General features: G+C 53.1%; 48 protein-coding genes and 1 pseudogene (1 of these 49 running past the window's edge). 33 read left to right on the top strand and 16 right to left on the bottom strand.

All coding sequences use genetic code 11. From position 1 onward, the window contains the following. A protein-coding gene (gene qseB / locus PGR23_RS20985; RefSeq protein ID WP_032712534.1) for a quorum sensing response regulator transcription factor QseB crosses the window boundary here: on the bottom strand, positions 1 to 209 show its 5' end (the start). Its footprint begins 451 nt before the window's first position; 209 of the gene's 660 nt are visible here — the first part of the coding sequence; it begins with the start codon at positions 207 to 209; the stop codon falls past the left edge of the window. 150 nt (positions 210 to 359) lie between these two features. Between qseB and PGR23_RS20980 the strand changes: the two genes are divergently transcribed. The 7 genes and pseudogenes from PGR23_RS20980 (at position 360) to PGR23_RS20950 (ending at position 9,400) form a co-directional block, all read left to right on the top strand. Beyond that, positions 360 to 755 (top strand): YgiW/YdeI family stress tolerance OB fold protein, encoded by a 396-nt coding sequence (locus PGR23_RS20980; RefSeq protein ID WP_015369658.1) that lies wholly within the window; start codon positions 360 to 362, stop codon positions 753 to 755. A 77-nt stretch (positions 756 to 832) separates the two neighbouring features. Beyond that, on the top strand, positions 833 to 1,702 hold the full coding sequence (locus PGR23_RS20975; RefSeq protein WP_396279395.1) for a GyrI-like domain-containing protein: 870 nt from the start codon (positions 833 to 835) through the stop codon (positions 1,700 to 1,702). A 121-nt stretch (positions 1,703 to 1,823) separates the two neighbouring features. Further along, positions 1,824 to 4,082, top strand: a complete 2,259-nt coding sequence (gene parC, locus PGR23_RS20970) for a DNA topoisomerase IV subunit A (RefSeq protein WP_063416535.1) — start codon at positions 1,824 to 1,826, stop codon at positions 4,080 to 4,082. Between the two features lie 186 nt (positions 4,083 to 4,268). Next, positions 4,269 to 5,006, top strand: coding sequence for a 1-acylglycerol-3-phosphate O-acyltransferase (gene plsC / locus PGR23_RS20965; protein ID WP_045377717.1), 738 nt, complete (start codon positions 4,269 to 4,271; stop codon positions 5,004 to 5,006). An 83-nt stretch (positions 5,007 to 5,089) separates the two neighbouring features. Continuing rightward, the gene (ftsP, locus tag PGR23_RS20960; protein WP_045392156.1) at positions 5,090 to 6,502 is read left to right on the top strand and encodes a cell division protein FtsP; all 1,413 of its coding nucleotides are present in this window, start codon (positions 5,090 to 5,092) and stop codon (positions 6,500 to 6,502) included. Positions 6,503 to 6,535: 33 nt separating this feature from the next. Then, positions 6,536 to 8,873, top strand: a pseudogene (locus PGR23_RS20955) (YgiQ family radical SAM protein). Continuing rightward, the gene (locus PGR23_RS20950; RefSeq protein ID WP_047043031.1) at positions 8,873 to 9,400 is read left to right on the top strand and encodes a GNAT family N-acetyltransferase; all 528 of its coding nucleotides are present in this window, start codon (positions 8,873 to 8,875) and stop codon (positions 9,398 to 9,400) included. The pseudogene PGR23_RS20955 and the gene PGR23_RS20950 overlap by 1 nt, the downstream one beginning before the upstream one ends. A gap of 34 nt (positions 9,401 to 9,434) precedes the next feature. Here the strand turns inward: PGR23_RS20950 and dkgA are convergent, their stop codons facing one another. Beyond that, the gene (dkgA, locus tag PGR23_RS20945) at positions 9,435 to 10,262 is read right to left on the bottom strand and encodes a 2,5-didehydrogluconate reductase DkgA (protein WP_015369664.1); all 828 of its coding nucleotides are present in this window, start codon (positions 10,260 to 10,262) and stop codon (positions 9,435 to 9,437) included. 144 nt (positions 10,263 to 10,406) lie between these two features. Further along, the gene (gene yqhD / locus PGR23_RS20940) at positions 10,407 to 11,570 is read right to left on the bottom strand and encodes an alcohol dehydrogenase (RefSeq protein WP_396279397.1); all 1,164 of its coding nucleotides are present in this window, start codon (positions 11,568 to 11,570) and stop codon (positions 10,407 to 10,409) included. Positions 11,571 to 11,768: 198 nt separating this feature from the next. Here yqhD and PGR23_RS20935 point away from each other — a divergent pair, with 198 nt between their 5' ends. Then, positions 11,769 to 12,668, top strand: a complete 900-nt coding sequence (locus tag PGR23_RS20935) for an AraC family transcriptional regulator (RefSeq protein WP_315711490.1) — start codon at positions 11,769 to 11,771, stop codon at positions 12,666 to 12,668. 74 nt (positions 12,669 to 12,742) lie between these two features. Here the strand turns inward: PGR23_RS20935 and yghB are convergent, their stop codons facing one another. Then, complete coding sequence (gene yghB, locus PGR23_RS20930; protein ID WP_047043022.1) at positions 12,743 to 13,402, bottom strand: DedA family general envelope maintenance protein YghB; 660 nt, start codon at positions 13,400 to 13,402, stop codon at positions 12,743 to 12,745. Between the two features lie 129 nt (positions 13,403 to 13,531). Continuing rightward, positions 13,532 to 14,719, bottom strand: a complete 1,188-nt coding sequence (metC, locus tag PGR23_RS20925; protein ID WP_045392139.1) for a cystathionine beta-lyase — start codon at positions 14,717 to 14,719, stop codon at positions 13,532 to 13,534. A gap of 251 nt (positions 14,720 to 14,970) precedes the next feature. Between metC and exbB the strand changes: the two genes are divergently transcribed. The 3 genes from exbB (at position 14,971) to PGR23_RS20910 (ending at position 16,760) form a co-directional block, all read left to right on the top strand. Further along, the gene (exbB, locus tag PGR23_RS20920; RefSeq protein WP_015369670.1) at positions 14,971 to 15,702 is read left to right on the top strand and encodes a tol-pal system-associated acyl-CoA thioesterase; all 732 of its coding nucleotides are present in this window, start codon (positions 14,971 to 14,973) and stop codon (positions 15,700 to 15,702) included. Between the two features lie 6 nt (positions 15,703 to 15,708). After that, positions 15,709 to 16,134 (top strand): TonB system transport protein ExbD, encoded by a 426-nt coding sequence (gene exbD, locus PGR23_RS20915; protein ID WP_015369671.1) that lies wholly within the window; start codon positions 15,709 to 15,711, stop codon positions 16,132 to 16,134. 131 nt (positions 16,135 to 16,265) lie between these two features. Continuing rightward, positions 16,266 to 16,760 carry a TIGR00645 family protein gene (locus PGR23_RS20910; protein ID WP_032712529.1) on the top strand — a complete coding sequence of 165 codons (495 nt, stop codon included), beginning with the start codon at positions 16,266 to 16,268 and terminating at the stop codon, positions 16,758 to 16,760. Between the two features lie 43 nt (positions 16,761 to 16,803). On the opposite strand, the gene yghU is transcribed toward PGR23_RS20910, so the two are convergent. Together yghU and PGR23_RS20900 are read right to left on the bottom strand one after the other, a co-directional pair. Continuing rightward, positions 16,804 to 17,670 (bottom strand): glutathione-dependent disulfide-bond oxidoreductase, encoded by an 867-nt coding sequence (gene yghU, locus PGR23_RS20905; protein ID WP_015703499.1) that lies wholly within the window; start codon positions 17,668 to 17,670, stop codon positions 16,804 to 16,806. 49 nt (positions 17,671 to 17,719) lie between these two features. Further along, the gene (locus tag PGR23_RS20900; protein WP_015703498.1) at positions 17,720 to 18,280 is read right to left on the bottom strand and encodes a DsbA family protein; all 561 of its coding nucleotides are present in this window, start codon (positions 18,278 to 18,280) and stop codon (positions 17,720 to 17,722) included. Positions 18,281 to 18,300: 20 nt separating this feature from the next. On the opposite strand from PGR23_RS20900, the gene PGR23_RS20895 reads away from it, so the two are divergent. The 3 genes from PGR23_RS20895 (at position 18,301) to PGR23_RS20885 (ending at position 21,643) form a co-directional block, all read left to right on the top strand. Beyond that, the gene (locus PGR23_RS20895) at positions 18,301 to 18,423 is read left to right on the top strand and encodes a hypothetical protein (RefSeq protein ID WP_306463112.1); all 123 of its coding nucleotides are present in this window, start codon (positions 18,301 to 18,303) and stop codon (positions 18,421 to 18,423) included. Between the two features lie 76 nt (positions 18,424 to 18,499). After that, complete coding sequence (gene gss, locus PGR23_RS20890) at positions 18,500 to 20,365, top strand: bifunctional glutathionylspermidine amidase/synthase (RefSeq protein ID WP_032712528.1); 1,866 nt, start codon at positions 18,500 to 18,502, stop codon at positions 20,363 to 20,365. A gap of 96 nt (positions 20,366 to 20,461) precedes the next feature. Then, positions 20,462 to 21,643, top strand: coding sequence for a PLP-dependent aminotransferase family protein (locus PGR23_RS20885; RefSeq protein ID WP_015703496.1), 1,182 nt, complete (start codon positions 20,462 to 20,464; stop codon positions 21,641 to 21,643). 166 nt (positions 21,644 to 21,809) lie between these two features. Here the strand turns inward: PGR23_RS20885 and PGR23_RS20880 are convergent, their stop codons facing one another. The 3 genes from PGR23_RS20880 to PGR23_RS20870 form a co-directional block, all read right to left on the bottom strand. Beyond that, positions 21,810 to 21,998, bottom strand: coding sequence for a hypothetical protein (locus PGR23_RS20880; protein WP_047078357.1), 189 nt, complete (start codon positions 21,996 to 21,998; stop codon positions 21,810 to 21,812). A gap of 195 nt (positions 21,999 to 22,193) precedes the next feature. Beyond that, positions 22,194 to 23,576, bottom strand: coding sequence for an aspartate aminotransferase family protein (locus tag PGR23_RS20875; protein ID WP_316422668.1), 1,383 nt, complete (start codon positions 23,574 to 23,576; stop codon positions 22,194 to 22,196). Positions 23,577 to 23,624: 48 nt separating this feature from the next. Further along, positions 23,625 to 25,118 carry an aldehyde dehydrogenase gene (locus tag PGR23_RS20870; protein WP_063416529.1) on the bottom strand — a complete coding sequence of 498 codons (1,494 nt, stop codon included), beginning with the start codon at positions 25,116 to 25,118 and terminating at the stop codon, positions 23,625 to 23,627. 631 nt (positions 25,119 to 25,749) lie between these two features. On the opposite strand from PGR23_RS20870, the gene PGR23_RS20865 reads away from it, so the two are divergent. The 5 genes from PGR23_RS20865 (at position 25,750) to argE (ending at position 30,531) form a co-directional block, all read left to right on the top strand. Further along, complete coding sequence (locus PGR23_RS20865) at positions 25,750 to 26,679, top strand: LysR substrate-binding domain-containing protein (protein ID WP_015703484.1); 930 nt, start codon at positions 25,750 to 25,752, stop codon at positions 26,677 to 26,679. A gap of 310 nt (positions 26,680 to 26,989) precedes the next feature. Next, a complete protein-coding gene (locus tag PGR23_RS20860) occupies positions 26,990 to 28,255 on the top strand; it encodes a flavin-containing monooxygenase (protein ID WP_063447601.1) in 1,266 nt (421 codons plus the stop codon). 28 nt (positions 28,256 to 28,283) lie between these two features. Beyond that, positions 28,284 to 28,706 carry a RidA family protein gene (locus PGR23_RS20855; RefSeq protein ID WP_047042999.1) on the top strand — a complete coding sequence of 141 codons (423 nt, stop codon included), beginning with the start codon at positions 28,284 to 28,286 and terminating at the stop codon, positions 28,704 to 28,706. Positions 28,707 to 28,715: 9 nt separating this feature from the next. Beyond that, on the top strand, positions 28,716 to 29,390 hold the full coding sequence (locus PGR23_RS20850; RefSeq protein WP_047065646.1) for a DUF1028 domain-containing protein: 675 nt from the start codon (positions 28,716 to 28,718) through the stop codon (positions 29,388 to 29,390). After that, the gene (argE, locus tag PGR23_RS20845) at positions 29,383 to 30,531 is read left to right on the top strand and encodes an acetylornithine deacetylase (protein WP_396279400.1); all 1,149 of its coding nucleotides are present in this window, start codon (positions 29,383 to 29,385) and stop codon (positions 30,529 to 30,531) included. The genes PGR23_RS20850 and argE overlap by 8 nt, the downstream gene beginning before the upstream one ends. Before the next feature lie 41 nt (positions 30,532 to 30,572). On the opposite strand, the gene PGR23_RS20840 is transcribed toward argE, so the two are convergent. Further along, the gene (locus PGR23_RS20840) at positions 30,573 to 31,976 is read right to left on the bottom strand and encodes a purine-cytosine permease family protein (RefSeq protein WP_063447600.1); all 1,404 of its coding nucleotides are present in this window, start codon (positions 31,974 to 31,976) and stop codon (positions 30,573 to 30,575) included. A 549-nt stretch (positions 31,977 to 32,525) separates the two neighbouring features. Continuing rightward, positions 32,526 to 33,128, bottom strand: coding sequence for a short chain dehydrogenase (locus tag PGR23_RS20835; protein ID WP_063447599.1), 603 nt, complete (start codon positions 33,126 to 33,128; stop codon positions 32,526 to 32,528). A 98-nt stretch (positions 33,129 to 33,226) separates the two neighbouring features. On the opposite strand from PGR23_RS20835, the gene PGR23_RS20830 reads away from it, so the two are divergent. The 4 genes from PGR23_RS20830 to PGR23_RS20815 all read left to right on the top strand — a co-directional run bounded on the left by PGR23_RS20830 (position 33,227) and on the right by PGR23_RS20815 (position 36,821). After that, positions 33,227 to 34,123, top strand: a complete 897-nt coding sequence (locus PGR23_RS20830; protein ID WP_430915654.1) for a LysR substrate-binding domain-containing protein — start codon at positions 33,227 to 33,229, stop codon at positions 34,121 to 34,123. 54 nt (positions 34,124 to 34,177) lie between these two features. After that, the gene (gene lysM / locus PGR23_RS20825; protein ID WP_015369692.1) at positions 34,178 to 34,627 is read left to right on the top strand and encodes a peptidoglycan-binding protein LysM; all 450 of its coding nucleotides are present in this window, start codon (positions 34,178 to 34,180) and stop codon (positions 34,625 to 34,627) included. Between the two features lie 14 nt (positions 34,628 to 34,641). Then, positions 34,642 to 35,067 (top strand): YidB family protein, encoded by a 426-nt coding sequence (locus PGR23_RS20820; protein ID WP_396280087.1) that lies wholly within the window; start codon positions 34,642 to 34,644, stop codon positions 35,065 to 35,067. 344 nt (positions 35,068 to 35,411) lie between these two features. Then, positions 35,412 to 36,821 (top strand): purine-cytosine permease family protein, encoded by a 1,410-nt coding sequence (locus PGR23_RS20815; RefSeq protein ID WP_047042982.1) that lies wholly within the window; start codon positions 35,412 to 35,414, stop codon positions 36,819 to 36,821. Position 36,822: 1 nt separating this feature from the next. Here PGR23_RS20815 and PGR23_RS20810 read toward each other — a convergent pair whose 3' ends face one another. Continuing rightward, positions 36,823 to 37,677 carry an AraC family transcriptional regulator gene (locus tag PGR23_RS20810; RefSeq protein WP_015369696.1) on the bottom strand — a complete coding sequence of 285 codons (855 nt, stop codon included), beginning with the start codon at positions 37,675 to 37,677 and terminating at the stop codon, positions 36,823 to 36,825. Positions 37,678 to 37,906: 229 nt separating this feature from the next. On the opposite strand from PGR23_RS20810, the gene PGR23_RS20805 reads away from it, so the two are divergent. From PGR23_RS20805 to PGR23_RS20790, 4 genes are read left to right on the top strand one after another with little or no spacing between them, the layout of a single operon-like run. Continuing rightward, positions 37,907 to 39,745, top strand: a complete 1,839-nt coding sequence (locus tag PGR23_RS20805) for a DUF2264 domain-containing protein (protein ID WP_396279401.1) — start codon at positions 37,907 to 37,909, stop codon at positions 39,743 to 39,745. Next, on the top strand, positions 39,742 to 41,022 hold the full coding sequence (locus PGR23_RS20800) for an oligosaccharide MFS transporter (protein WP_015369698.1): 1,281 nt from the start codon (positions 39,742 to 39,744) through the stop codon (positions 41,020 to 41,022). The genes PGR23_RS20805 and PGR23_RS20800 overlap by 4 nt, the downstream gene beginning before the upstream one ends. A 13-nt stretch (positions 41,023 to 41,035) precedes the next feature. Continuing rightward, a complete protein-coding gene (locus PGR23_RS20795; protein ID WP_396279402.1) occupies positions 41,036 to 42,226 on the top strand; it encodes a glycoside hydrolase family 88 protein in 1,191 nt (396 codons plus the stop codon). A gap of 22 nt (positions 42,227 to 42,248) precedes the next feature. Continuing rightward, on the top strand, positions 42,249 to 42,809 hold the full coding sequence (locus PGR23_RS20790) for a DJ-1/PfpI family protein (RefSeq protein ID WP_063416509.1): 561 nt from the start codon (positions 42,249 to 42,251) through the stop codon (positions 42,807 to 42,809). Positions 42,810 to 42,865: 56 nt separating this feature from the next. Here PGR23_RS20790 and PGR23_RS20785 read toward each other — a convergent pair whose 3' ends face one another. Next, complete coding sequence (locus PGR23_RS20785; RefSeq protein WP_047078368.1) at positions 42,866 to 43,798, bottom strand: alpha/beta hydrolase; 933 nt, start codon at positions 43,796 to 43,798, stop codon at positions 42,866 to 42,868. Between the two features lie 1,293 nt (positions 43,799 to 45,091). On the opposite strand from PGR23_RS20785, the gene PGR23_RS20780 reads away from it, so the two are divergent. The 5 genes from PGR23_RS20780 to PGR23_RS20760 all read left to right on the top strand — a co-directional run bounded on the left by PGR23_RS20780 (position 45,092) and on the right by PGR23_RS20760 (position 55,033). Next, a complete protein-coding gene (locus tag PGR23_RS20780) occupies positions 45,092 to 45,550 on the top strand; it encodes a phage tail assembly chaperone (protein WP_047042966.1) in 459 nt (152 codons plus the stop codon). Between the two features lie 137 nt (positions 45,551 to 45,687). Beyond that, positions 45,688 to 49,860: a phage tail protein gene (locus PGR23_RS20775; RefSeq protein WP_396279404.1), complete on the top strand. Its 4,173-nt coding sequence runs from the start codon at positions 45,688 to 45,690 to the stop codon at positions 49,858 to 49,860. Between the two features lie 234 nt (positions 49,861 to 50,094). Further along, positions 50,095 to 51,540 (top strand): TolC family protein, encoded by a 1,446-nt coding sequence (locus PGR23_RS20770; protein ID WP_165430587.1) that lies wholly within the window; start codon positions 50,095 to 50,097, stop codon positions 51,538 to 51,540. Positions 51,541 to 51,553: 13 nt separating this feature from the next. Further along, positions 51,554 to 53,689 carry a type I secretion system permease/ATPase gene (locus PGR23_RS20765; protein WP_063416570.1) on the top strand — a complete coding sequence of 712 codons (2,136 nt, stop codon included), beginning with the start codon at positions 51,554 to 51,556 and terminating at the stop codon, positions 53,687 to 53,689. A 63-nt stretch (positions 53,690 to 53,752) separates the two neighbouring features. Next, a complete protein-coding gene (locus tag PGR23_RS20760) occupies positions 53,753 to 55,033 on the top strand; it encodes an HlyD family efflux transporter periplasmic adaptor subunit (protein ID WP_047042957.1) in 1,281 nt (426 codons plus the stop codon). A 249-nt stretch (positions 55,034 to 55,282) separates the two neighbouring features. Here the strand turns inward: PGR23_RS20760 and PGR23_RS20755 are convergent, their stop codons facing one another. Then, a complete protein-coding gene (locus PGR23_RS20755; protein WP_080957272.1) occupies positions 55,283 to 55,753 on the bottom strand; it encodes a hypothetical protein in 471 nt (156 codons plus the stop codon). Beyond that, a complete protein-coding gene (locus tag PGR23_RS20750) occupies positions 55,750 to 56,664 on the bottom strand; it encodes a winged helix-turn-helix domain-containing protein (RefSeq protein ID WP_430915653.1) in 915 nt (304 codons plus the stop codon). Before PGR23_RS20750 ends, PGR23_RS20755 begins: the two co-directional genes overlap by 4 nt. Positions 56,665 to 56,896: 232 nt before the next feature. On the opposite strand from PGR23_RS20750, the gene PGR23_RS20745 reads away from it, so the two are divergent. After that, a complete protein-coding gene (locus tag PGR23_RS20745; protein WP_047078904.1) occupies positions 56,897 to 57,460 on the top strand; it encodes a hypothetical protein in 564 nt (187 codons plus the stop codon). The last annotated feature ends 211 nt before the right edge of the window (positions 57,461 to 57,671 follow it).

The raw sequence follows: 57,671 nt of genomic DNA, 5'->3' as shown, positions 1-57,671 counted from the left end.
CCTTTATCGCGCCATTCGCGCAGAATATCGAGGCCGTCAATGCCGGGGAGGGTAAGGTCAAGTATCGCGGCGTCGTAAGGGGCGCTATATAAGGCATTTTTGCCCTCCTGGCCTGCGGTGAACCAGTCGATGCTGAAGCCCATTTTGCTCAGCCCGGCTTTGATGCCGTCGCCGATCAGTTTGTCATCTTCTACCAATAATATGCGCATGTTTCCCTCCGCCGATCCCGTTTCTTTGCGCAGTAAACCGCGTTGAAGTAGGGGATGTACAGCATTAAAATTTCTTTTTTCCGCTTAAGAAGTCGTTAAGTTTTGTCAGGCGTAATAGGAGCCATACCAACACAAAAGGGAGAATATAAGATGAAAAAAATTGCTGCGATGACCGCGATTATTGCTTTGGTTTCCATGCCGGTACTGGCCGCCGGGCAGGGTGGCTTCACCGGGCCGTCGACTACCACCACCTCGCAGGCCGGCGGCTTCACCGGGCCGAGCGGCGCGGTGACCACCGTGGCGAACGCCAAGTCGCTGCGTGATGACACCTGGGTGACCCTGCGCGGTAAAATCGTCGAGCGCATCTCTGATGACCTGTATAAATTCCAGGACGCCTCCGGCGTGGTGAACGTCGATATCGACCACAAGCGCTGGAACGGCGTGACCGTCGGCCCGCAGGATACGGTAGAAATTCAGGGTGAAGTCGATAAAGACTGGAACTCGGTCGAGATCGACGTGAAGCAGATCCGTAAAATCACGCCATAACGCCCGCGCCAGAATGCGCAAGATCGGTCAGGAATCGCTATCCTCGCTCTGGCAGAGTGTGTCGCGTGGAGGAGACGATGAACGATATTAAGGCCAGCCCGGCGTACGTCGGGCGTTTCCAGCGAGTCTGTTTGTACATTGAGAACCATCTTGATGAGCCGCTAACGCTGGAGGCGCTGAGCGCGATTGCGTATAGCTCGCCTTACCATTTTCACCGGCAATTTAGCGCGTATACCGGCGTTCCGCTGTACCGGTATATTCAGTGGTTACGCCTGCGGCGCGCCTGTTGGCGCCTGGCTTTCAACCCGCAGGATAAAATCATCGATATTGCCCTTGATGCCGGATTTCAAAATTCGGAGTCGTTCAGTCGCGCCTTCCGTACCGCGTTTGATCAAAGCCCGACTCAGTTCCGTCAGCGACCGGATTGGGGCGAGTGGCATCGGCGCGTACCGAAACATACGCTACAGGAGCAAACTTCGATGGACGTCAACATTATTCAATTTCCAGCCACAAGGATCGCCGTATTGCAACATCGCGGGAGCCCGGACCTGGTCAACGCCACCGCCGCGCGTTTTATCGCATGGCGCAAAACGAGCGGGCTGTCGCCAGTCGCCACCAGCGAAACCTGGGGCATTGCCTGGGACGATCCGCAAACAACGCCAGGCGACGCGTTTCGTTTTGATATCTGCGGCACCGTTGAGCGACCGATTAGCGAAAACGCGTTTGGCGTGATTAACGGCGAGATCCCGGCAGGCCGTTGCGCAGTGGTCCGCCATCACGGTTCGCTGGACACGCTGGCGCAAAGCGTTTGGTTTCTCTATCGCGACTGGCTGCCCGCCTCCGGGGAGACACTAAGGGATTTTCCGGTGTACTTCCGCTACCTCAATTTTGTGCATGAAGTTGGCGAGCATGAACTCCGCACCGATATTTATTTACCGTTAGCCTGATTGATATCCTCATCCTCTTTAACCGATCTCACTTCCTGTGACTCAGGGCGTGAGATCGGGTATTATCGCGGGTAGTTTTGCCGCCGCAATGGCCGCGTCCCAGATTGAGGATCCACGATTAATGAGCGATATGGCAGAGCGCCTCGCGCTACATGAATTCACGGAAAATGCCTACCTGAACTACTCCATGTACGTCATCATGGACAGGGCATTGCCGTTTATTGGCGATGGCTTAAAGCCGGTTCAGCGCCGCATTGTCTATGCAATGTCCGAGCTGGGCCTGAACGCCAGCGCCAAGTTCAAAAAATCCGCCCGCACCGTCGGCGACGTACTGGGTAAATACCACCCGCACGGCGACAGCGCCTGCTATGAAGCGATGGTGCTGATGGCGCAACCTTTCTCTTACCGCTATCCGCTGGTGGACGGGCAGGGGAACTGGGGGGCGCCGGACGATCCGAAATCCTTCGCGGCGATGCGTTACACCGAATCCCGTCTGTCGAAATACGCCGAGCTGCTGCTCAGCGAGCTCGGCCAGGGCACCGTCGATTGGGTACCGAACTTTGACGGTACGCTGCAGGAGCCGAAAATGCTGCCTGCGCGTCTGCCGAACATTCTGCTGAACGGCACCACCGGCATCGCCGTTGGTATGGCGACCGATATCCCGCCGCACAACCTGCGTGAAGTGGCGCAGGCGGCGATTACGCTGCTGGAAAAACCGAAAACCACCCTCGATGAGCTGCTGGATATCGTGCAGGGGCCGGACTACCCGACCGAAGCGGAAATCATTACCCCGCGCGCGGAAATTCGCAAAATCTACCAGAACGGCCGCGGTTCGGTGCGCATGCGCGCCGTGTGGGCGAAAGAAGACGGCGCGGTGGTGATTAGCGCGCTGCCGCATCAGGTGTCCGGCGCGCGCGTGCTGGAGCAGATCGCCGCGCAGATGCGTAACAAAAAGCTGCCGATGGTTGATGACCTGCGTGATGAGTCGGATCATGAAAACCCGACCCGTCTGGTGATCGTGCCGCGTTCCAACCGCGTGGATATGGAGCAGGTGATGAACCACCTGTTCGCCACCACCGATCTGGAAAAGAGCTACCGCATCAACCTCAACATGATCGGCCTGGACAACCGTCCGGCGGTGAAAAACCTGCTTGAAATCCTGACGGAGTGGTTGACCTTCCGTCGTGACACCGTGCGTAACCGCCTGAACTACCGTCTGGAAAAAGTCCTCAAGCGCCTGCACATCCTCGAAGGTTTGCTGGTCGCGTTCCTCAACATTGATGAAGTGATTGAGATAATCCGCCACGAAGATGAACCGAAGCCGGCGCTGATTGCCCGCTTCGGCATCAGCGAAACCCAGGCGGAAGCGATTCTGGAATTAAAACTGCGCCATCTCGCCAAACTGGAAGAGATGAAGATCCGCGGCGAGCAGAGCGAGCTGGAAAAAGAGCGCGATCAGCTGCAGGCGATTCTGGCCTCCGAGCGCAAGATGAATAACCTGCTGAAGAAAGAGCTGCAGGCCGATGCCGATACCTTCGGCGACGACCGCCGTTCGCCGCTGCGCGAACGCGAAGAAGCGAAGGCGATGAGCGAGCACGATATGCTGCCGTCCGAGCCGGTCACTATCGTTCTGTCGCAGATGGGCTGGGTGCGTAGCGCCAAAGGTCACGATATCGATGCGCAGGGGCTGAGCTACAAAGCCGGCGATGGCTGGAAAGCGTCGGTGAAAGGCAAGAGCAACCAGCCGGTGGTATTCATTGATACCACCGGGCGCAGCTATGCCATTGACCCGATTACGCTGCCTTCCGCCCGCGGCCAGGGCGAACCGGTCACCGGTAAAGTGACGCTGCCGCCGGGCGCTAGCGTAGAACATATGCTGATGGAGGCAGACGATCAGAAGCTGCTGATGGCTTCCGATGCCGGCTACGGTTTCGTCTGTACCTTCAACGACCTGGTGGCGCGCAACCGCGCCGGTAAAGCGCTGATTACGCTGCCGGAGAACGCGCATGTCATGCCGCCGCTGGTCATTGAAGACGATGCCGATATGCTGTTGGCGATCACCAACGCCGGGCGCATGCTGATGTTCCCGGTGAGCGACCTGCCGCAGCTGTCGAAAGGCAAAGGCAACAAGATTATCAACATTCCATCTGCGGAAGCTGCCTCCGGCCAGGATGGTCTGGCGCATCTGTTTGTCCTGCCGCCGCAGAGCACGCTGACTATCCACGTCGGCAAGCGTAAGATCAAACTGCGTCCGGAAGAGCTGCAAAAAGTCACCGGCGAGCGCGGTCGTCGCGGTTCGCTGATGCGCGGCCTGCAAAAAATCGACCGCGTGGAGATCGACTCCCCGCGCCGCGCCTCGGCTGGCGACAGCGAAGAGTAAGACCCGCATCCTTCACCTGGCTGGAGGATGCGAAAATTTGCCGCAAAATCGTTGTTTATTCAGGCATTGCGATTAACATGTCCTCCAGGGGCGGAGATTTTCCGCCCCGCGTTGAGAGGGCTGCGGTGTCCTGAACCTGTTATTCTACAGGGATAACGCTAAGCGGTTTGGGTTTCAGAGGAAGCTATGTTATTTATTTTTCGACTAATTTTTGTTGTCATTTATTGCATCGTGGTGTGCATATTTGGCAGTCTTTACTGCTTGTTCAGCCCGCGCAACCCTAAGCACGTCGCGACGTTTGGTCATCTGTTTGGCCGTCTGTCCCCGGTATTCGGCCTGAAAGTCGAGCTGCGTAAGCCTGCGGACGCGGAAAGCTACGGCAATGCGATCTACATCGCTAACCACCAGAACAACTATGATATGGTGACAGCGTCGAACATCGTGCAGCCGCCGACGGTTACCGTGGGTAAAAAAAGCCTGTTGTGGATCCCGTTCTTTGGCCAGCTTTACTGGCTGACGGGCAACCTGCTGATTGATCGCAATAACCGAACCAAAGCGCACGGCACTATTGCTGAAGTGGTGAATGCGTTTAAAAAGCGTAAAATTTCGTTCTGGATGTTCCCGGAAGGGACCCGCAGCCGCGGCCGCGGTCTGCTGCCCTTTAAAACCGGCGCGTTCCACGCGGCCATCGCCGCTGGCGTGCCGATTATTCCAGTATGCGTGTCGAATACATCGAACAAAATTAAACTCAATCGCTGGAACAACGGTCTGGTGATTGTCGAGATGCTGCCGCCGGTCGATACCAGCCAGTTTGGTAAAGATAACGTGCGCGCGCTGGCGACACACTGCCGCGAGCTGATGTCCGCTAAAATCGCCGAGCTGGATAAAGAAGTGGCCGAGCGCGAAGCGGCTGGAAAGAAATAATACAGGAAACGCCGCGAACGCGAGCGTATTGCTGGCGGGAAACGAATTCCCTTTTTGCATTGTCAGTATTTCATGGAGTTAATATGTCACTCAGTCGGCGTCAGTTTATTAAGGCTTCAGGTGTAGCGCTGTGCGCGGGCGCCGCGCCGCTGAAGGCTCATGCCGCCGGCCAGCAGCCGGCGCTCCCCATACCGCCTCTGCTGGAATCCCGTCGCGGTCAGCCGCTGTTTCTGACCCTGCAACGTTCCCACTGGTCATTCACCCAGGGCACGCGCGCGCCGGTATGGGGCATCAATGGCCGCTACCTGGGGCCGACCATTCGCGTCTGGAATGGCGATGATGTCAAACTTATCTACAGTAACCGCCTGACCGAAAACGTCGCCATGACGATTCGCGGCCTGCAGGTGCCGGGGCCGCTGATTGGCGGCGCGGCGCGCATGATGTCGCCGAATGCGGATTGGGCGCCGGTGCTGCCGATCCGCCAGGGCGCGGCCACGCTGTGGTATCAGGCGAATACCCCGAACCGGATGGCGAAACAGGTTTACAACGGTCTGGCGGGAATGTGGCTGGTGGAAGACGAGGTCAGCAAAAACCTGCCGATCCCAAACCACTACGGCGTTGATGACTTCCCGGTGATTATTCAGGATAAGCGGCTGGATAACTTCGGCACCCCGGAATATAGCGAACCGGGCAGCGGCGGCTTCGTTGGCGATACCCTGTTGGTCAACGGCGCGCAGGGGCCGTATGTCGAAGTCTCTCGCGGCTGGGTACGACTGCGTTTGCTGAACGCGTCTAACTCGCGCCGCTATCAGCTGCAGATGAGCGATGGCCGTCTGCTGCACGTTATCTCAGGCGATCAGGGCTTCCTGCCGGCGCCGGTCTCACTTAAGCAATTGTCGCTGGCCCCCGGCGAGCGGCGAGAAATTCTGGTGGATATGACCAACGGCGATGAAGTGTCGATTACCTGCGGCGAAGCGGCGAGCATCGTCGACCGTATCCGCGGTTTCTTCGAGCCGTCGAGCATTTTGATCTCCACGCTGGTGCTGACGCTGCGTCCGACCGGCCTGCTGCCGTTGGTTACCGATAGCCTGCCGGTGCGGCTGCTGCCGACCGAGCTGCTCTCCGGCACGCCGCTACGCAGCCGCGATATTACGCTCGGCGACGACCCTGGCATCAATGGCCAACTGTGGGATCCGCAGCGTATTGATATCACCGCCCAGCAGGGTACCTGGGAGCGCTGGACCGTGCGCGCCGACCGCCCGCAGTCGTTCCATATTGAAGGCGTGATGTTCCAGATCCGTAACGTTAATGGAACGATGCCGTTCCCGGAAGACCGAGGCTGGAAAGATACCGTATGGATTGATGGGCAGGTAGAACTGCTGGTTTATTATAACCAGCCTTCCTGGCCGCACTTCCCGTTCCAGTACCTGAGCCAGACGCTGGAACTCGCCGACCGCGGCTCGATTGGCCAGATTCTGGTCAATCCGGCGCCGTAATATCCGCAACCCTGGCCGCAACACGGTCAGGGTTTGAGAAAATCCTCCTTCATTTCCACTATCATTCCGGCTTATAATCCACGCCCTTTTGGTTATTTTTTTATCATTTTCCCCGGAAGCAATATGAGCGCAATATCCCTGATCCAGCCGGATCGTGACCTATTTTCCTGGCCGCAATACTGGGCTGCCTGTTTTGGCCCTGCGCCATTTTTACCAATGTCGCGTGAAGAGATGGATCAACTTGGCTGGGATAGCTGCGACATTATTCTGGTGACCGGCGACGCCTACGTCGACCATCCAAGCTTCGGCATGGCTATATGCGGCCGTATGCTGGAAGCGCAGGGCTTCCGCGTAGGGATCATCTCCCAGCCGGACTGGAACAGCAAAGAAGACTTCATGCGCCTGGGTAAGCCGAATCTGTTCTTCGGCGTGACCGCGGGCAATATGGACTCAATGATCAACCGCTATACCGCCGACCGTAAGCTGCGCCATGACGACGCCTATACCGCCGGCAACGTCGCGGGTAAGCGCCCGGACCGCGCGACGCTGGTTTATACCCAGCGCTGTAAAGAGGCATGGAAAGACGTGCCGGTGATCCTCGGCGGTATTGAGGCCAGCCTGCGCCGTACCGCGCACTACGATTATTGGTCCGATACCGTGCGCCGCTCGGTGCTGGTGGATTCGAAAGCCGATATGCTGATGTTCGGCAACGGCGAGCGCCCGCTGGTTGAAGTGGCGCATCGTCTGGCGATGGGCGAGGACATCGGCGATATTCGCGATGTGCGTAATACCGCGATCATGGTAAAAGAGGCGCTGCCGGGCTGGAGCGGCGTTGACTCCACGCGTCTGGATACGCCGGGCAAAATCGACCCGATTCCGCATCCGTACGGTGAAGACCTGCCGTGCGCAGACAACAAACCGGTGGCGCCGAAAAAAGCCGAGGCCAAAGCCGTTGTCGTGCAGCCGCCGCGGCCAAAACCGTGGGAAAAAACCTACGTATTACTGCCATCCTTTGAGAAGGTCAAAGGCGACAAAGTGCTGTACGCTCACGCGTCGCGCATTCTGCACCATGAAACCAACCCAGGCTGCGCCCGCGCGCTGATGCAAAAGCACGGCGAGCGTTATATCTGGGTTAACCCGCCGGCGATCCCGCTGTCGACTGAAGAGATGGACAGCGTCTTTGCGCTGCCGTACAAGCGTGTGCCGCATCCTTCTTATGGTGATGCGCGTATCCCGGCCTACGAGATGATTCGCTTCTCTATCAACATCATGCGCGGTTGCTTCGGGGGCTGTTCTTTCTGCTCGATCACCGAGCATGAAGGGCGCATCATCCAGAGCCGCTCCGAGGATTCGATCATTAATGAAATCGAAGCGATTCGCGACACGGTTCCCGGCTTTACCGGCATTATTTCCGATCTTGGCGGCCCAACCGCCAATATGTATATGCTGCGCTGTAAATCGCCGCGAGCCGAGCAGACCTGCCGTCGTCTGTCGTGCGTCTATCCGGATATCTGCCCGCACATGGACACCAACCATGAGCCGACGATCAATCTGTACCGTCGCGCCCGCGACCTGAAAGGCATCAAGAAAATCCTTATCGCATCGGGTGTGCGTTACGACATCGCCGTAGAGGATCCGCGCTATATCAAAGAACTGGCGACCCACCACGTCGGCGGCTACCTGAAGATCGCTCCGGAGCATACCGAAGAGGGGCCGCTGTCGAAGATGATGAAGCCGGGCATGGGCAGCTACGACCGCTTTAAAGAATTGTTTGATACCTATTCGAAGCAGGCGGGTAAAGAACAGTACCTGATCCCGTACTTTATTTCCGCCCACCCCGGGACGCGCGATGAAGATATGGTGAACCTGGCGCTGTGGCTGAAGCGTCATCGCTTCCGTCTTGACCAGGTACAGAACTTCTATCCGTCGCCGCTGGCGAACTCAACCACCATGTATTACACCGGCAAGAACCCGCTGGGTAAAATCGGCTATAAGAGCGAGGACGTGGTGGTGCCGAAGGGCGATAAACAGCGCCGTCTGCATAAAGCGCTGCTGCGCTATCACGATCCGGCAAACTGGCCGCTGATCCGTCAGGCGCTGGAGGCGATGGGTAAAAAGCATCTGATTGGTTCACGCCGTGACTGCCTGGTACCGGCGCCGACGCTGGACGAGATGCGTGAAGCGCGTCGCCAGAACCGTCATACCCGCCCGGCGCTGACGAAGCATACGCCGGTTGCGCATCAGCGCCAGACGCCGGCCGCTCCGGGGGCGAAAAAGCGTATTAAGCCGAAGACAGCGTCCCGCTAAGACGCTTCCCCGGCGGTTGCGATCGCCGGGGGAAAACCTGTCATATAAGGAGAGAGAACGATAATGACGCCGGTAATCCTGTCGCGACAGCAATTGGAAATGTTGTGGGAGATAGATCGCAGTGAAATTATCGACACCCTTTATAAGCTCGATAATGGCCGGCTTCAGGCGTACCCGCAATATTATGATGTGCGAGGTTGGGATCCTCACGATCGCCAGATTTATACGCCTATTCACGAGGCCTGCTACGATCGCGGCGGTATTTTTTTCGCCTTTTTCGAGCAGGATAAAATCATTGCCGCGGCGGCGATTGATACCTTGCCACGGGGTAAAAATGGCGATCTACGCCAACTGCTATTCTTTTATGTGGGCGCGGCGCAGCGCGGTCAGGGATGGGGGCGACGTCTGTTTGATTATGCGCTGCAACAGCTTCCTGCCCTTGACGCGTCCGGCCTGTATATTTCGTCCATTCCCAATAAAAGTACCGTTGATTTTTATCTTTCCCAGGGATGTCGTTTAATTGATGAGCCCGACCCGGAGCTGTTTGCGCTGGAGCCTGAGGATATCCATTTAATTTGCGAAAGCCTTTAGCGCCGTGCGGCGCTAAAGGCAAAAGTGAAGGGGATTACCCGCCGAACTGATCCGGGTCGGGGCCGAGACGTTTGCCCTGGTCCAGCTTAGCGATTTCACTGAGTTCGTCTTTGTCGAGACGGAAGTCCCAGACGTCAAAGTTTTCCGCAATACGCGATGGCGTGACGGATTTCGGGATCACCACCAGTCCGCTGTCGAGATGCCAGCGAATGACGATTTGCGCCGGCGTTTTGCCATATTTATCCGCCAGATGGTGAATAATCTTCTGATCGAAAACTCCCTTGCCGCCCTGCGCTAATGGGCTCCAGGATTCGGTCTGGATTTTGTGCGTGGCGTTCCAGGCGTGCAGCTGGCGCTGCTGCATTAACGGGTGCAGCTCAATCTGGTTGATCACCGGAGCGACGCCGGTTTCATCGATCAGCTTTTGCAGATGCGGCACCTGGAAATTACACACCCCGATGCTTTTTGCCAGCCCCTGCTGCTGCAGTTCGATCAGCGCCTGCCAGGCTTCGACGTAATGGCCTATCGCTGGCACCGGCCAGTGGATTAAATAGAGATCCACATAGTCCAGTTTCAGCTTGCTGAGGCTCTCTTTTAGCGCTTCATGCGGCCGTTTTTGATCGTCATTCCACAGTTTGGTGGTGATGAAGAGCTCATCGCGATTGACGCCCGCGCTGCTTAACGCGTTGCCGACGCCAGCCTCATTTTGGTACGCGGCGGCGGTGTCAAAAGAACGATAACCGACTTCCAGCGCCTTATGAATGGCGGAGACGACTTCCTCGTTGCCTGCTTTCCACACGCCGAGACCCAGCTGCGGCATCAGGTTGCCGTCGTGTAGTTTAATAACGGTTGGATGTGTCATGCCTTCCTCCTGTTAATGAACTCAGCGTGAAAAATCCGCCGAGGGGTAGCATTAAGTCTGGACGAAATAGCTAAAAACGGTAGTAAAAACACCTCTCCCGGACGTTTGTTTAACGTAAGGAGAGGTGAATCAGGCGGGGATAACTTAGCGGGCAGCCTCGTAAATACGGCGGCTGACGTCCAGAGTGATATCCTGATTTTCGCCAAGCTTAGTCATGCCGTGTTCTTCCAGTTTCGCCAGCAGCGCCGGGATGGAGCTACCGTCAAGACCGTAATCGGAAAGGCGAGTCGGCACGCCCATCTGCTCGAAGAAACGACGGGTTGCGGCGATAGCGGCATCGATACGTTGTTCTTCGGAACCTTCGGTAATATTCCACACGCGCTCGGCGTACTGCAGCAGCTTAGCGCGCTTGGTATCGCGTTTCTCATTCCACAGCGCCGGCAGCACGATAGCCAGCGTCTGAGCGTGATCCAGGCCGTGCATCGCCGTCAGTTCGTGGCCGAGCATGTGGGTCGCCCAGTCCTGAGGGACGCCTGCGCCGATGAGACCGTTCAATGCCTGCGTCGCCGCCCACATAATGTTGGCGCGCACGTCGTAGTTCTCCGGCTCCTGCAGCGCTTTCGGGCCATCTTCCACCAGCGTCAGCAGAATGCCTTCGGCGAAACGATCCTGAATTTTGCCGTCAACCGGATAGGTCACGTACTGCTCAACGGTATGGACGAAAGCGTCAACGACGCCGTTAGCGACCTGGCGCGGCGGCAGGGTGTAGGTGTAAACCGGATCGAGGATTGCGAAGACCGGCTGAACGTGTTCGGACATAAACGCGCGTTTATCGCCGGTGGTTTTACGCGAGATAACCGCGCCTTTGTTTGATTCGGAACCGGTCGCCGGCAGGGTCAATACCGAGCCCATCGGAATGGCGCGGCTAATCTTGCTGCCGTAGGTTTCCAGAATTTCCCACGGATCGATATTCGCGTCATAGTGCGCGGCCGCGGCGATAAACTTGGTGCCATCAAGCACCGAACCGCCGCCCACCGCCAGCAGGAAGGTCACTTTCTCTTCGCGGGCGAGTTTTACCGCGTTCATCAGCGTTTCGTAAGACGGGTTTGGCTCAATCCCGCCGAATTCCAGCACGTCAAAGCCAGCCAGCGCGCTCAGTACCTGATCCAGTACGCCGGTTTTCTTCACGCTACCGCCGCCGTAAGTCACCAGCACGCGAGCGCCGGCTGGAATTTGTTCGCGCAGGTCGGCGATGGCGCCTTTGCCGAACAGAATGCGGGTTGGGGTATGTAAATTGAAGTTATTCATGGCTGGTGCCCTCATAAAGATGAAACTCCCGGCAGAAAGGACGACTCTCTGCCCGATGGCGGCTATTGTGTTCCTGCGCCCGTTTCCTCTCAATGCACATTCCTGCCATTGTCTTGCCCATTTCTCCATTGGGCTGGAGAAAAGGAAGGAAACTACGCACAATAAGGACGTAGAAAAATCGTCGGAGAAGCAGCGAAAATGAACCGTGCCGAGATATGCCAGCTATTAACAGACAAGGTTAATAAGCTGAAAGATAAGCAAGAAATGCTAAGTGACCTGCTGCCGGATATCCGTCTGCTGTACGGGACGCAGCCGGGCACCCGTACGCCGGTGATGTACCAGCCGGGGATCGTTTTTCTCTTTTCCGGCCATAAAATTGGCTATATCAATGAACGAACCTTCCGTTATGACACCAACGAATACTTACTATTAACCGTCCCGCTACCGTTTGAATGCGAAACCTTCGCGACTCCGGAAGTGCCGCTGGCAGGAATGCGGTTGAATGTCGATATTTTGCAGTTGCAGGAGCTGCTGATGGATATCGGCGAAGATGAGCTTTTTCACCCGTCGGTCGCTTCCAGCGGGATCAACTCGGCGGTGCTATCAGAAGAGATCCTCTGTGCGGCGGAACGCCTGTTAGACGTGATGGAGCGACCGCTGGACGCGCGCATTCTCGGCAAACAGATTATCCGCGAGATCCTTTATCACGTCCTGATTGGCCCCTGCGGTGGGGCGCTGCTGGCGCTGGTGAGCCGGCAGACGCACTTTAGCCTGATTAGCCGCGTCCTGAAGCGCATTGAAAGCCAGTACACCGAAAACCTCAGCGTCGACCAGCTGGCGGCGGAAGCGAATATGAGCGTCTCGGCGTTTCACCATAACTTTAAATCGGTTACCAGCACCTCGCCGCTGCAGTATTTGAAGACCTATCGCCTGCATAAGGCCAGAATGCTGATGATCCATGACGGCATGAAAGCCAGCGCGGCGGCGATGCGCGTCGGCTATGAAAGCGCCTCGCAGTTTAGCCGTGAGTTTAAACGCTATTTTGGTATTACGCCGGGTGAAGATGCCGCGCGTATTCGCACGATGCAGGGGATTTGATAAGGATGCGGCGCCTGTAGCCCCGGTAAGCGCCAGCGCTACCGGGGATTTTGAGACCATCCGGCGCGAGTGAATCAGGCGCTGCAGTATTTCTTCTTGATAACGACGATAACCGTACCAACGAGGCCGGTTACCAGCAGGGCGATCGGTAAAATCATCAGGCAGGTCATGACCTGGTCTTCGTGGTTTTTCACGAATGGGATCATGCTCAGCGCATAGCCGAGACCGGTGACGACGCCAACCCACAGCAGACCGCTGAGCCAGTTAAAGAACTGGAAACGACGATTCGGCAGGCCGGAAATACCCGCCATGGTTGGCAGCAGGGTGCGGACAAACGCCAGAAAACGTCCGGCCAGCAGCGCCAGCAGGCCGTGTTTATCAAACATGTTAGTAGCGCGCTGGTGATATTTGTGCGGCAGATGCGACAGCCAGCCTTTAACCACAGTGGTATTACCCAGCCAGCGCCCCTGTAAATAGCTCAGCCAGCAGCCGAGGCTGGCGGCGGCGGTCAGAATGGCGAGAGTGGGGACAAAATCCATGACGCCTTTAGCGATTAACGCGCCGGCGAGCAGCAACAGGCTATCGCCCGGTAAAAATGAAGCCGGCAGCAGCCCGTTTTCCAGAAACAGGGTCGCGAACATGACCAGATATACAAAACCCACAACGTGAGGGTTTGCCAATGCGGCAAAATCATGTTGCCACAGCGCGGCGACAATCTCTTGAATGACAACCATGGACTTTCCTAAGTGGTACCGTTTTTCGACTAGTGTACTCCTGAAGCGGCCCGAGCACCTTGATCCCGGGCGCAACAAAAGCGGCCGCTTTTCTGAAAGCGTCCGCTTTTGTTGCCACTTCCTGTCACTTTACACGATACGCGCGAAACCTGCCGCTAAATCCGCCAGCAGATCGTCAACATTTTCTAAACCTATGTGCAGTCGAATAAGAGTGCCGCTGAAATCCACTTCCGCCCCGGGGCGGATGGCCGCGATATGTTCCGGCTGGTTGGCGAGGATCAGTGATTCGAACCCGCCCCACGAGTAGGCCATGCTGAACAGGCTGAAGTTGTCCAGATAGGCTGACAGTTCGGCGTCGGTCAGACGTTTATTAAGGACGAAAGAGAACAGACCGCTGCTGCCACTGAAGTCGCGCTTCCAGAACTCGTGGCCCTTGCTGCCCGGCAGCGCCGGATGATTGACTCGCGCCACCTGAGGGTGCTGCGCCAGCCATTCGGCGACGCGTAGACTGCTTTCATGATGCTGACGCAGGCGGACGCCAAGCGTACGCAAGCCGCGGCTGGTCATGTAGGCGGTGTCGGCATCGACCATCTGGCCCATCAGATAGGCATTTTCACATAATTGCTCCCAGCAGCGGGCGTTGGCCACCGCGGTGCCGATCATCCCGTCGGAGTGGCCAATTAAATATTTCGTTGCCGCCTGAATAGAGATATCGATACCAAAATCGAGCGCTTTAAACAGTACCCCTGCCGCCCAGGTGTTATCGATCATGATAATGGCTTGCGGCGCGACGCGGCGCACGGCGGCGACGATGGCCGGCACATCATGCACTTCCATGGTGATCGAACCGGGGGATTCAAGAAACACGACTTTAGTATTGGGTTGAATCAGGTTGGCGATATCCGCGCCGATGAGCGGATCGAACCAGCCGGTCGTCACCCCGAGCTTCGCAAGGATCTTAGTGCAGAAGTCCTGGCTGGGTTCATAGGCGGTGTTGGTCATTAACACGTGGTCGCCCTGTTCGACGAAGGCCAGAATCGTGTTGGCGACCGCGGCCGCGCCGCAGGGGAAGAGGGCGCAGCCAGCGCCGCCTTCCAGTTCGCACATGGCTTCCTGCAGCGAAAAGTGGGTCAGCGTGCCGCGGCGGCCATAAAACAGCTCGCCTTTGGCGCGGTTACGGGTGGCGTGTTTTTTAGCCTCGACGGTATCAAACACCAGCGATGAGGCGCGTTGGATAACGCTATTCACCGAACCCTGAGTATATTTTTTGCGGCGCCCGGCGTTGACCAGCGCGGTATCAAGATGTTTATCAGCCATGTTATAGAAACCTGTTTTTATACGTCTGGACGTCTAAACTACCATGAATACCGGTTTGTGTACCGGGCCGGAAACGATACAGGCAAAAATTTTCCCGAAACCGGCGTCAGCCGCTTTTTTACTGCGTAAGCGCAAAGAAAATAAACGTGATTTGCTGCACAGTGTAAATACTAATGAGAACCACTATCAATTCGATGTCGTTTTGATATTATTATGCTCAGTTTTTGTGATTGACGTCCTGGAGAAACAGTGTGGGTAATAATTTGATGCAGGCGGATCTCTCCGTTTGGGGTATGTATCATCACGCCGATATTGTCGTTAAGGTTGTGATGATTGGCTTGATTCTGGCTTCGGTAGTCACCTGGGCTATCTTCTTCGGCAAGGGCGCCGAAATGTTGTCCAGCAAGCGTCGCCTCAAGCGTGAGCAGCAGCAGCTCAGCGAAGCGCGTTCTCTCGATCAGGCTAACACTATCGCGAATGGATTCCATGCCAAAAGCCTGACCACTCAGCTGATTAACGAAGCCAATAATGAGCTGGAACTGTCGGCAGGCGTGGATGACAACGAAGGCATTAAAGAACGTACCGGTTTCCGCCTTGAGCGCCGCGTGGCGCAGGTTGGCCGCTATATGGGCCGCGGCAACGGTTATCTGGCGACTATCGGCGCCATCTCTCCGTTCGTCGGCCTGTTCGGTACCGTCTGGGGCATCATGAACAGCTTTATCGGTATCGCGCAAACGCAGACCACTAACCTCGCGGTTGTCGCGCCGGGTATCGCTGAAGCGCTGCTGGCAACGGCGATTGGTCTGTTTGCCGCGATCCCGGCGGTGGTTATCTACAACGTTTTCGCCCGCATGATTGCCAGCTACAAAGCCTCTCTCGGCGATGTGGCCGCGCAGATTATGCTGCTGCAAAGCCGTGACCTTGACCTGAACGCCAGTGGTTCTCAGCCGCTGCGTCCGGCGCAGAAATTACGGGTAGGTTGATCCGCTATGGCGATGCATTTTAACGAAAACCTCGATGATAACGGCGAAATGCACGACATTAACGTGACGCCGTTTATCGACGTCATGTTGGTGCTGTTGATTATCTTCATGGTGGCGGCGCCGCTGGCCACCGTTGACGTCAAAGTCAATCTGCCTGCCTCATCCAGCCAGCCGCAGCCGCGTCCGGAAAAACCGATTTACCTGTCGGTGAAAGCCGACAAATCGATGTTCCTCGGCAACGATCCGGTGACCGAAGAGAGCGTGATTGCCTCACTGGACGCGCTGACTCAGGGTAAGAAAGACACCACCGTTTTCTTCCGCGCCGACAAAACCGTCGACTACGAGACGATGATGAAAGTGATGGATACGCTGCATCAGGCCGGTTACCTGAAAATTGGTCTGGTGGGCGAAGAGACCGTCAAAGCGAAGTAATTTCCCCCAGGATATCTCCCGAAAGGCCAACACTGCGTTGGCCTTTTTTATTTCCCCGCCGCCTGCACACCGTTTTGATATGGACCAGCTGCGATATAATGGCCGCCATTTTTACAAACTGACAGGACCTTATGGAACGCTTTCTGGAAAACGCTATTTATGCTTCGCGCTGGCTGCTGGCGCCGGTTTATTTCGGCCTCTCGCTGGGGCTTATCGCGCTATCGATAAAATTTTTTCAGGAGATATTCCACATCCTGCCGCATATCTTCAGCGTCGGCGAGTCGGATCTCATTCTGACGCTGCTTTCGCTGGTCGATATGACGCTGGTGGGCGGGCTGCTGGTGATGGTGATGTTTTCTGGTTATGAAAACTTCGTCTCGACGCTGGATATTAACGAAGGTAAAGAGAAGCTCAACTGGCTTGGCAAAATGGATGCGACATCGCTGAAAAACAAGGTGGCGGCGTCGATTGTGGCTATCTCTTCCATTCATCTGCTGCGGGTGTTTATGGATGCGAAGAACGTGCCGGATAACAAGCTGATGTGGTACGTCATTATCCATCTCACATTTGTGCTGTCAGCCTTTGTGATGGGCTATCTCGATCGCCTGACCAAGGTAAAACACTGATGTGACAACTTACCCGGCAGCTCCGCGCCGCCGGGTAAGGGCATCACGCCTGGCGCTTGTCTTCGGTCTGCGTGTCGAAATCGCGGGCGTCGTGGCGCTCGTGCAACTGCTCGTCGAGCGGGCCATTGGTGCGGTTAACCATCCGTCCGCGCTTCACCGCCGGGCGATTGCCCACATCCTGCGCCCAGCGCAGCACGTTAACGTAACTGCCGGCATCGAGGAATTCCGCGGCGTTATAGACGTTGCCCAGCACCACGTTGCCGTACCACGGCCAGATCGCCATATCGGCGATGGTGTACTCTTCCCCCGCCACAAAGCGGCCGCGCGCCAGCTGCTTATCCAGCACGTCGAGCTGACGTTTCGCTTCCATGGTAAAGCGGTCGATGGCGTACTCGATTTTCACCGGCGCATAGTTATAGAAGTGGCCAAAGCCGCCGCCGAGGAACGGCGCTGCGCCCTGTAGCCAGAACAGCCAGTTCAGCGTTTCGGTGCGCCCGGCCGGGTCTTTCGGCAGGAAGAAACCAAATTTTTCCGCCAGATAGAGCAGGATGCTGCCGGATTCAAATACCCGGGTCGGCGGAGTCGTGGAGTGGTCGCTCAGCGCCGGGATCTTCGAGTTTGGGTTCACTTCGACAAAGCCGCTGGAGAACTGATCGCCTTCGCCGATACGAATCAGCCAGGCGTCATACTCAGCGCCAGCCACGCCCAGCGCCAGCAGCTCTTCCAGCATGATAGTCACTTTCTGCCCGTTCGGCGTGCCCAGCGAATAGAGCTGCAGCGGGTGATTGCCAACGGGCAGCACTTTTTCATGCGTCGCGCCGGAAACCGGACGGTTGATATTGGCGAACGCGCCGCCGTTATTCTGTTTCCATTCCCATACTTTCGGTGGTTGGTATTGATTGTCGGACATACTGACCTGCCTCTTTAGTAAGGTGTACAAAAAAGTCTAGCAGCTAATCTCAGGCCATAATCCGCGCGGCCCACACGCTGACGTCATCGCCGCTGCCGAGATCGGGCTGCACCAGGCCGTTGACCATAAACGTCGGCGACACATGGATGCCGTTCTGGCGGGCGTATTTACTGTGCCATTTGATTTCGTTTTGCAGCTCAGGGCGGGCAAATGCCGCCGCCAGCGACACGTGGCTATAGCGCTCAAGGCGCTCGATAATTTGCTGCGGAGTGGTATTCATATTCGGCCCGCTGCAGTGGTCGGTGAATTCAAACTCTTCACGATGATCGGCGACCGCCTGCAGGACTTTGTGCGCCTGCTCTCTGCCGTGCGGCAGGGTGGAGGCGGCCAGCACGCAGCGCACGATTACCCCGGAAAACAGATGCCACGGCTGGGACTGCAGGCGAATCTTAATCGTGACGTTCTCGGCGCCGACTTCATCCAGCAATTCATCGAGTTTGTTGAAGGCGCGAACGGAAAACGGACAGGTTGGTTCGAGGAATACTTCAAAAGTCCGTGGGCCATGTCCCCAGACCAGCGGCTGGGCATTGAGATGCGAAGGTGCGCTCATTGTCGACTCCTGATGTAGTGATGTTTTTTTGTTATGTGTTGGCTAACAATATCACTTTTGCCAATGGACGCCGGGTTATTTTCTATAAGGGCACGTTTAGCGAATCGAATGAGTGGTATCATCATTTCACCTCTGTCTGGTAAGTGCCTGCGGCAGGATAAGAAGAGGGAGTTTTGTTCCGCCAACTGCCCGGGCTGCATTAATTTGAGGTCAGGCTAAATGAGTAAAGGATCGACCAGTATTGACGCCCCTTTCGGCACGCTTTTAGGCTACGCGCCGGGCGGCGTGGCAATTTATTCTTCGAATTACAGTAGCTTAAATCCACAAGATTATCCGGATGACGCCGCTTTCCGCAGCTATATCGGCAATGAGTATATGGGGCATAAATGGCAGTGCGTGGAGTTCGCGCGGCGCTTTTTATTCCTCACCTACGGCTTTGTCTTTACCGATGTCGGTATGGCTTACGAAATCTTCTCGCTGCGCTTTCTGCGCGAAGTGGTCAATGACAACATTCTTCCCCTGCAGGCCTTCGCCAACGGCTCGCGCCGTCCGCCGATCGCCGGCTCGCTGCTGATCTGGCAGAAGGGCGGCGAGTTTAAACATACCGGACACGTGGCGGTGATTACGCAACTGGTAGGGAATAAGGTCCGTATCGCCGAGCAGAACGTCATCCACGCGCCGCTGCCGCAGGGCCAGCAGTGGACCCGCGAGCTAACGCTGGAAGTGAAAGACGGCGTCTACACCATCAAAGATACCTTTGCCGATACCGAAATTTTAGGCTGGATGATCCAGACCGCCGATACCGAGCACAGCCTGCCGCAGCCGGTGCTGCCGGGCGAGGAGATGAAAATCAGCGGCGCGCGGCTGCCGAATAAAGGCCAGTTCCGCGGTAACTGGCTCAATGAGAAAGACGCGCTGCAAAAGGCCTATGTTGAAGCCAACGGTCATTTCATCAATCAGGATCCCTACCAGTACTTCACCATCAGCGAGAGCGCCGAACAGGAGCTGATTAAAGCGACCAATGAACTGCATCTGATGTATCTGCACGCCACTGATAAGGTAATGAAGGATGACAACCTGCTGGCGCTGTTCGATATTCCGAAAATTCTCTGGCCTCGTCTGCGCCTCTCGTGGCAGCGCCGCCGCCATCATATGATTACCGGGCGCATGGATTTCTGCATGGATGAGCGCGGGCTGAAGGTGTACGAATACAACGCCGACTCTGCCTCTTGCCATACGGAAGGCGGATTGATCCTCGAACAGTGGCTGAAACAGGGCTATCGCGGTACCGGCCATAATCCGGCGGAAAATCTGCTTGAGGAGCTGGCGGGGGCGTGGAAGCACAGCCGCGCGCGGCCGTTCGTGCACATCATGCAGGATAAGGATCTTGAAGAGAACTACCATGCCCAGTTTATTCAGCGTTCGCTAACCGAGGCGGGCTTTGAGAGCAAAATTCTCTTTGGTCTTGATGAGCTACGCTGGGATGCTGCCGGGCAGCTTATCGACGGCGATGGCCGCTTGGTTAACTGCGTGTGGAAGACCTGGGCATGGGAAACCGCCATCGAGCAGGTGCGTGAAGTCAGCGCCGATGAGTATGCGGCAGTGCCGATTCGTACCGGTCATCCGCAAAATGAGGTGCGCCTGATTGACGTCCTGCTGCGCCCTGAAGTATTGGTATTCGAACCGCTGTGGACGGTTATCCCCGGCAACAAGGCGATTCTGCCGGTGCTGTGGTCGCTGTTCCCGCATCATCGCTATCTGCTGGATACCGATTTTGTGGTCAATGACGAGCTGGCGAAAACCGGCTATGCGGTCAAACCGATCTCCGGGCGCTGCGGTAATAACATCGATCTGATAAGCCCGCACGATGAGGTATTGGATCAGACCAGCGGGCAATTTGTCGATCGCAAAAATATTTACCAGCAGCTGTGGTGTCTGCCGAAGGTTGACGGCAAGTACATTCAGGTGTGCACCTTCACGGTGGGCGGTAACTATGGCGGTACCTGCCTGCGCGGCGATGATTCGCTGGTGGTGAAAAAAGAGAGCGATATTGAGCCATTAGTCGTGCTGAAAGACGACGAGTAACGGCCGCAAACCGGGCAGCGGCTAGTATCGCTGCCCGGCACCTGCAAAGCTACAACGAACAACTAACACAACAACAAGATAGAAAAGGAAAAGCATATGCACGATCGGCGCCTCGCCGCCCGCGCGGGTGAACTTAAGCCCTCCGCCGTCCGCGAACTTCTCAAACACAGTAAACTGCCTGGCGTCATTTCGCTTGGCGGCGGTATTCCGGCTCCGGAACTGTTTGATACCGAAGGTCTCAACCTCGCGGTGCAAAAGGTGATGAGTGAACGTTTTAATGATGCGTTCCAGTACGGCCTTACCGAAGGATATCCGCCGCTGCGCCAGGCGGTGAGCGAAATCTGCCAGTCACGCGGCGTGGCCTGCTCGGCAAGCCAGGTGTATATCACCTCCGGTTCGCAGCAATCGCTGGATATCGTCGCCCGCACGCTGCTCGATCCGGGCGATGCGGTCGTCGTTGAACGTCCGACCTACCTTGCCGCGCTGCAGGTATTCCAGCTGGCGCAGGCGAATATCCTGAGCGTTGATACCGACGATAACGGCATGCTGGTTGAACAACTGGCCGATCTGCTGGAAACCACTAAGGTTAAAGCGGTCTATCTGGTGCCGACATTTGGCAACCCCGGCGGTAAAACCCTCAGCGACGATCGCCGCCAGCGGCTGGTGGCGCTAGCGAAGCAACATGATTTTGTGATCATCGAAGACGATCCCTACGGCGAAATCAGCTTCACCGATAAAGTGCGTCGTCCGCTGTATCAACATGCGATCGAACAAGGCTGTGAAGAACGGGTGGTGTACACCTCCACGTTCTCCAAGATCCTTGCGCCGGGAATGCGTATCGGCTGGATCGTGATGCCGGAGTGGCTGGCGCATCAGGCGGTGATCGTGAAGCAGGCGGCGGATCTGCATACTAATATGCTCTCTCAGGTTATCACTGCTGAGTATCTGGAAATGAATCGCCTGAACGATCAGATCGCTCTGATCCGCGAAGACTACCGCAAGAAGTGCGTGGCGCTGGCTGATGCGCTGGAAAGTCGTCTTGGCGAGCATCTTGAGTTTAGCCGCCCGGAAGGGGGAATGTTCCTGTGGGCCCGTTTCCGCTATCCGTTCGATACCATGGCGTGGCTGGAGAAGACGCTGGAAAACGGCGTGGTTTACGTACCTGGTGAAGCGTTCTACAACGATAATCCGGATACCCGCACGCTGCGTCTTTCCTACTCGACGGTTTCTGAAGCCGGTCTGCTGACCGCCGTCGAACGTTTGGCGAAATCGCTGTAATCTTTTGTCTCCGCACCGATGACCGGTGCGGAGAGCTTTAAATCGGGGGAGGGTTTACTCCTGCTCGGCGATGCGATCGTCAAGCCAGATGAGCATCAGGGAAGAGAGAAAAGCGACAGCAATAGTGCCAATAAACAACAACATAAAGATTTCCTCAGGGGTTTTATTATTTTTCTAATGTAACCGGTGAGTGGCTATTTTTGTTTGCAATGGTGATTTTGGTGTCATGCTGCGCTGTTGCAAGGGTGAAAAAATCATCAGCGTCAACATCGAAATTCAGTACTATTTCCCGGTACTTTCTGGCGTTAACTAATTCTTTAGCTTCTTTCATACTACTGGCGATAATAGTAGGCATCAGTTTCATCTCAGTTTGAAAACTAGCAGCAAAATAAAAGCTTGTTCGTATCAGATCAACATTTTTTTGCCGACGCTCTAAAAGCGCATCTCATGACGGTCTGCTGATACCCGGAATCCTGCTAAGTGGAATGCAGGTAAAAACGGAGGCCGAAGGCCTCCGCTAAAAGATAATCAAAAGCAGTAAGTAATTGACTTATAGCAGGCCAATCTCTTTAGCGGTGCGGTCAACGGCGCGCTTGGTTTTTTCAACCAGTTCATCGAGTTCGTTATGCCCGGCAATCAGCGCCGGCGCCATGATCATGCGCCCCAGCGTCGAGCGGATGATCACGCCTTCTTCAAAGCCGATGGTGCGACAGCGCCAGGCCAGTTCGTTCTCGTTGGCAAAACGTTTGCGGGTCACTTTATCTTCGGCAAACTGCAGGGCGGCCACCAGTCCGGCGCCCTGTACCTCGCCAATGAGTGGATGGTTTTCAAACACCTCGCGCAGCGTTTTTTGCAGATAGGGGCCGCTATCGGTGCGAACCCGGGTGACATGATTCTCATCGCGTAAGGCTTTCAGGTTGGCAATCGCCACCGCGGCCGCCACCGGGTGGCCGGAATAGGTCAGGCCGTGTGGGAAAACGCCGCCTTTTTCTACCAGCACGTCGGCCATGCGCTTGCTCAGTACCAGCCCGCCCATCGGTACGTAACCGGAGGTTAGCCCCTTGGCAATCGACAGCGTATCCGGTTCAAAGCCGAAGTACTGATGCGCAAACCACTCGCCGGTACGGCCAAAGCCGCCAATCACCTCATCGGCGCACAGCAGCACGTCATATTGCCGGCAGATACGCTGGATCTCCGGCCAGTAGCTTTCCGGCGGGAAGATCATGCCGCCCGCCCCCTGGAACGGTTCGGCGATAAAGCCGGCGACGTTTTCCGCGCCCAGTTCCAGGATCTTCTCTTCCAGTTGGCGGGCGCAGCGCAGGCCGAACTCCTGCGGCGTCAGGTCGCCGCCGTGCATAAACCAGTAGGGTTCATCGATATGAGCCACGTCCGGGATCACCCCGCCCATTTCATGCATGAACTTCATGCCGCCGAGCCCGCTTGCCGCCAGCGTGGAGCCGTGATAGCCGTTCCAGCGGCCAATCATCACCTTTTTCTCCGGCTTGCCGAGGATCTGCCAGTAGCGGCGAACGGTGCGAATCAGCACTTCATTCGATTCCGAACCGGAGTTGGTGTAGATAGCGTGGCTGTAGTGCGGTGGCAGCAGGCTGAACAGCAGCTCGGAAAGCTCGATAACCGCCGGGTGGGTCGTGTGGAAGAACATGTTGTAATAGGGCAGTTTGGCAAACTGCGCCGCGGCGGCGTCCGCCAGATCCTGGCGGCTGTAGCCCAACTGGGTACACCACAGGCCGGACATCCCATCGAGGTATTTATTCCCGTCATTGTCCCACAGGTATAGTCCTTCGCCGCGTACCATCACGCGCGCCCCTTCGGCGTTCAGGGCTTTTTGATCCAGGAAGGCGTGAATATGGTGAGCCGCATCTGAATGTTGGTAATCGGACGTCGAACGGTTCTGATTGCTTGGATTAGTCATTTCGTCTCTCCTGTCTGCTGGAACTGAAAAAGTGGTGCAGGCTGCGGCCTACTCGCGAAACTGAAACCAGGTGGTTTTGAGGCTGGTGAATTTATCAAAGGCATGTAGAGACAGATCGCGGCCAAAGCCCGACTGCTTGTTGCCGCCAAAGGGAACGGTGACGTCCAGCGCGTCGACGGTATTTACCGAGATTGTTCCGGCGGTCAGCTGCGCGGCGACGCGATGGGCGCGGTGCAGATTGTCGGTCCACAGCGAGGCGGCCAGCGCATAGATATGGTTATTCGCCAGATGAACCGCCTCCTTCTCGCTATCGAAGGCGCAAACCGCCAGCACCGGACCAAAAATCTCCTCTTTCCACAGCGCCATCTCTTCGTTTACGTCGGCCAGAAGCGTCGGCTGAACGTAGTTGGCGACGCCGTCTATTTCCACCGTACGGCCGCCGGTAAGCAGCGTTGCGCCCTCGTCTTGCGCACGGCGGATAGCCGCCATCACTTTTTCGGCATGGGCGGCGCTGACCATGGCCCCCATGCGGGCATCCGCATCGAACGGATGCGCCGGAGCCCAGGCCTGCATTTTTTCCTGTAGTTTGGCGATGAAGGCCGCGTAAATCGGGCGCTCAACCAGCAGGCGGGAGTTTGCCGAGCAGACTTCGCCCTGGTTAAAACAGATGCCGAAGGCTGCTTTTTCAGCGGCCAGATCGAGATCCTGGCTGTCGGCGAAAATGATATTGGCGCTCTTGCCGCCGCACTCCAGCCATACCTGTTTCAGATTGGACTGGGCCGAATAGGCCATAAAGGCTTTGCCGACGGCGGTTGAGCCGGTGAAGGCGATGACATCGATATCGTGATGCAGTCCCAGCGCGCTCCCGGTTTCGGTGCCCAGCCCGGTCACCACGTTAAGCACGCCTGGCGGAATACCGGCCTCCAGCGCCAGCTCGCCCAGACGCAGGGCGCTAAACGGCGAGTTTTCCGAGGGCTTGAGGATCACGCTATTGCCGGCGGCCAGCGCCGGACCCAACTTCCAGGAGGCGAGGTCGAGCGGGAAGTTCCACGGTACGATGGCGGCAACCACGCCGATGGGCTGGCGGGTGATGGTCGCCAGCGCGCCGGGTCTGGCGGGAGCCACTTCATCGTAGAGTTTATCTACGCTTTCGGCATACCAGCTGAGGATGTGCGCGGCGCCGGGGACATCAATATTCAGCGCATCGTTGACCGGTTTCCCCATGCTGACGCTCTCCAGCAGCGCCAGCTCTTCGCGATGCTGAAGGATCAGCGCCGACAGGCGCAGCAACGCGCGTTTACGTTCCTGTGGCGCCAGACCTGACCAAACGCCGGAGGTAAAAGCGCGACGCGCGGAGGCGACGGCGATATCGATATCTTCCGTCTGCAGCGAGGTGACTTCCGCCAGCAGCGTATTGCTGGCTGGGTTAATGGCGGGACAGGTTTTACGGCTTTTCGCGACGTACGGTCGACCATCGATAATGGCGTGGCTGATAAAGCGCTGCTCCTGCAGCCTGCGCTGCCAAAAGTTTCTATCAGACATGAACCTTCTCCTTCGCATGTTGCGCAATTGTTATTTATTTGTTTCTTTGAGTTCATGATGCAGGAGGGCAATGCGGCGAGAAAGGACTAAAAATCTAGGCAACCTCTATAAAAATCGTTGTTAGCCAGGATTGGCGATTTTCTGTGATCCAGGGCGGGAGGTCGTGCGCTGTGATGGCGCTCAAATAACGGGGACGTGCGATTTTTCAATAAGCTGTAATTCAAAGAGTTTTTGTTTTCCGCTAATTTTCGGCGTCGGCGAGCTGAACATGTCGTTAGCAACATTTAATATTCTTAGATTTAATTATTGATAATAAAAACAATACTCATGACAAAATGAATCACGGTGAGACGGGCAAGCCCGTTAGCGCGTTTCTGTGAATTAAAGCGAGATTAATGTCTTGTAATATAAGGTAGTTATATGCCTTGTTTTTTCTCATCCTGCTTATACTGGCCGAAGTATTATCCTCCGGCGCTCGCAATTTTCTCGCCAGGTATCTGTTAATTTTCTGTAAAAATCTGATCGCTGTCGGATTGTTGATCTTTTTCACGGCAGAGGGTTGCAGGCCAGGGTGTTCATCGTTTAAAGCTAACCAGCCTGCCTCCTTGATGATAAAAAAATAAGGTATCACATGCCCCATTTCACCCTGAAACAGCTCAAATACTTTGTTGCCGTCGTCGAGGCGGAAAGTATTGCTGAAGCCTCACGCCAGCTGCATATCGCGCAGCCGTCGATTTCCATCGCCGTGAAGACGCTGGAAGATATGTTTGAACAGCAGTTTTTTATTCGCCACCACGCCCAGGGGGTATCAATGACCCCGAGCGGACAGCGTTTTTATGAAAAAGCCAAAGAACTGCTGCGGCTCTCTTATCAATTTGAACAAAACTCGAAGGCCGATAATGAGCTGGTCTCCGGGATTATTTCCATCGGCTGTTTCGAGACCGCCGCGCCGCTGTATATGCCGTCGTTGATGGCCGGATTTAAGAAAATTTATCCGGAAATCACCATTAAAATTTACGACGGCGAGCAGCATGAGATTGCACACGGCCTGCACCGCGGGCGTTTTGACCTGGCTTTTCTCTATGATCTCGAACTGGATACCTCGATTTATACCGAGAGCCTCAACGCGCCGCAGAAGCCCTATGCGCTGTTACCGGCGGATCATCCCCTGGCCCAGCGGCACGCCGTGCGGCTGTCCGAGCTGAGCAATCTGCCAATGATCCTGTTGGATGTGGTACCGAGCAAAAACTACTTCATCAGCATTTTCAAAGATAAGGGCTACAACCCGCAGGTGGCCTACAGTTCGCCGTCGATTGAGATGGTGCGCTGCATGGTTGGCCAGGGGCTGGGCTTCTCGGTGCTGGTGACGCGTCCGGTGAACGACATGACCTATGACGGCCAGCAGGTACGCTGTGTGGAGATTCAGGATGAAATGGCGAATTCCGCGCTGGTGATGGCCCATCTGCGCAGTAGCGAACCGACCAAACCGACCAAACTGTTTATGGAGTATTGCCGCAACGCGGTATTAAGCCCGCCGCAGCAAGAAGTGAAAGTCGCCTGAATGAGCAAATTTACCCGCCATTAGCGCGGGTAAATATATTCATGTGGTATTTTCTGCGTTTTATTGCCTATAAAAAAACGAAGCTCTGACGATATTTTTATGAGCCTCGAAAGTCATGGTTGTTTTTCCTTTCAAAATCTCATGCCTGAAAAATAAATACTGCGTATTAGCGTGGCGGAAATGGCCTGGCGGCGGGGCGAATCCGCTGCATCATTATTTTATTCTCAGGTGCTAAATTTATAATAATTTACCTGAGCATAACGGTTTATTAACCTCGGTCATGAGCAGAACATCACCGAAGGACATATTTATGACCGTAGAAAAAATACAAATCGAGACGCTGGTTGTTGGCGGGGGGCAGGCCGGTATCGCCATGAGCGAGCACCTGAGCAAACAGGGTATTTCGCATCTGGTCGTGGAAAAGAATCGCATTGCCGAAGCCTGGCGTACCGGCCGCTGGGATTCGCTGGTGGCGAACGGCCCGGCGTGGCATGACCGTTTTCCGGGCATGGAGTTTAAAGGCGGCGACCCCGATGCCTTTATTGCCAAGGATGATGTTGCGCAATACTTTGTTGATTATGTGCGCGAGTTTAATCTTCCGGTCCGTACCGGCGTGGAAGTCAAAAGTGCGGTGCGTAACCACGGGCGTCCGGGGTTTACCATTGAAACCACCGACGGCGTGATTGAAGCGCTGAATATTGTCGCGGCGACCGGGCCGTTCCAGAAGCCGGTTATCCCGCCGATCGCCCCGCGCGACAGCGCCATCCATCAAATTCATTCGGCGAAATATTACAACCCGCAGCAACTGCCGGAAGGCGCGGTGCTGGTGGTGGGAGCGGGCTCGTCCGGCGTGCAAATCGCCGATGAACTGCAGCGCGCGGGCCGCAAGGTTTATCTGTCGGTCGGCGCCCATGACCGCCCGCCGCGTGCCTATCGTAACCGGGATTTCTGCTGGTGGCTGGGGGTATTAGGCCTGTGGGATGCCCCGGCCAGCGAACCCGGTAAAGAGCACGTCACCATCGCGGTTAGCGGCGCGCACGGCGGCCACACGGTTGATTTCCGCGAGCTGGCGCATCGTGGTATCACGCTGGTTGGTCTCACCGAATCCTTCGCCGGGGGAACCGTCTCCTTTAAAAATAATCTCGTCGAAAACATTCGCCTCGGCGATGAAAACTATCTGGCGCTGCTGGATGCCGCCGATGCTTACATTGCCGCCAATGGCCTGGATTTACCGGAAGAGCCCGCCGCGCGGCAATTCTTAACGGACCCGGACTGCATGACGTCGCCGATCCTCTCGCTCGATCTGGCGCAGGCGGGGATTAACACCATTATCTGGGCTACCGGCTATGCGGTGGACTACAGCTGGCTCAACGTCAACGCTTTCAACGAACAGGGTCGCCCTCAGCATCAGCGCGGCGTCTCCAGCGAGCCGGGCGTCTACTTCCTCGGCCTGCCGTGGTTATCGCGCCGGGGATCAACCTTTATCTGGGGCGTCTGGCACGACGCGAAGCATATCGCCGACCATATCGCCACCCGCCGTAAATACAGCCAGTACAAAGACGCCAGCCAGCGTTAATCATGACTTACTGAACAGGATAACCCTTATGCCTACCCATACTCGTATTCGGATGTTCAATACCAAAGAGACATACCCTAATCAGACGCTGGACAATGACTTATGTCAGGCGGTACGCGCCGGTAATACCGTCTACGTTCGCGGCCAGGTCGGGACGGATTTTGAAGGCAATCTGGTGGGCCTTGGCGACCCGCGGGCGCAGGCGGAACAGGCGATGAAAAACGTCAAACAGCTGCTGGAAGAGGCGGGGAGCGACCTGTCGCATATCGTGAAAACGACCACCTATATTATCGACCCGCGCTATCGCGAACCGGTCTATCAAGAGGTAGGCAAGTGGTTAAAAGGCGTGTTCCCGATCTCCACCGGGCTGGTGATTTCCGCGCTGGCGCAGCCGCAGTGGCTAATGGAAATCGATGTTATCGCCGTCATCCCTGATGACGCGGCGAAATAAGGAGGCAGAATGACATTTTCGATTGCCGCACGCTGCCCGGAAAGCGGGCAGTTTGGTATCGCGATCAGCTCTTCAAGCATTGCCGTCGGCGCCCGCTGTCCGTGGCTGCAGGCGGGGGTAGGGGCGGTATCGAGCCAGAACATTACCTTACCGGCGCTGGGGCAACTCACTCTGGCGCAGATGGAGCAGGGACTGACGGCGGAGAAAGCGATGCGTCGGGCGCTGGCGGAAGACGATTTTAGCCGCTATCGGCAGATTATCGCCATCGACGCCAGCGGCCAGACCGCGTGGTTCAGCGGCGATAAAACGCTGGGGACCTGGCATGTTGTGCAGGGCGATAACTGTATCGCCGGCGGTAATATGCTGGCGTCGGAAGCGGTGATTGCCGCGATGGCGGCAACGTTTTCGCAAACCGAAGGCGAGCTGGCGACGCGGCTGGTTGCCGCGCTACAGGCTGGCGTCGCTCAGGGCGGCGAGGCCGGTCCGGTCCATTCGGCGGCGGTGAAAGTGGTGGATGATTACTCCTGGCCGCTGGTGGATCTGCGCGTTGACTGGAGTGAAACGGACCCGATTGGCGAGCTGGCGGCGCTGTGGCAGGCCTATGAACCGCAAATGCAGGCTTACGTGACGCGCGCCCTCGACCCGCGGGAGGCTCCCAGTTACGGAGTACCCGGCGATGAATAGTCGATTACAGGATATTCTGGCGCGGCTGCTGGCGTTTGACACCACCAGCCGCGAATCGAACCTGGCGATGATCGACGATATTGCCGATTATCTCCACGGCTTCGCAATCGAAACGCAGCGCTTTTATGATGCGCAAGGGAGAAAAGCTAATCTCTATGCACGACTGGGCCCTGCGGGGCCCGGCGGCGTTATGCTCTCCGGCCATACCGATGTGGTGCCGGTTGACGGCCAGCCATGGACGGTTCCCCCTTTTGCCCTCACGCAACGCGATGGCCGCTGCTACGGCCGCGGTAGTGCCGATATGAAAGGCTTCCTCGCCTGCGTACTGGCCACCATTCCTGAATTTCTCGCCCAACCGCTACGCATGCCGCTGCACCTGGCTTTTTCCTACGATGAAGAGGTGGGATGTCTTGGCGTACGCAGCCTGGTCGCCCATCTGCAGGCGTCGGCAGAGAAACCGGCGATGTGCATTATCGGCGAGCCGACGGAGATGCGCCCGGTATATGGTCACAAGGGGAAGCTGGCGATGCGCTGCGATGTTCACGGCCACGCTTGCCACTCCGCTTACGCGCCCGATGGCGTGAATGCGATTGCCTGGGCGGCAAAGCTGATTGGCCGCCTGGAGGAGCTGGGCGAGCAGCTTGCGCTTCGCCAGGATACGCGTTTCGATCCGCCTTTCAGCACCCTGCAGGTGGGGGTAATTAAGGGCGGCGCGGCGTTGAATATTGTACCGCAGCACTGTCAGTTCGATTTTGAAATTCGCCATTTACCGGATGTGTCGGTCGATGATGCGCTGGCCTCGCTGCAGGCGTATGCCGAAGGCGAGCTGTTGCCAAAAATGCGCGCGACGGCGGCGGAATCGGCTATTACCTTTCAACCGCTCAGCCAGTATCCCGGCCTGCTGAGCGACCCGCAGTCGGCGTTCGCCGGCTGGCTGGCGCAGTGGGCCGAATGCGAGGATTTTTCAACGGTCGCTTTTGGCACCGAAGGCGGATTGTTTGATGAGGCCGGCGTGGCCACGCTTGTTTGTGGCCCGGGGAGCATGGAGCAGGGGCATAAGGCGGATGAGTTTGTTAGCGAGGCGCAGTTGGAAAAGTGCGAGCAGATGTTGAAAAATCTCTGCCTCTGGATGTCAGCTTAAACGCCGGCGCGCCGCGAAGGCGGCGCGCTTTCTTGTAGGCCTTAAACCTTCTCTTTTGCAAAAGCCATGCTTTTAACACTCTTCGCTTTCGAGAAATAATAATAGACCGGCGAGACCACCAATAAACCCACAATCCAGGAGAGATCCGCGCCGCCGAAGGAGAGGGCGATTGGCCCGGTATAAATTGAGGTCGACATAAACGGTACTTCGACCAGAATACCGAGGATATAGCAGGATATCGCCGTTGCATTAAAGTAACCGTAAATACCGCCATCGCGTTTAAAGAACGATTCAACGTGATATTCGCCGTGGGCCACTAAATAATAATCGACCAGATTAATCGCCGTCCACGGCACCAGCACATACAACAGCACGGTAATAAAGTTGGTGTAGATTAGCAGGAAATTTTCCTGGCCATAGATAGCGAGGAATATCTCCAGCAGCATGGTCAAAATAGCGGTGATAATGCGTGCCCGCGCCATCGGCGACCAGCCATCGATAAAAGTCTGGCCGAGCGTCAGGGTACAGAGTACGCCGCAGTACAGCATCATCGAGTTGGTGGCGGCGATCCCCAGCGCCAGTACGATAATCACTATCGCCCCCATGCTGCCGGTCAGATCCATAATCCCTTGAATGATATCGTCATTACCGATACAAATCGCCACCAGCACCCCGAGCACCATCGGCAGATAGGAGCCGAGAATGCAGCCAAAATAGCTGGCGTAAAAGACGCTTTTATCGTTGGTGCTGTAGGGCATATAGCGGGAATAGTCAGAGACATACGGCGCATAGGCCAGCTGCCAGAGCGCGGCGATAGAGACGGCGCCGAGAAAGCCGACGATGTTGAAGCCGCCGCGGTCGACAAAGTCGCCCGGCAGGCCATGGATGAAGACTATCCACACGAAGGTTGCCGCCAGTACGATGCCTGAAATCCACGACATGATCCGCGCGTAGGAGTGGATGATCTTATAGCCAAAGATGGTGGCGAACAGGCTTAGCGCGCCGACCACGATAATCCCGATGTCCGAGTTCATCGGCTGATAAATCGCGTGCATCGACTGCCCGCCGAGCACCAGACTGGAGGCGGTAAAGCCGATATACATCAGTACGACGATGGAGACCACCAGTACCGAACCATAGGAGCCAAATTGCCCCTTGGTCTGGACCATTTGCGGTACCCCGAGTTTTGGCCCCTGCGCCGAATGCAGCGCCATAAAGAGCCCGCCGACCAGGCTGCCGATAAATAGCGCAATCACTGACCATAAAAAGGAAAGGTGGAAAATCGTCACCGACATCGCGCCGGTGATGACCGTTAACAGCATAATGTTGGAGCCAAACCAAATGGTAAAAAGATCGCCTGGTTTGCCGTGGCGCATATTTAAGGGGATAGGTCTGATGGTATTACTTTCAAGATTCTCGACATTAACAGATTGATGTTTTGTCATGGTGCTCTCTCATTATTTTGGTCTTCATCAGCGTAAGAGTGATATTTCAATGAGGAGTACAGCTAATCTACTCATCACAACATTTCATTCACCATTTTTACAACTCTGTATCATTTGCGAAATGACAAAAAATATCGGTGCTGGATATAAAAAAAATGCTTTACCCGGCGCTGGAAAAACGCTGCATCTGTGCGTTGCGCTATTTTTAGAGTTTTATGCTTTGTGCTTAATTTTTTACTGGCAAACCCGCTGATGGTTTTTTATCGGGCAGATAAAACTCTGCCATATTGCGAGGAGATTAGAATGATGAACCGTAGAGAGAAATAACAATTCCCTGTTTTTATTATGGTCTAATGAGATAGGAGCTTGGCCCGATAAAATAATGGGGAAATAAAATAATTAGCTGATACATCATGACATTAGTATTATCGTGTGGTGTATCCTAAAGGCGCACAAATAACAGGGTGAAGTGCGTTATGCGAGGCGCTTCACAATAACCAACAGATATTTAATATAAGGGCAGGAATACGACATCCTGCCCGAAAATAATTAATAACCGACTTTATAAACCCGCCCGCTTTGGATCCCTTCGACGCTGCGGCGATAGGCCTGCGCCACCGCTGCGGCCGGTACGCTGGCGAAACCGGGGAAGAAACCATCATAGGTCTCGACAGACTCACTGAGCACGGTGGGGCTTATCAGGTTAATGCGGATCCCGCGCGGTAATTCGCAGGCGGCGGCGCGAACGAAACCCGCCAGTCCGGCATTGACGGTGGTGGCATTCACCCCTTGAGCGATCGGTTCATCGGCGACGATGCCGCTGATAAGGGTTATGGAACCACCATCGTTAAGATAATGCTGGCCGGTGAGGGCGAGGCGAATCTGCCCCAACAGTTTATCCTGCAGTCCCTGGTCAAAATCGCGGTCGGTCATCGTGCTTAGCGGGCCAAAGTATAAGCTGCCGGCTGCTGAGACAATGGCATCGACCGGGCCAACTTTCTCGAACAACGCCTGCACGCTTTGCTGCGAGGTAATATCAACCTGCTCGTCGCCGTGGGTGCGGCCAACGCGGATAACTTCATGCTGGCGGCTCAGTTCTTCCGCAACCGCGCGGCCAACGGTACCGCTGGCGCCAATAACGATAATTTTCATCGCAAACTCCTCAGTGAAGTGAGCCTCTATTCTTTAATTAATCGATTGTCGGATAAACTGGCTAAAAGTTAGATGATTACTAACCTGAGGTTTGCAATATGGATAAGCTGCGTGGAATGGAGACGTTTGTCGCGGTGGTAGAGTGCGGCAGTTTTACCGGCGCGGCGACGCGCCTTGAGATGTCGGCGGTGATGGTCGGCAAATATATCGCCTTAATTGAAGGCCAGCTCGGCACCCGCCTGCTGGAGCGAAATACCCGTCGGCAAAGCCTGACCGATGCCGGGCGAGTCTATTTTGACGAGGCGCGACGGGTACTGGAGCAGGTGGCGAATGCCGAGCGTTCGGTTGAACGGTTAAGGCTGGCCCCTGCCGGTACGCTACGGGTGAGCGCGCCGGTTTCTTTCGGCGCCAGCATTATCGCGCCGCTGACCGCCTTCTTTCTGCAGGCCTGGCCGGAGGTACGCGTCGAGCTTGATTTGACGAACCGCATGGTGGACCTGGTGGATGAGGGAATCGATCTGGCGATTCGTATCGGTGACATCCAGCGTACCGATCTGGTGGCGAAGTATCTCGCTCCCTATCGTATGGCGATCTGCGCGGCGCCGGATTATCTGGCGCGCCACGGCACGCCGCAGACGCCCGCTGATTTAGCCGGACATCAGTGTCTTTCGCATACGGTGTGGACCGCGCGCAACGAGTGGCGGCTGCCGGGCGCTGCGGAAGAGGTACGCTGGAAGCGCGATGCGGTGCTGCGCTGCAACGATGGCTACGCGCTGCGTATGGCGGCGGTGGCCGGCGCCGGGCTGTTATTGCAGCCGGAAGTGCTGCTGGCGGAAGATTTAGCCAATGGCCGACTGGTGCGTATTTTGCAAAATTACACGCCGGAACCGAGGCCGATACACCTGCTGTGGCGCCAGGATCTGCGCCCCTTACCGAAACTTACCCGTTTCGTCGAGCATTTGTTAAAGGAAGTGAACGGTATTTATAAGCTATGATTATCGTGTCTGATGAAAGCATTCATCGTGAAACAGTAATGGAGGTATGGATAGATGGGATTATTAAGTTTTGTGAAAGAAGCGGGCGAGAAGATCTGGGATGCCGTGTCCGGCTCCAGCAAGGAAGATCAGGCCGACAAGCTGAAAAAACATATTGATAGTCTTAACCTGCCTGGTGCCGAAAAGGTCAATATTGCCGTAGCGGACGATGGTACCGCGACGGTAACGGGCGATGTCGGTTCACAGGAAGATAAGGAAAAAATTCTGGTGGCGGTAGGTAACGTAACCGGGATCGGCCAGGTCAACGATAGCGTTACTGTGACGCAGAGCGGGGCGGAAAGCCGTTACTATACGGTTAAATCCGGTGATACCCTCAGCGCCATCTCAAAAGCGATGTATGGCTCCGCCAATGACTATCAGCGTATTTTTGAAGCCAATAAACCGATGCTGAAGCATCCCGATAAGATCTATCCGGGGCAGGTGCTGATTATCCCGGCGAAGTAAGCCGTGAATCAGGGATTAATAGCAACGTTTTGATGGAGATTGTAATGGGATTATTAGATCAAATCGGCGGCGTGCTTGGCGGGCAGGCTGGCAAAGCTGAACAACTTCAGGCGATCATGACCTGGATTGAACAGCAGGGCGGTATCCAGGGAATCCTGGAAAAATTCCGCAGCGGCGGCTTAGGTGAAATCGTCGAGTCGTGGCTTAGCCAGCAGAGTAATATGTCGGTGAACAGCGATCAGATTACCTCGGTATTCGGCTCGCCTGCCCTGCAGGAACTCGGCGCCAAACTGGGCGTTGATTCGCAAACCGCCTCATCGCTGATTGCGGAATACCTGCCAAAAATCGTCGATGGCCTGTCGCCGCAGGGCGAAGCGCCGGCCCAGGGCGACCTGGTCTCCGCAGGACTTAATCTACTGAAAGGTAAGTTTTTTAGTTAAGCGCTAGCCGTTTGAGTTTTAACTTATCACATACTACGGGCCTGAATAGCGGCCCGTATTTTATTATCAGCCATAAATTCATCTCATCACGATTATTTATTCTGTATTCCTAATTGACAATTTACCGCTGCGTTGAAAATATCATTATTTTATCTTACCGGAACGGTTATGATAAAATTTTATGATATTTATCGGCTTTCTGCCTGGCTAATTAGTTTTTTTATTTCCTGTAGCCATAAACAAAGTAATTTACCCTTTCGCTAAATAATGCGCATTATCTCCAAAACATAAAAACACCTGCACATCACAACCATTATTAATGGTTCCTGACTTTGGAGAATGCTATGCCGACCAAAGAATCATCGCCGCCGCTTATTGAGAAGCACACCATTGGCTATATTCCGCCAGAAGATCGCCACGGTAAAACCCGCGATCTCTTTACCCTGTGGTTTGGCGGCAACATCGCGCCGCTGCCGATCGTTACAGGCGCCCTGGGAGTACAGATCTTTCATCTGAATCTGCTGTGGGGGATCGCTGCGATTTTAGTCGGCCATCTGGTTGGCGGGGCGCTGATGGCGCTGCACTCGGCGCAGGGGCCGCAGATGGGGATCCCGCAGATGATCCAGAGCCGCGCGCAGTTTGGATCTTTTGGTTCGCTGCTGGTGGTGGCGATCGCCGGGGTGATGTACGTCGGTTTCTTTGCCTCGAACATCGTGCTGGCCGGGCAGTCGCTGCACGGCATCGCTCCCGCGGTTCCGCTACCGGTGGGGATTGCGATCGGCGCGGTGGGATCCTGCGTGATTGGCATCATCGGCTACCGATGTATTCATATTCTCAACCGGATCGGCACCTGGGTGCTGGGCATCGGCATTATGGTCGGCTTTGGCTACATCTTCACTCATCTGCATACCGCCGATTTCTTAACTCGCGGCGGTTTTTCCTTCTCGGGCTGGCTGGCCACCGTGTCGCTGGCGGCGCTGTGGCAGATTGCCTTCGCCCCGTATGTTTCTGATTATTCGCGCTACCTGCCGGCGGATGTTCCCGTCGCCGCGACGTTCTGGACCACATACCTTGGCTCGACGCTCGGTTCCAGCCTGTCGTTTATTTTTGGCGCGGTAGCGGTGCTGGCAACGCCGGTGGGGCTGGAAACCATGGATGCGGTAAAGCTGGCGACCGGTGCGATAGGCCCGTTGATGCTGGTGCTGTTCCTGCTGAGCGTCATCAGCCATAACGCGCTTAATCTGTATGGCGCGGTGATGTCGGTGATAACCCTGGTGCAAACCTTCCTGTGGCGCTGGATCCCCGGCAGTCGTAGCCGTGCGCTGCTGTCGGTCATCGTGCTTATTTGTTGCGTGGCGGCGGCGATCTTCGCCTCGGCGGACTTTATCAGCCACTTTATCGATCTGGTTCTGGCCCTGCTGGTGGTGCTGGTGCCGTGGACCGCGATTAACCTGATCGACTTCTACGCCATTCACAAGGGCAACTACGATATTAACTCGATATTTCAGGTGGATGGCGGTATCTATGGCCGTTACAACCCGCACGCGCTGCTGGCCTACGCCATCGGCATCCTGGTGCAGATCCCATTTATGAATACCCCGCTGTACGTTGGCCCGGTCTCGGCGTGGTTTAACGGCGCCGATCTCTCCTGGCTGGTCGGCCTGCTGGTGACCTCGCCGTTGTACTACTGGCTGGCGAGCCGCGATAGCGCCTGGCGTCGCCGTCAGGTTGGCCTCAAGCAGGCGATGGATTAAGTTATAAAGCGGAGCGCCGCTGGCTGGCCTTACGGTACTGCAGCGGCGTCTGGCGCATCATCTTTTTAAAACAGGTAATGAAGTAGGTCACCTCGCCAAATCCCACCGCTAATGCGATGGCATCAATGCTTTCATCGCTATTACGTAGCAGATCGCAACTGCGTTTTATTCGCCGGGTGAGCAAATATTCATGGATATTGCCGCCGGTCTGCTGACGAAAAACCCGCGAGGTATAGCTGCGTGAAAGTCCGAGGTCGCAAGCCAACTGGTCAAGGGAAAACTTGCTGGCATAGTGGGCTTCGATCCAGTTCATAATCCGCGAGGCGACGGTCTGCTGGCGCGGCGGGTAGCGTTGCGGCTGCTCGGGTAGAAACGTCATTAGCTGCATCATCAAAAACGCCACCTCGCAGGCGGTGGTCTGCTCGTTATCCTCCAGACGCTGAAACTGTTCAAGGATCCTTTCGATAAATGCCGCGTGCTCGCTGAGGTCGTAAATTTGCGCCGGCAGATTGCTGGCGGCCAGCGCCGCGAACTGGGCCTGATGGCGCGGGAAAGCGCTGAGCGCGCTCTCGACGACCGACTGCTCAATGTGCATGGTGGTGCGGTGATAAGGATTTTTATCGCTATGATCGACCTGCACTTTGTGCAAACGGAAGGGCGGGAAGATAAATAATCGCCCCGGACGGGCGGTGTAGTGCTGGTTATCCACCACCACGATGCCATAGCCGCTGGAAATATAAAGCAATTCAACGCATTGATGCCAGTGGTAGTAAAGCACGCTGGTGGTGTACATGCGATTAAACGAAATGGCCTGCCGATCGAGCGTAATACGTTCCAGCAGTTGCGCTTCGCCCATTTTGCCTCCAGGACAACAGATTTAAATTTTTACGCCATCATTTGCAATTTATCCTCCGCGCGGTCGACAAAATCCAGCAAAAATGAAATGGCGGTTTAATTTTGTGAGTCCGCTCACTCAGCGCCGGGAATAAAAGCGGTTACTCTTCATCCAGACGTCGCACACGTGGCTTGATAAAAGCCTAATAACAATAACTTACCTCTACCCTCGTGTTATACGGGAGGACCCTGTGCAACCTGAAAATATTCATCTGGATAACCCACTGACAAGCCGGGAAGAGGTGCTACGGCTGGTCAATGAAATGCTGAATGCGGTAGCGCCTTATTTTAAAAACGACGCCAGCCGCATTGATTTAGCGAACTTCACTGCTCACTACGGCCAGCAGGTTGCGAGCATGGAAACCTTTTCCCGGCTGCTGTGGGGCGTGACGCCGCTATTGGCTGGCGGCAGCGAGCCGCAGCATTTCTCTTTCTATTTACAGGCGATAAAAAACGGCACCAATCCGCAGCATGCCGATTACTGGGGCGAAGTCGCACCTTACGATCAACGCATTGTCGAGATGGCTGCTTACGGACTATTACTGGCGCTGGCGGGCGAAACCGTACTGGCGCACTTCAACGCTGTGGAAAAAGAGAACTTATGGCGCTGGCTAAAGCAGTGCGAGACCCAGGATATCCCGGATAATAACTGGCACTTCTTTCCGATTCTGGTGCAGGTTGGCTTTCATTATTGCGGAATGCCGACCAATCCGCAGGCGCGGGAAGATCATTTTGCCGCCATGGAACGTTATTACCTCGGCGATGGCTGGTACTCGGATGGTCCGGGCCGCCCGCGCGACTATTACATCTCGATGGGCTTCCATTTCTATGGCCTGATTTACGCGAAGCTGATGGCCGATGTCGATCCGCAGCGCTGTGAGGAACTGCGTCAGCGGGCCGCGCGTTTCTCCTCTGACTTCATCCATTTCTTTGCCGATGACGGCGCGGCGATCCCGTTCGGCCGTAGTCTGACCTATCGCTTTGCCGAAGCGGCGTTCTGGAGCGCGGCGGCCTTCGCCGGGCTGGAGGTATTTTCGCCGGGGGTGATTAAAGGCATCGTATTGCGCCACCTGCGCTGGTGGCTGAAACAGCCGATGTTCGATCGCGACGGCGTACTGAGCGTCGGCTACAGCTACCCGAACCTGGCGATGGCGGAAGATTACAACGCGCCGGGTTCACCGTACTGGGGGCTGAAAACCATGCTGGTGCTGGCGTTAGGCGAGGGCGACGCCTTCTGGCAGGCGGCTGAACTGCCGCTGCCGCCGCTGCCCGCGCAGCACACAATAGCCCATGCGGATCAGGTGCTGGTACATCAGGCCGATCACCTGTGGATGCTGACTTCCGGCCATCTGGAGCTGAACAACTTCGTTAATACCGAGGCGAAATACTGCAAATTTGCCTACTCCACCCGCTTTGGTTTCACCATTGAACGGGGGCGCTACGGGTTGAACCATGCCGCTCCCGATTCGATGCTGCTGCTGGCCGAAAAGGATAACTACTGGCGCGGTCGCCGCGAATGCCAGCAGGTGGTTACCGCTGATGGCACTATTTACAGCCGCTGGCTGCCGTGGCGCGACGTGGTGATTGATAGCTGGCTACTGGCGCTGGGCGACTGGCAACTGCGCGTCCACCGCATAGCTACCCAGCGCGCGCTGGATTGCGCGGAAGGCGGCTTTAGCCTGGCGAATCGTCCGCTGCCGCAGGCGCAAGAGAGTGACGGCGCCTGCTGCTTACGCAACGCCCGCGATATCTCGGCGATTTTCTGTTTACATCCGCACGCCCGCCGCGGCGAGACGGTGCTGACGCCGCCGAACAGCAATCTGTTGTTCGCCGAACGTGCGGCGGTGCCGGTGCTGCGCGGCGAGCTCGATGCGGGGACGCATTGCCTGGTAAGCGCGGTATGGGCGGGGAATGCCGCCGACTTCGAACCGCAACACTGCCCACAGGCCTTCATTAGCGATGACGCGGTACGCTTCGTGACGGCACGACAAGAAACGACGCTCGTTCTGGCCCCGGAGGCATCGCTATGAGCACATCATCATCCGTACGCGCCGCGCAGTACAAAATGAGTACCTTTATTTTTCTCTACTTTTTCACCTGGTCATCCAGCTTTGGCCTGTACGCGCTGTGGCTGAGCCAGAAGGTAGGTCTCGATAGCATTACCATCGGCAGCGTGTTCGCCATTAATGGCGTTTTCGCGGTGGTCCTGAAACCGGTGTACGGCTACATCATGGACAAAATCGGCATGAGCAAGTGGCTGCTCTATTTTGTCTGCGCCATTTCCGCGCTGATGGCGCCGTTCTTCGCGCTGGTGTACCAGCCGCTGCTGCAAAGCCACGCGACGCTGGGGATTATCATCGGCGCGCTGTATTTGAGCCTTGGCTGGTACGCCGGGGTGGCGGCTTCCGAATCTTACGCCGACCGCTTTAGCCGCCTGTACGGGTTGGAGTTTGGCCGCATCAGAATGTGGGGTTCGCTGGGCTGGGCGATGGCGGCTTCGGTCTCCGGACTGCTGTTTAACTTCACGCCGCTGGCTAACTTTTTGCTCAGCAGCGGCACCTCGGTACTGATGCTGCTGGTGCTGATTAGCCTCAAAATCGGTGATGAGCAGCTGCGCAATAACAACGTCATTTCCGCGAATAAGATAGTATTTGCCGATGTACTGATGCTGCTGAAAAATCGCAAATTCTGGATGTTCAGCCTCTACGTCGCCGGAGTGGCGTGGATGATGTTCATTGCCGAGCAGCAGTTCCCGCGCTATTTCGTCTCGTTCTTTGCCACCAAAGAGCAGGGCAACGCCTGGTACGGCTATCTGAGTACCGTCCAGTCGGGGATGGAGTTCGTAATGATGATGTTTATCCCATGGCTGGTGAACCATTATGGCGCCAAGCGCGGCCTGCTGTTCTGCGGCTGCGTGGTGGGGGCGCGGCTGATTGCCTCCGGCCTGACCAACGACCCGATTGTCATCTCCATCATCAAACCTTTTTACGGCGTCGAGATCGCGCTGCTGCTGATTTCGGTCTTCAAATACATCGCCGAACACTTCCATCGTCGGGTTAACGCCACGATGTACCTGCTGGGTTACCAGGCGATGATTTATGTCGGATCGATTGTGGTCGCGCCGCCGGCGGGTTACCTGTACGACAAAATCGGCTTTGAGCATACCTATCTGTTGATGGGCTGCTGCGCCCTGACGTTTACGCTGATTTCCGCTTTTACGCTATCGCGCTGCCAGTCGAAGCGCGATGCCTCACGACCCTTTACTCCGGCTTTAGATACCGCCTCGGTTGAACCGGCCAAACATTAATTCAGGAGTTGTTATGACCAAATCTGTTATCACCGAAGCGCTGCGGCCGATAGAACTGCATCAGGTTGACCGCCTGGCGTTGAGCCAGAAACTGGAAGACGCGCTGGCCCGCGTGACGCGCAAGCTCGACAAAAATATCGTTGCCTTCGGCGATAAGTTCCCCGGCGAAGCCTGTGAAAACGGCATCTGGCCGCGTACCGATAACGTAGAGTGGACCACCAGTTTTTGGCCGGGCCAGCTGTGGCTGGCGTGGGAGATGACCGGGAAAGCGCACTACCGCGAAGCCGCCGAGCGCTATTTACCGTCGTTCGCCCGGCGTATTGAGCAGCGTATCGACACCGCGACTCACGACCTCGGCTTCCTTTACTCGCTCTCCTGCATCAGCGCCTGGCGGCTCACTGGCAATGAAGCCGCTCGCCAGTCGGCGCTGCTGGCTGCCGAGCGCCTGATGGAGCGTTTTAACCCGACGGCCAAAATTATCCAGGCGTGGGGCGATTTAAACGATCCGGAACAGCAGGGGCGAATGATCATCGACTGCAATATGAACCTGCCGCTGCTGTACTGGGCCAGCGAGCAGACCGGCGACCCGCGCTACGCGCAGGCGGCAACGGCGCATGCCGGACAGGCGGCGAATTATATCGTGCGTGAAGATGCCTCGACTTATCACACCTACTATATGGATGTGCAGACCGGCGAACCGCGCTTTGGCAACACCCATCAGGGCTACAGCGATACCTCATGCTGGTCGCGCGGCCAGGCGTGGGGCATTTACGGTTTCCTGCTGAGCTATCAGCACACCGGCGATAAGCAGATGGTTGAGCTGTCGCGCAGCCTGGCGCACTACTTCCTCAACCGCCTGCCGGAAGATGATGTTTGCCATTGGGATCTGGCGCTGCTCGGCACCGATGCCGTGCGCGACAGTTCGGCGGCGGCGATTGCCGCCTGCGGCCTGCTGGAGATGGTCAAAGCGCTGCCTACGCTCGACGCCAACCGCGCGTATTACGAAGAGATGGCGCTACGCATTGCGCTATCGCTGACCGATAACTACCTGGCCCACGACGATGACCCTACCGAAGGGCTGCTGCAGCACTCGGTTTATCATATGGGCAGCGGAAAGGGCGTCGATCAGTGCTGTAGCTGGGGTGACTATTTCTATCTTGAGCTGCTGGCGCGGCTGCGACAGATTTGGTACCCGTACTGGTAATCCTCAAGGAATGGAGAACGAGATGAAAAACGTAGCCGTGTTATTAGCCCCCGGGTTTGAAGAGGGGGAAGCGATAGTCACTATCGATATCCTGCGCCGTCTGAATATTGCGGTGCAGACGATTGCCTGCGGCGAGAGTCGCGAAGTGGTGAGCTACCACGCTATCCCGATGCTAGCGGATAGCACCCTGAAGGCCAGCTTCGATCAAACCTTTGATGCCGTGGTGTTGCCGGGCGGCCCGGAAGGCAGTGTTAATCTGGCGAAAAGCGCGGAGGTTATTGCCTTCGTTCGCCGCCACGATGAAGCGGGTAAATATATCTGCCCGATTTGCTCCGCCGCCGCCCGCGTGCTGGGCGGTAACGGGTTACTGAAGGGGCGTCGCTATGTCTGTTCCGGCGATCTTTGGCAGCAGGTGAGTGATGGCGTATACGTGGATGCCGACGTCGTGGAAGACGGCAATCTGCTCAGCGGCCGGGGGCTGGGCAAGGTATTTGATTTCGCTTTCACCCTGGCGGCTCGGCTGCAGGGCGATGAAGCGCCGGCGCGCGAACAGGCGGAACATATTTATTATCCGTGGCTCTAGCCGCTCGGCATGCTGTTGAAGGTTTCACTGCCCGTGTTATGCGGGCAGTGGCTGGATTAGTGGCAGTCTGGTACGCGTTCAGCTTTTTCACGGCTGATATCTAGCAGCGCGCTGCGGAAAGAGGCATTAAACATCGGTCCATGGCCCAGGCCCGGGAAATCCCAAACAGCGGCATCTACCTCTTTCTCTTTCAGCGTAGTCATCGCGGTATTCACTTTTGTTAGCACGTGATCAGCGTTCGAATCCCGCTTATCGCCCGGCGTCGCTGATCCTTCCATAATGACCAGACTTTTGCCGCAGTACGACGCAGGTTCGGCCGTCGTGATGCGGCTAAGTAGCGCAAAGTTATCCCGGCTAAGCGATGGACTGGCGCTGTAATAAGCGTGGAAGTACGAGGACGACAGCCAGGAGTCGAGTACGAACAGGCCGCCGTAGGAGTGGCCCCACAGGCCGCGGCGCTGCGGGTTGATATGCAGACCTTGCTCCGCCTTAAGGGCGATATGCGTTTCCAGCAACTGACGGAAGCCATGACTCCCCCCGTTTTTACGGCCAGTCGGCGTTGCGCCCTTGCTGTTGTCAACAGGCGTATAGTCAAAGGACCGGCCCTTCAGATCGAAAGGCAGGTTGGTCCGATAGCCGACCGCGACGATCACCGGCGGCGATTGCGCCGTGAGCTGTTTGAGCAGCTCGTCAGAAAGTCGGTCCATTACCGCATTACCGTCAAGCATGTATAACACCGGGTAGCCGGTGGGCGGCGCGGCTTTGTTCGGCACTGCCGTCCACACCCGATAGTGGCGTGCGCCGTCGGCGGAATCGAACTGATGGACGCTGAAGTGGTAAAAGGCCGAACCCTTTTCGGCGATATTGGGCCCCAGCGGCTGCATATCGGGTTTTGCTAAGACAGGAGCGCTGTAACTGAGCGTAAGGCAAGAGAAAATGGCAAAAAGCGTCCTGCGCGGGGGCGTGGAGCGAGACTCGCGGGCATACATCTGATGATTTTTCCTTTTCCGCCGGTGAATTTTAATTTTAGCCTGCACATACCGTTTGGGGGTACCGTGCCAGACAGGGTGTTAACAAAAACAATGATAAGAATAATTACCAATTTCATTTAAGGATTGCAATGATTAATAGGAATCGAATGAAAGCGGAAAGGCGTATAGGGCAAATCTCAGTTGTAGGGAATGGAGGGAATATCAGATCGGAGCAGTAAGCGCTCGGAAAGTAAGGATAAAAAGGAATGAGCGGGGACACGGTAGGTGATAGATATGGACTGATGTCTGCAATCAGTCACGCCATGCGACGTGTTTTGATGTTTATTATTATTAAAGGTTGGTATGTAAATAGAGAGATGTAAACGTTCGTGGTTAATATTGTCGTGGTAGGGATGTTTATTATGATGTTTTTTTAAAGATGGATTTCTATTTTATCCAAATGGCGGATTTCTTATTTCACCATAATTTCCCGGTATATTGTTCTTGGTAAATATAGTTGTATGGAGCATTTTTATAAAGTGTATTAACGCGGCAGGGGTCTTGCAAGCGGGAGAGAATATTATAAGGAGGGAAATATTATATCCCTCCACCGGAAATTGAGGGAATGCTATAGGATAATGTGGCCATGGAACGTCCCGCATTTTTCTGGAAAGATGATAAGAAGTGCTTACGCTTTCAATTGATTTCAATTGTTTTTCTTTTTTGCAATCATGGAATTATACACTCGCCATAATGACGCTATCAACATTCCAGGCGCCGGACGTCGTTCGTCCGAAGGAACCCCCTCAGCGGCGTCCAGTCGCATTAGAGAATCGCCGTAACCCTATCATACTACAGGTATAACCGGAGCCACTTCTGGTTATCGTTTTTCTTGCGGCTCTCTCCGGCCAGCGAGCCTGTTGATGGGCAGAGCATCGTCAAAAAAACGCCGTTTTTTTTATATCTTAAGTACGTGATAATTTGCTTTTTTATCAATGAGTTATTGTGTTTTGCTAAGGTAAGTAAAGATAACTTTAGGGGTTGGGTAGATGTTGATAAGAATAATGAAGCTAACTTCATTTTAAATTAAGCGCAAAGCTTACTATCTTGGCATTTAATTCAATCTATTACTTTCTTTACCCTCAGCAGGAAAGAGGTTGTAGACGCTGGTGGTTTATTCATCGGCGCTGTGATAGCGCGTTTGAGTTGGCCGTAACCATCCCCGGTAATCAGGGGAAGCACATTGATTTTTCGGGGGGAGAGAGGGCGGTCTTCTCCTGAAACACTATTCATCCCGCCAGAGAAAACATTATGGAAACTAAAGAGTTTGTTCTGAACGACAAAAAATTCATGTTGGTAAAATTACAAGCGTGGAATCGCCTGATGTTTGTTGCGGATTTACAGAAAGATATTCTTACGCCGCTTCTGGATAACCTGGGCGAAAAATCTCTGGAAGGTGTTTTTTCAGCTGTATCCGAGCAGGGCGCTAAGCCAGATGTAATGAAGTTATTAAAATCACTGTCTGGTGTAATCGATAGTCGTAATTTAGAGAAATGGGTAAAAAGAGTACTCTCTGAGGGAATGATTGTTTCTATCAAAGAGGATGAACAAAAAGTAAAACTATCTTTCCACGAGCTTACAAAACTATTCTCGGCTCCGCAAGATATTATCATACTGATGAAAGAAGCCATTGTATTTAATCTCGATGGCATTCTCGACATTATTAAGGGTATGGGAGGGAAAAAGGCTGATACACCGCAAATAAGCTAAAGAGGAGCTCAGGAGAATAGCTCTTCAAACTATAAGAAAATACATTGAATCAGAAATGGAATAGGGATGTTCCTGGGTGGTTTTGAGCTTATCACCGTGTGTTTTCTTTTTTATTAATAAATATGGACTGAATTTATATGAATGGAACAATAGATTTTTTCTCGCCAACAGGCGAAAAACTCGCAAGCACGGCAGAAATGACAGGGGCTGCCCCGGTCGAAAGCGGAGCGATCCGTTTACCTGTATCTGCGAGGGATGTCACGGGCGTACAAAAGGATAAGAACGCCCTTAATATCTTAATGAAAGATAATCAAAAAATCGTCATCGAAGACTTTTTTGGCGACACAAAAAAGAAGCTGGTTTTTGACGATGGTAAGGAGATTTTTGAGGCTGATTATCTCGACAAAGAACAATTCAATGGTCTGCAATTTAAACCATTACAGAGCTTTGAAGAGGTGTTTACCGCGGCTGAACCAGCCGCGAACGATAGCGATGTTTATGTATGGGTCGTGCCATTAATCGCCGCGGTTGCGATCGGTGGTCTCGCCATTGCCGCCGTTAATGATAACGACGACGGCGGTGATAATAGCCAGGATAAGGCCAAAGCCAAACTCAAGGAAGCGAAAGACGGCGCCAATCAGGCGATCGACACTATGGCGTACCTGAGCAGCGAACAGAAAGAAGCCGCTCACCAGGCCGTTGAAAATGCGACCACCGTAGATGAGGTGCAGAAAGCGCTCTCCGACGCCACGGCGAAAAATCTTGAAGAAGCCAAAGCCGATGCCAATCAGGCGATCGACGGTATGACGCACCTGAACGATGAGCAGAGAGGGGCGGCTCAACAGGCGGTGAACGTTGCGACCGGCGTTGTGGGCGTAGAGGAAGCGCTTGCTGACGCGGTGGCGAAAAACCTTGAGGAAGGCAAAGCCGACGCCAGTGAGGCAATCAACGCCATGGCGTACCTGAGCGACGAACAGAAGGCTGAAGCTCAGAAAGCCGTTGATAATGCGACCAGCGTCGACGAGGTGCAGAAAGCGCTGGCCGATGCCGTGGCGAAAAACCTTGAGGAAGGTAAAGCCGACGCCAATGAAGCGATCGACAATATGGCGTACCTGAGCAACGAGCAGAAGGCCGAGGCACACCAGGCGATCAATGGCGCGACTGACATTGCGCAGGTGGAAAAAACCGAGGCCGATGCCGCGGCGACAAACCTTGAGGCAGGCAAAGCCGACGCCAACAAGGCGATCGACGATATGGCGTACCTGAGCAACGAGCAGAAAGCCGAGGCGCAGCAAGCGGTGAACGACGCGACCGACATTGCGGGCGTGGAAAAAGCGGTGGCCGATACCGCGGCGAAAAACCTTGAGGAAGGTAAAGCCGACGCCTATCAGGCGATCGACGATATGGCCTATCTGAGCGATGAGCAGAAAGAAGCGGCCCGCCAGGCGGTGAAAGACGCGACGGACCCGGCGGGCGTAGAGAAAGCGCTGACTGATGCCGTGGCGACAAACCTTGAGGAAGGCAAAGCCGACGCCAATAAGGCGATCGACGACATGGCCTATCTCAGCGACGAGCAGAAAGAAGCGGCTCACCAGGCAGTGAACGACGCCACCGATATTGCGGGCGTGGAGAAAGCAGAGACTGCTGCCGCGGCGACAAACCTTGAGGAAGGCAAAGCCGACGCCAATAAGGCGATCGACGGCATGACCTATCTCAGCGACGAGCAGAAAGAAGCGGCTCACCAGGCGGTGAACGACGCCACCGACATTGCGGGCCTGGAGAAAGCCGAAGCCGCCGCTGCCGCGAAAAACCTTGAGGAAGGTAAAGCCGACGCCAATAAGGCGATCGACGACATGGCCTACCTGAGCGACGAGCAGAAAGAAGCGGCTCACCAGGCAGTGAACGACGCCACCGACATTGCGGGCCTGGAGAAAGCCGAAGCCGCCGCTGCCGCGAAAAACCTTGAGGAAGGCAAAGCCGACGCCAACAAGGCGATCGACGACATGACCTACCTGAGCGACGAGCAGAAAGAAGCGGCTCACCAGGCGGTGAACGACGCGACAGGCGTGGCGGGCCTGGAGCAAGCGCTGGCCGATGCTACCAGCAATAACCTTGATGGCGCGAAAGATAGCGCCAACAAGGCGATCGACGCTATGGATAACCTGAGCAAGGATGAAAAGGACGCAGCCCATCAGGCGGTAAACGACGCCACTGATATTGCGGGAGTGGAGAAAGCTCAATCCGACGCCGCCACCCTCAATGCTGAAAACGAACCGTCATTCCTGGAAGATATTCTCAGCGGCATCTGGAATGCGATTATTGCCATTCCGAAAGGATTGTTAGAAGCACTTAAATCGGTTATTCCGATGTTAAGTGATTACCACTTTTTGCTCGAATCCGCGCCTGCGGCACTGACCGGCGTCGCCCTGGTCGCCTGGGAAGCACTCGTTGAAGTTATTCACGTGCCATTAAGCTTTATTTCCAATATGGTTCAGTGGGTTACAGGATTTATCACCGGTATTCTGGGAGGGATATGGGGACCATTAGGAACCATTCCACATATCTTTAATGGTATACTGATTCTCGTAGATGGCCTGGGTAACGGCTTAAAAATTATTGTAGAGAGTATCGGTGTTGGTCTTATTAGCCTGCCTGCGATCGTTACCGGCGCCATCGGCTGGGTGATAACCCTGGTTAAAGGATTTACCGCCTTACTAAACGGTGATTCCTCCGCGATGGAGGATTTCGTCGCTGATTTCTCGCAATCGCTATTGCAAAACCCACTGATTCCATTAGTACTGGGCGATTTGTTCGTCGCAGTTATGGCTATTCCTAAGCTAGGCGTTGAAGTTATAAGCGTCATTGCCGAATGGATTCTGGGAATTATTACAGGATTCCTGCAGTTTATACCGGGATTAATACCTATTGCCAGTGTGGTTTCAGATTTCACGCTGGCTATTGACGGCGTTCTTATTGCTATTCATTATGGCTTAAGTAATGTTGTCAACCTGGTCACGAAACTGGGCATGGCGCTGATCATGGGTCTCCCGATCGCCATGAGTGCTGGGACATCGGCGGTAACCATAATCGAAGCCTTTATAAAAGGGATGCTGGGTTTAAACTCGGATTCCGATACTCCAGATACGCCGATCAATAATTTCATTGACTCCATTATTGACTTTATTTCTTCGCCGATCGAAGGCCTCAAAAATATTTTCTCCTCTATTTCCAATAGCATTCAGGATTTCTTTAAAGATCCACTAGGCTTTATTGGGAATATGATCCAGAGTGCTATTGATGTTATTCTTGCGCCATGCAAGTTTATTATTGATACAGTAGGTTCTATTATTGATTTTATTGCCGCGCCGTTTGAGGCTATCGGCAAAGTTATTGGTAATCTCATAGAATGCATTGGTAACTTCCTCAGCGATCCGTTTGGCGCTATTGGTAACATATTCCAGGATATCATAGATATTATTCTTGCGCCGTGTAAGTTCTTTATTGATACGGCTAGCTCCATCTTTAACTTTATTACTAATCCGATTGATTCGATATTAAAACTGCTTGGCGATCCTCTTACATTGATGGTCAAATTTATTAGCGACCCAGTCGGAACGGTTACAGATATTATTAACTCGGTCATTGATGCCATCTTGAGTCCATTTAAGGGAATCATTGATTTTGTCTCCGAAGTTATTTATGGCATCACTCATCCGCTGGAAACGATCTCTAATATCATTAACGATATTGTCGCGAAAATTTTTGGCGGTTCCTCCAATGACAATGTGGCCGCCAATGCGCTCAATACTTTAGCTGATTCCGTTGAAACTGCTGCCGAGGCGGCGAAGCCAGCGGCTGAAACCCTTGATAAACTGCTCGTTAGCGCAGAAAAAACGGTTGATAATCTTCTGGAAAAATCTGTGGGTGAAGGCAGCGAGAAAAGTTTGTCTACTGATGATTTGGCCACCATGACCAATACGCTTAATGAGTTAGCCACTTACTCTGATAGCAACGTAACTTCGCTTAACGAAATGGTTGATTCGCAGACTTCTCAGGCTTCACAGGCTTCTAAGGAAGCAGTAAACGAAGAGTTGACTGATGAACAGCTCGCTTCGCTGACGGAGGAAAATAATGCCAACGATATCAATTTGGATTCTCTGGTAGGTGAGGAAAACAATTCCGTCGTGGCAGAAAACAAAGTTACTGAACAGCAACAAGGTGCTGAAGATTCTGGAGAATATAACGCACTGAATCAAATCGTCAATCAGCTACAGCTAAATGAAGAAAGTTATCAGTATGCTGCTGCTTAATTCTAAGTAATACCTTTCCCGGCTGCTACATCGGTTAGCCGCCGGGATTGGTCAGCCACATAGCTTTACAGTATGTGGTTCTCAACGGTGTCATGAGATGAGCCTTCATGCACGATACCAGATATACATCATCATGGAATGATAACGCGTTGTATTTATAATTCAGGGAGCTATCCAGTGGGACTTACTCATAAAGCACGACTCTATTTATCCGTTGCCATAGGAAATCTGTTAATGATTGCTAGTGCTTCCTGTGAGCTTATCACTTTTCCCGTTTCATTTGTTAATGAGGATAAATCATCAACGTCACCAGAAACTCCACAACCAAATAAGCCACTATCCAATGATGCCCCAGTTGTATATGCTAAACCGGTTGAAAAAACTCAACTTGCAAAACAACTGCCGCCTGCTGCACCTGCAGATACGGTTATAAAAAATATTATTTCTTCCAAAGAAAAATATAATCTGCACAGCGCAATGCTGATGGCCGTTAGCTGGCACCCGGAAATTAAACGGGCAATAGCTGAATCGGAAAGACTAAAATCGATGATAGATGAGGTTAAATCTGCATATTATCCTAATGTGCAAATGGGCCTTAATTCCGGTATCGCCAAAGATGATTATAGTGATGATAATAATAAAACCAATCAACTCAACTTATCAGTTGAGCAGATGATTTATGATTTTGGTAGCACCAGTGACCGGGTTGAGCTCTCTCAACTGAATGTCGCCAGCGCCAGCTACGAAATAGAAAAAGAGATTAATGATATTCTTTATCAGACGATTGGCGCCTATTTGCAAATAGTCCGCTATCATCAACTCAGCGCTGCGGCAAAGGAACGTATTGACGGTTTTTCTAAGATCAAAGATTTAACGAAAAAACGCGTTGCGCTGGGGGCCAGCGCTGAATCTGATTACTCTCAGGCAAACCTCAGAGTAGCCGAAGCACTCTCAAACTATAATGATTATATATCACAATATAAAAAATGGCTGGCAACGCTGGATCATCTATTAAATAAAAAAATATCAGCCAGTATTATCATGGAGTTCCCTAATGAAATCGAAGAACTCTATAATAATATCTTACGTGATAATCCAGTTAATACTGACTCACCGGCAATCAGGATTGCCAGAGCTAAAATTGATATCGCCAAAAAACAAATCGATGTCCAAAAGAATGAATATTATCCGACAATAACGTTGGCGCCTTACTATGAACATGATTTGACTGAACAATCGACTAACAATGGCACCACCAAAAACCGCGACCGTTATGGCGCATTTATTAATGTAAAAGTCCCGCTTTATCAGGGCGGATCTGTATCTTCTAAGGTACAGCAAGCACAAGAAGCGCTCAATACTGCGCAATTTAACTTAGATGCTGAAAAGAATAATGCCGATCAGAGGATAATGGAATATTCGAGCCAAATGCGAAACACCAAAATCAGCCTGGAAAACAAACGCGAAAGGGAGCAGAGCGCTATAAGAACGCGTAATCTTTATATGTCACAGTATCTGGAGTTGGGGGCTCGCTCGGTTTCCGATTTAACCAGCGCTGAAGCCGAGATCCATCAGACCAAAGCCGACATCATTAATAGTCATTATACCGTGTCGAACCTTGCCATGGAAAGTCTGTACTATGCTGGCAAATTAATTAATTTAATGAAAAATAAAGGATGATATAGTGCAAGATATGGATTTCTTTTCCTCTATGGAAAATGACAGTGGCGCCAAAGAGTACTATCTGGAGCAGTGGAAAAGCGCGTTAGTGACTATCGCGCACCATTATCGTCTCAATGTTTCAGAACAGAATATCCTGATAACATCTTTATGGCATGATAAAGATTCAAGCAGTAAAGTTGTAGAGATTATGAGTCGCCGGGCAGGGCTTTCTTTTAAGGAAGACGCTGTTGCGGGTTATCGCTTTAATTCGTGGTTGTTTCCGCAAGTGCTGGAAATGAAAGATGGCCGTCTGGCCATTATCAAGAGTATTGATGAAGATAAAAATTTTGTTGTCTCGTTTATTGAAGATAATGAGCTGATCTCACTATTACAAGAAGATGAGGTCCGCGCTGAAGGTCGTAGAATTATCACGCTGCGCCCGGCCAAAAATGTCTCCGACCCTCGCATTGATGATTACATCAAGCCGGCTGAAAAGTACTGGGTCTGGAAAATTATTTTTGCCGACATGAAACCATACTATCTGGTCATACTGGGGTCTCTGTTTGTCAATGTGCTTGGTCTGGCCGGTATTACTTACTCTATGCAGACCTACGACCGCGTCATTCCAGCACAGTCACATCCTACAATGTGGGTGCTTTTCATTGGTGTGATCCTGGCGCTTATTTTTGATTTCACCTTGCGCTTAATTCGCTATAGCGTAACTGATATCCTCGGCAAGCGTGCAGACTTGATTATTTCAGACAGGGTCTTTGGTCGTGCCTTGAGGATTAAAAACCCTTATCGCCCGAAATCAACAGGGTCGTTCATTTCTCAACTAAAGGAACTGGAACAGGTTCGTGAAATGATGACTTCGTCAACCGTCGTTGCCATCACGGATTTACCGTTCTTCTTTATGTTCCTGGTAATTATCTATTTTTTGGGGGGAATTGTCTTCCTCGTACCTTTAGCTGGGGCCATTCTTATGGTGCTTCCTGGTCTATTAAGTCAAAAGAAACTGTTCAGGTTAGCCAACACGGCTACGCGAGAATCCAGTCTGCGTAACGCCATGCTGGTCGAAACGGTTCAAGGGCTGGACGACATCAAATTTTTGCAAGCCGAGCATCGCTTTCAACAGCAATGGCTGCACTACATTAAGACGACGGCAGAAAACAGTCTGGAATTAAAGCATCTGACGCATACCTTAACAACCTGGTCATATTTCGTCCAGAGTTCGGTGTTTGTATGCCTGGTACTGGTAGGAACTCCCTTTGTTATGTCCGGCGATCTGTCAACCGGGGCATTAGTGGCCTCATCCATTCTGAGCTCAAGAATGATGGCGCCTATTGCGCAAATAGCGAGCATCATAACTCGTTGGCAACAAACCAAAGTCGCGATGACTGGTCTCGACTCGATAATGCAATTACCCATCGATCAACCGGAACATCAGCGGTTGATTCACAAGAAATTTATCGAAGGCCAGTATTCGATTACCAACGCGGCTTTTACGCATCAGGTAGACGGTCAGAAAATAGCGGTGAGTATTGATTCGCTGGAGATCAAAGCGGGTGAGCGTATTGCCATTCTTGGGCGCAATGGTTCGGGTAAGTCATCGCTGTTAAACGCGCTTTCAGGGATGATGCATCAGAAGTCCGGCGAAGTAATTCTGGATGGTATCAATATTAATGATATCGATCCCGCCGATCTGCGTCGTGATGTTGGATACCTGAGCCAAAACTCTCGACTATTTTTCGGTTCGCTTCGTGAAAATATTACACTGGGATCCCCCTTGGCCCAGGATGAAGATATTATTGAAGCCATTAAGATAACCGGTGCCATTAATTTCATCAACCAGCTACCATCGGGTTTAGATTATATTATCCAGGAGGGTGGGCACGGTCTTTCTGGCGGACAGCAGCAGACTATTCTGTTGGCTCGACTGGTATTGCGTAATCCTAATATTGTTATTATGGATGAACCTACTTCCTCACTGGATGATGTGACAGAAGATGAGTTCGTCAAAAAAATGAGCAACTGGATTTCCGGTAAAACAGTTATTATTGCTACCCATCGTAAGAAAATATTGGATCTTGTTAATCGAACTATCGTGGTGTCTGGCGGTAGGGTGGTGTTAGATAAACGCAAAGATGAAATTATTGATGATATGTAATTAATATATTGCCACTAATTATATCATTATATTTTGCCCAGCTATTTTAAATGATGGTTTTTAATGAAAAATATACCAGGAAAAGTAAAAAAGAATTTTATACTTACAAAGGACTTTTGTAAGAATGTTTTTTTTACAACGGATAAGGATGCGACTCATAGGGTACGAGAGACTGACGAGTTTACGCTTGCCGACACGCATGGCGGCGTTAAGACTAGCCGGGCATTGTATATATTGCTCAGCGTTATCTTTTTTCTCAGCGTATTTTTGCTGTGGGCTTCTATGTTTAGTATTGATGAAGTCTCGAAAGGCGATGGGAGGGTTATCCCCAGCTCGAAAGAGAAGATCATTCAATCTCTTGATGGTGGGATTCTCGATAGAATCAACGTTACTGAAGGACAGATAGTTCAGGTGGGGGATATTATTGCTAATCTGGATACGATAAGAACCCAGGCTGCAGTGATGGAATCTGAATCCAAATATCGGGCGCTATTGGCCAGCAAAGTTAGACTTTTGGCGGAGATTAGCAATCGTCCTTTAGTTTTTCCTGATGAATTACATGATTTTGCAGAAATCACCGATAGAGAAATGGTGCTTTATACTTCGCGGAAAAATAATTATATCGCGTCGATGAAAGATATTCAGGCGTCAAGAGTATTATTGAATAACGAACTCGCGATTAACACTCGACTTATGGCCCAAGGGGCGTCAAGTAAAGTTGATGTTATCAGACTCAGGAAGCAGCTCGTCGATCTGAATATGAAAGAATCAGAGCTAAACTACAACTATCAGGTAAAATCTGGAGAGGAACTATCGAGAATTTCCGGAGAAGTTGATTCGTTATATCAGAAGATCATCGGTCAGCGCGATCTACTGAAAAAATCGACCATCACTTCTCCAGTCAGGGGCATTGTGAAAAATATTGAAGTTAACACTATTGGTGGCGTCATTCCCCCAAATGGAACTATCATGAACATCGTTCCCCTTGATGACCGATTACTTATCGAGGCTAAAATATTGCCACGTGATATCGCTTTTATTCATCCAGGACAGCGTGCGATCGTCAAAATCACCGCCTATGACTACTCAATCTATGGGGGACTGGATGGTGAGGTGGTAACAATTTCACCTGACACGATTTCCGATCCTCAAAAACCGGAAGTTGTTTTTTATCGTGTTTATATCAGAACCACGAAGGACCATTTGCAAACTAAAGATAATAAACAGCACTTTATTTCTCCTGGGATGGTGGCGAGTGTAGATATCAAGACCGGCAAAAAGACAATCCTTCAGTACCTGATTAAACCATTTAACAAGGTTGGTGAAGCGCTTAGGGAAAGATAGCCAGATGGGGCTTATGCTGGCGAATCACCGTATGTCAAAACTAAAACGGGTTTCTGTCACCAGGGGGGCGTCATACCAGATGCGTCCCCCTGGACCGGGAGAGGAAAAGCAACCGGAGGTAATAGAAGGCGTCCGGTTTATTATCATTAATATCCGCGTGGCGTCTCAACGATCTCACGACGACGTCGCGGAATCGACTCCCACAATTGCTGACTGGTGACCAGTAAAATATATCTTGTTGATAATACATTAACCTGATTGATTACAATAAAAAACAGGCATGCGATGCACGAAAATTATCGGGATATTGAAGCCATCCCGCTTGAGTTGTATGGTAAGGTCTTTTCCTGTCTGATAAAAAAATTCGGGGAGATGAATATTTACATTTCCTTTTTCACTGTTATCTCCGTAAAACTTCTCTACTCTTTTACTGTGAAAAGTATAAATATCATCCATTCTTGTATAGGTAAAACTAATCACTCTCCTGATATTTATCCGAACACCATTGTCTACCGCATAACCATACATTGTTAACTCGCCTTTATTACCGCCAAAAATAAAACCATAACTTGCATCTAATTTAAAATCATTGTTAATGAGAGTATGGCGGCTATGGCATGAAATAGCACTGTCGGTATTAAATGGAGAAGGTAAATAAAAATATACCCCTGCAAAAGCGCCTAAACATGCAAGTGAGCATAAAATGGATTTATATCTCATGGTGTTTCCTCTAATTCTCTCGCTATGGTAACGGAGCGACAGTCTTGTTGTTTTTTATTATATGTAGCGCAGTTGATTATGTTTATTTTTGATTGCATCGGAGATACGGTAAAAAAAACGTTCTCTTTATTAAAGCAGGGTAACCCGACACTTTTCATTATGTTTTTAATTTCATTTTCAGAATATTGATCACCTATAGTGTAGATGAAGCAGTTCGTGGATGAGAGTTGGTTATAAGATTTGAATATATTATCGTTAGTGAAGGTTATGTACATGAATCCCAATACGGTTATCAGTATTAATAATATAGCTCCGGTGAATAAAACGTAGCGGGTTTTTATTTGTAATCTATTCTTTTTCGCAACCTGAATCGTTGACGTGAGGACCATATCAGAACCAAATTCGGGAGGAAGCGATACAGGTATCTCCTCGGTGAAGTGTTTTTTGCCGATTTCAACGGACGGCACTGGTTCTATATCCTTTTCCGCTGTGCCTTCTGGTGTTTGATTACTCTCATTGAGTTGAAACGCCGGGGGGGTATCCTGCGTAATTAATACACTGACACTATTGTTAAAAATAATACCATGACGTGGGACGGTTTCAATAACATCACATAATTCCAGCTGTGCCAGTTTTCTGCGTAGATGTAGTATGCACTGATAAAAAGTATTAGAACTCACCGTGGACTCTCGCTTCAAGCCCCAGGCGTACAGGATTAGCTCATCCTGAGATACAAGACGTCCTTGGTTTTTTAATAACCTATCCAGACAAAGGCTTGCTGGAACATGAAGTTTAAGTTTTGTTCCAGTATTCATGTCCTCTATTGTTCTGCGAAATGGAATAAATTTAACACGACCATTAATTATAAAGTAATGATTATTTTTTGAGCCGCTTTCTTTTTCTTTGATCATTATAAAATCCTTTTATATTAATGGTTTATTTCTTCCGCGCTAAGACGAGTAGGATAACTTAATATGAAATAAAATCTCTAAATTAAGGCATAACTAAAGTGAATAAGAATAAGAAATGACTTTTCAGTGTAAACCAATCAGAAAACTATCTATTCTTCACAATAGAAAGCGAAGCGCTTTATTAGTTTGCTTTGTAATAAAAAAAGAATCAACAACAACAATGAATTTCAGAATGATTAAAATTGATGATGACTTATCTGTTATACATTGTGCTTTGACGATGGAATATCATTTTTATGTCAAGAATCAATATGTAAAATTGGGTCTTGATACGATGTATGATGAGCTTAGACTGGGTGAAAAAAGTAAAATATATATACTTGAGGAGCTTGGTTTCCTTAGTGTCTATACTTTATTATATATGATTCATTTGATTTATGAACGCAGGGATGCCTCAATCATCATACTGAGCGATAGAATCGTTCAGGGAGATGCGTCTTTGTTCTTTGTATCAAAACGTTCATCAATAGATGAGTGGCGTAAAATATTACTGGTTGATAATTCAAAACAAATTAAAGTATTAATTTCGTATTACTATTCAATTTGCAATGGGGAAGGGTTAACCCAACAGGCGCATGCTGTTTTACTGATGACCCGGGGAATTAAAACCATTGGCTCTATATGCAATACGTTGAATCTTAACCGGAAACAAGTTTCATATTATCACTCAAAACTCAAAGAGAAACTTGGTTTGAATGACCCGATGTTATTTTATAACTATCTCAACTGGTTATAACAGCGCGCTGGCCCCGAAGGGGTGAGCCGCGTTGCGGCGAATAATCGAACGCAGTTCGATGGAGAGTCCGGTTGCAGAAAAGCAAAAACCCAGCCATAGGCTGGGTTCTCTGAATAAGTGGTGCCCGGACTCGGACTAACGCCGCAGGCGTTGAACAGCACGCTTGTCGCGCTGGCCCCGAAGGGGTGAGCCGCGTTGCGGCGAATAATCG

The organism is Klebsiella sp. 141162 (assembly GCF_050600755.1).
Lineage (GTDB): Bacteria > Pseudomonadota > Gammaproteobacteria > Enterobacterales > Enterobacteriaceae > Klebsiella > Klebsiella aerogenes.
This window is presented reverse-complemented; position numbering and strand designations above follow the sequence as displayed.

Excerpts from the sequence above, each read along its gene's own strand:
- PGR23_RS20980 (WP_015369658.1), top strand. The coding sequence starts at position 360 with ATGAAAAAAATTGCTGCGATGACCGCGATTATTGCTTTGGTTTCCATG.
- PGR23_RS20975 (WP_396279395.1), top strand. The coding sequence starts at position 833 with ATGAACGATATTAAGGCCAGCCCGGCGTACGTCGGGCGTTTCCAGCGA.
- parC (WP_063416535.1), top strand. The coding sequence starts at position 1,824 with ATGAGCGATATGGCAGAGCGCCTCGCGCTACATGAATTCACGGAAAAT.
- plsC (WP_045377717.1), top strand. The coding sequence starts at position 4,269 with ATGTTATTTATTTTTCGACTAATTTTTGTTGTCATTTATTGCATCGTG.
- ftsP (WP_045392156.1), top strand. The coding sequence starts at position 5,090 with ATGTCACTCAGTCGGCGTCAGTTTATTAAGGCTTCAGGTGTAGCGCTG.
- PGR23_RS20950 (WP_047043031.1), top strand. The coding sequence starts at position 8,873 with ATGACGCCGGTAATCCTGTCGCGACAGCAATTGGAAATGTTGTGGGAG.
- dkgA (WP_015369664.1), bottom strand. The coding sequence starts at position 10,262 with ATGACACATCCAACCGTTATTAAACTACACGACGGCAACCTGATGCCG.
- yqhD (WP_396279397.1), bottom strand. The coding sequence starts at position 11,570 with ATGAATAACTTCAATTTACATACCCCAACCCGCATTCTGTTCGGCAAA.
- PGR23_RS20935 (WP_315711490.1), top strand. The coding sequence starts at position 11,769 with ATGAACCGTGCCGAGATATGCCAGCTATTAACAGACAAGGTTAATAAG.
- yghB (WP_047043022.1), bottom strand. The coding sequence starts at position 13,402 with ATGGTTGTCATTCAAGAGATTGTCGCCGCGCTGTGGCAACATGATTTT.
- metC (WP_045392139.1), bottom strand. The coding sequence starts at position 14,719 with ATGGCTGATAAACATCTTGATACCGCGCTGGTCAACGCCGGGCGCCGC.
- exbD (WP_015369671.1), top strand. The coding sequence starts at position 15,709 with ATGGCGATGCATTTTAACGAAAACCTCGATGATAACGGCGAAATGCAC.
- PGR23_RS20910 (WP_032712529.1), top strand. The coding sequence starts at position 16,266 with ATGGAACGCTTTCTGGAAAACGCTATTTATGCTTCGCGCTGGCTGCTG.
- yghU (WP_015703499.1), bottom strand. The coding sequence starts at position 17,670 with ATGTCCGACAATCAATACCAACCACCGAAAGTATGGGAATGGAAACAG.
- PGR23_RS20900 (WP_015703498.1), bottom strand. The coding sequence starts at position 18,280 with ATGAGCGCACCTTCGCATCTCAATGCCCAGCCGCTGGTCTGGGGACAT.
- PGR23_RS20895 (WP_306463112.1), top strand. The coding sequence starts at position 18,301 with ATGTTTTTTTGTTATGTGTTGGCTAACAATATCACTTTTGCCAATGGA.
- gss (WP_032712528.1), top strand. The coding sequence starts at position 18,500 with ATGAGTAAAGGATCGACCAGTATTGACGCCCCTTTCGGCACGCTTTTA.
- PGR23_RS20885 (WP_015703496.1), top strand. The coding sequence starts at position 20,462 with ATGCACGATCGGCGCCTCGCCGCCCGCGCGGGTGAACTTAAGCCCTCC.
- PGR23_RS20880 (WP_047078357.1), bottom strand. The coding sequence starts at position 21,998 with ATGCCTACTATTATCGCCAGTAGTATGAAAGAAGCTAAAGAATTAGTT.
- PGR23_RS20875 (WP_316422668.1), bottom strand. The coding sequence starts at position 23,576 with ATGACTAATCCAAGCAATCAGAACCGTTCGACGTCCGATTACCAACAT.
- PGR23_RS20870 (WP_063416529.1), bottom strand. The coding sequence starts at position 25,118 with ATGTCTGATAGAAACTTTTGGCAGCGCAGGCTGCAGGAGCAGCGCTTT.
- PGR23_RS20865 (WP_015703484.1), top strand. The coding sequence starts at position 25,750 with ATGCCCCATTTCACCCTGAAACAGCTCAAATACTTTGTTGCCGTCGTC.
- PGR23_RS20860 (WP_063447601.1), top strand. The coding sequence starts at position 26,990 with ATGACCGTAGAAAAAATACAAATCGAGACGCTGGTTGTTGGCGGGGGG.
- PGR23_RS20855 (WP_047042999.1), top strand. The coding sequence starts at position 28,284 with ATGCCTACCCATACTCGTATTCGGATGTTCAATACCAAAGAGACATAC.
- PGR23_RS20850 (WP_047065646.1), top strand. The coding sequence starts at position 28,716 with ATGACATTTTCGATTGCCGCACGCTGCCCGGAAAGCGGGCAGTTTGGT.
- argE (WP_396279400.1), top strand. The coding sequence starts at position 29,383 with ATGAATAGTCGATTACAGGATATTCTGGCGCGGCTGCTGGCGTTTGAC.
- PGR23_RS20840 (WP_063447600.1), bottom strand. The coding sequence starts at position 31,976 with ATGACAAAACATCAATCTGTTAATGTCGAGAATCTTGAAAGTAATACC.
- PGR23_RS20835 (WP_063447599.1), bottom strand. The coding sequence starts at position 33,128 with ATGAAAATTATCGTTATTGGCGCCAGCGGTACCGTTGGCCGCGCGGTT.
- PGR23_RS20830 (WP_430915654.1), top strand. The coding sequence starts at position 33,227 with ATGGATAAGCTGCGTGGAATGGAGACGTTTGTCGCGGTGGTAGAGTGC.
- lysM (WP_015369692.1), top strand. The coding sequence starts at position 34,178 with ATGGGATTATTAAGTTTTGTGAAAGAAGCGGGCGAGAAGATCTGGGAT.
- PGR23_RS20815 (WP_047042982.1), top strand. The coding sequence starts at position 35,412 with ATGCCGACCAAAGAATCATCGCCGCCGCTTATTGAGAAGCACACCATT.
- PGR23_RS20810 (WP_015369696.1), bottom strand. The coding sequence starts at position 37,677 with ATGGGCGAAGCGCAACTGCTGGAACGTATTACGCTCGATCGGCAGGCC.
- PGR23_RS20800 (WP_015369698.1), top strand. The coding sequence starts at position 39,742 with ATGAGCACATCATCATCCGTACGCGCCGCGCAGTACAAAATGAGTACC.
- PGR23_RS20795 (WP_396279402.1), top strand. The coding sequence starts at position 41,036 with ATGACCAAATCTGTTATCACCGAAGCGCTGCGGCCGATAGAACTGCAT.
- PGR23_RS20790 (WP_063416509.1), top strand. The coding sequence starts at position 42,249 with ATGAAAAACGTAGCCGTGTTATTAGCCCCCGGGTTTGAAGAGGGGGAA.
- PGR23_RS20785 (WP_047078368.1), bottom strand. The coding sequence starts at position 43,798 with ATGTATGCCCGCGAGTCTCGCTCCACGCCCCCGCGCAGGACGCTTTTT.
- PGR23_RS20780 (WP_047042966.1), top strand. The coding sequence starts at position 45,092 with ATGGAAACTAAAGAGTTTGTTCTGAACGACAAAAAATTCATGTTGGTA.
- PGR23_RS20775 (WP_396279404.1), top strand. The coding sequence starts at position 45,688 with ATGAATGGAACAATAGATTTTTTCTCGCCAACAGGCGAAAAACTCGCA.
- PGR23_RS20770 (WP_165430587.1), top strand. The coding sequence starts at position 50,095 with ATGATTGCTAGTGCTTCCTGTGAGCTTATCACTTTTCCCGTTTCATTT.
- PGR23_RS20765 (WP_063416570.1), top strand. The coding sequence starts at position 51,554 with ATGGATTTCTTTTCCTCTATGGAAAATGACAGTGGCGCCAAAGAGTAC.
- PGR23_RS20760 (WP_047042957.1), top strand. The coding sequence starts at position 53,753 with ATGAAAAATATACCAGGAAAAGTAAAAAAGAATTTTATACTTACAAAG.
- PGR23_RS20755 (WP_080957272.1), bottom strand. The coding sequence starts at position 55,753 with ATGAGATATAAATCCATTTTATGCTCACTTGCATGTTTAGGCGCTTTT.
- PGR23_RS20750 (WP_430915653.1), bottom strand. The coding sequence starts at position 56,664 with ATGATCAAAGAAAAAGAAAGCGGCTCAAAAAATAATCATTACTTTATA.
- PGR23_RS20745 (WP_047078904.1), top strand. The coding sequence starts at position 56,897 with ATGATTAAAATTGATGATGACTTATCTGTTATACATTGTGCTTTGACG.